The organism is Deefgea salmonis (assembly GCF_020531905.1).
In the GTDB taxonomy this organism is placed as follows: domain Bacteria; phylum Pseudomonadota; class Gammaproteobacteria; order Burkholderiales; family Chitinibacteraceae; genus Deefgea; species Deefgea salmonis.
Map to the genome: position 1 here is coordinate 115343 of NZ_JAJAWG010000003.1, position 57671 is coordinate 173013.

Consider the following 57671-nt stretch of genomic DNA (forward strand, 5'->3'; position numbering starts at 1 on the left):
CTTGAATCTTGCTTGGCTTCAAAACGTGGGTAGCCAGCAACTTGCAATTTTTGCTCAACGACGGCTTCGCCAAAAGCGCGCTCAACCGTTTCACCCAAAACTTCTTCTTGCACACGGAAACCATGGCTTTGTGCCACGATATTCATTGGTGCTTTACCAGGACGGAAACCGTCAATTTTTGCAGTTTTTGCAACGCGCTTGAGGCGGGCATTCACTTGCTGTGCGATTTCTTCGCGTGGCACCGAAATGGACAGACGACGCTCAAGAGCGCTCAGGGTTTCCAGTTGTGCTTGCATTACCAGTATTCCTCAAACGTATTTCCAGATGAATTTCATCCAGAAGAAATTATTAATCAATAAAATTTAAAACAAACGGACCAAAGCCTATTTAGCTACCGTATTGCCCTAATCATGCCCATAAAACGCCATTCTGACAGCTTTACTCAGTAAAGCTCAACATTATAGCAAAGTCTTTGCAACGTGACCATCCAAGGCCCAACGCAGCAGACCCTAGTCACAGCAACATTCAAATAAGGCAATACTAGAATAAATCGGGATCAACAGCGTGATTTCAAGACGATAAATATTTTTTACAACGCAAAAAAGCCACTTGCTTACGCTAAGTGGCTTTTTAGTTTTGATGCATTGCATCGTTGTTCTGGTGGGGGATAAGAGACTCGAACTCTTACACCTTGCGGCGCTGGAACCTAAATCCAGTGCGTCTACCAATTCCGCCAACCCCCCAACAAGAACCGCATCTTACAGAACAAGCCCCGAGTGGTCTAGTCTTTTTGTGGGTTTTTTATTAAAAACACTGCAATTAAAAAATATTGCTTTTATTTTCAAGCGGCTAGCCTTTGTCATTGGGCAAATAAAAATCATACCTACGACTTAATACTGCAAAAAGGCCGGTTTATTTGCATTCCAGTGCCAAATAAATCACAGCACTTGGCGTGATTTCGCCGACCTAGTTATACTCGGGCATCACTATTTACACTTCAAATGGAATGCCGCATGAAAAAGATCGAAGCGATTATCAAACCATTTAAACTGGATGAAGTTCGCGAAGCTTTATCTGAACTGGGCATTTCCGGCCTTACCGTCACAGAAGTTAAAGGCTTTGGTCGCCAAAAAGGCCATACCGAGCTTTACCGTGGTGCCGAATATGTGGTCGACTTTTTGCCGAAAGTTAAAATCGAAGTCGTTTTATCGGACGATCAAGTTGAAACCGCCATCGAAAGCATTATCAAAGCCGCGCATACCGGCAAGATTGGCGACGGTAAAATCTTCGTTAGCCCTGTTGAGTACGTGGTGCGTATTCGCACCGGCGAAACCAACGATCAAGCCGTATAAAAGATCACCAATACAAAATGCCAGCTGATGCTGGCATTTTTACGTCTAATCATTTTTACGCCTAATTACTTGCGCTTAGAATCCACTCACATTTGATTTAGCAAGGCCGGGCCCTTCATTCGTAGCACAAGGGTATACAGACGCAATCCTAGTACAGCATCCGCTGGACTGACATACCCTAAACTTCAATCGGGTCAACATCCAAACTCCAGCGCACTTTAGGTAACCTCAGCGCGGCAATGGCCGGCAAAGCCTCATCGAGCACCGCCTGCAGTTGCGCCTTGGATTGCGCGGCAATTAATAGCTGCGCCCGCTCAACGCCCGCTTTTTTAAGCATCGTTGCCGCCACCGGCTGATTGAGCAATAAATGCGGCTCCGGTGCAATACAGGCCCGAATTTGCGCCAATGCCGACAAGGCTTGCTCTAATTCTGGCGCGTCAGCACGAAACAAGGCCCAAGCATTCGCTGGCGGTAGCAGCATCATTTGCCTTTCTTGCAATGTACGCTCAGCAAATGGCGCGAAATCTCGCGCTAATAATTGATGATAAAACGGGTGATCAGAAAACGCGGTTTGGACAAACACTTCGCCCGGCCGCTCGCGCCGCCCGGCTCGCCCAGCCACTTGCGTTAATAATGCAAATAAACGCTCTTCGGCACGAAAATCAACGCTATACAAGCCCGTATCGGCATTGAGCACAATCACCGTTGTAAGCAAATCAAAGTCATGCCCTTTGGCCAGCATTTGGGTGCCAATAATGATATCGGCCTCACCCGAATGCACTTGCGCCAACGCCGCATCCAATTCGCCTTTTTTACTGGTTGAATCGCGATCGATGCGCAAGATTTTTTTGCCCGGAAAATGCTGCGGCAAAGATTCTTCCATCCGCTGCGTCCCTTGCCCAACCGGTTTTAAATCATGATTGCCACAATCTGGGCAAGCCGGCGTAATCGCCTGTTCATAACCACAATGATGGCAGCGCAAACGGCGCTCTTTTAAATGCAACACCAAGCGCGCCGAACAATGGGTACAACAGGCCATCCAGCCACATTCACCGCACTGCAAAACTGGAGAAAAGCCACGCCGATTTAAAAAGATCAGTACCTGCTCACCGCGATCGAGCGCGGCATGCATCGCAGCCAGTGCCATCACATGCAAGCCATCAACGAGCCCGACATTTTTAACCGGCAGTAAAGTGATTTTGGGCAAGACTGCGCCCGGCACTGCGCGCTCAGACAAAGTGAGCATGCGATAGCGCTTGGCTTTAGCATTGGCCCAACTTTCAATACTCGGCGTGGCAGAGCCAAGCACAATCGGCACCTTGGCCTGCCTAGCCCGATACACCGCCACATCGCGCGCCGAATAGCGCAGACCTTCTTGTTGCTTAAATGAAGGGTCATGCTCTTCATCGACGATCATCATGCCCAGCTGTGGCAACGGCGTGAACACCGCCAAACGCGTACCCAAGACAATTTTAGCTTCGCCGCGCAATGCCGACAGCCAATTGACCGCGCGCTCGGTATCATTCAAACCGCTATGCAATGCCGCCATCGGCACTCCCGGAAAGCGCGCACGAAAGCGCCCTTCTAATTGCGGCGTTAGATTAATCTCGGGAATCAGCACCAACACCTGTAAACCACGCGCCAATACTTGCGCGATGGTTTGCAAATACACTTCGGTTTTGCCACTACCGGTAATGCCATACAGCAAGAACGGCGCAAAACCACGTGCCGCCGTCAGCTCAGCAACCACCTGACTTTGCTCTGCATTGAGCGCCAAATCATCGCTGGCCTTAGCGATAACCTTGGCCTCAAGCGCGGACTGCAGCCAGCCTTGTTCATGCCAAGCCTTAACCCAACGCCAAGCGCTGTCATGCAAACGACGCAGTGCCGCTGGAGTATGCGGTACCGACAAGCATGCCGCGACACGGCGCTGCGCTGGCGCTCTTAAGGGAATTTGCCGCAACAACTCGACCACATCCTCGGCAAAATACACCAAACTTGGCGCAGGCTCACGAAACACGGTTGGACTACGAAATACTTTCGGCAGCGCAGCGGCAATCACCGCGCCAATGGGATAGTGATAGTAATGTGCGACAAACTGACACAACTGCAAGGTGGCGGCGGGCAACGCTGGTAAATCATCCAAAACCGCTAAAATCGCTTTGGGCTCACCTTTAAAATCGGCCGCATCGGCGCGTAATTCAATCACCACCCCCGAAAGGCGGCGAGGACCAAACGGCACGAGCACGCGCATCCCCACCTTTGGCGTCAACCCCGCTACCGCATAAGCGAATAACCTTTTAAGCGGTACGTCAAGTGCAACCAAGGCAAAAGCAGTCACTTTATCTCTCTTTAACACGTAAAAGCTTTCGCCAGCAGGTTATGCACAGTTTCTGTGGATAATTTTGTGGGCAAGTTGCAAAAAAGCCTAAAAACCCCAATAAAGCTGTGCCTATACCTAGGTTGCACAAAAATTGAACACAAAAATATATTCAATAAAATCAACAACTTAACTTTGTCAACGATTTACATCAAATTTTTAAAAGGGGATTGACAAGTTAAAAATCACCAACTTAACAAATGTGCATAACTTGATGTAACTTCACAAGGAATGACTACACAAACCCGCTGCAAAGTATTGATTTTCATCGTAATTACAGATCACCAACAGCAATCGCAAGTTAATCCTTACGCGACAAGCGATGCACCGCAGCGACCAAAGCCGCCGCATGATCTGGATTGGTAAATTGCGAAATGCCGTGTCCCAAATTAAACACATGACCGGTGCCGCCGCCGTAACTGGTCAAGATGCGCTCGACTTCCGCTTCAATCGCCGCTGGCGGCGCAAACAAAGCCACCGGATCAAAATTCCCCTGCAACGCCACTTTATCGCCCACACGGCGTCGCGCTTCGCCAATATCAGTAGTCCAATCAAGGCCAATCGCATCACAACCAATCGCAGCGATGTCTTCGAGCCATTGACCACCGCCTTTGGTAAACACAATCACCGGCACACGACGGCCATCGTTTTCACGTTTCAAGCCAGCCACAATCCGCGCCATATATTGCAATGAGAATTCTTGATATTTGCCGTAGGGCAAAGAGCCGCCCCAGCTATCAAAAATCTGTACCGCTTGCGCACCGGCTTCGATTTGCGCATTCAGATAATCAATAACAGTAAGGGTATTGACCTCTAAGATACGGTGCAACAGGTCTGGACGCGCATACATCATGGTTTTGATATTGCGGTAGTCGCTCGATGAGCCGCCCTCGACCATATAACACGCCAAGGTATACGGACTGCCCGAAAAACCAATCAGCGGCACGCGGTTATCCAGCGCCTTGCGGATCGAGCTCACTGCATCGGTGACGTATTTCAACTCGGTGCCGACATCCGGTACAAACAATTTGGCAACGTCGGCTTCGGTACGCACGGTGCGCTCAAACTTCGGGCCTTCGCCTTCAGCAAAATACAAACCCAAACCCATCGCGTCTGGTACGGTCAGAATGTCCGAGAACAAAATCGCCGCATCGAGCGGAAAGCGCTCTAACGGTTGCAAGGTGACTTCGGTCGCTAGCTCAGTGTTTTTGCACAATTGCAAAAATGAACCGGCATTTTTGCGCGTCGCGCAATATTCAGGCAAATAACGCCCCGCTTGGCGCATCATCCAAACAGGGGTGTATTCAACCGGTTCACGCATTAAAGCGCGGAGAAAAGTATCGTTTTTTAACATTTTAAAATCCACAAGAATAAAAACTTACCACAGCGGCACAAAGGCACAGAGTCAGCCAACAAGCTTTTTCTCTGCGCCTTTGTGCCGCTGTGGTTCAATTGTTTAGTGATTGAGCGACCACTGGCCCTGCCCTTGGCAATCGAGCACTTGGCGGTGGTATTCAATCAGGCCCGAGCGATGCCCTACGCTCACCATTACGCCTTGTTTCATGCACTCGGCAACGGCGGCATAGAGCTTGGCTTCACCAGCCGCATCGAGCGCGGAACTGGATTCATCCATTAATAAAAAATCCGGCTCCAGCAATAATACGCGCAGTAAAGCCACGCGTTGCTGCTCACCCAAGCTCAGCACGTGCGACCATGAATCGACCTCATCAAGCCGTGGCAATAAATGGCTGAGCCCCGCCAATTCAAGCAAATCGGCCAACGTGGCGTCTTCGTGTCTTGCCGCTTGTGGGTAATACAGAGCGGCGCGCAAGGTGCCCAATGGCATATAGGGTTTTTGCGAAAGAAATAAGGTTTGCGTCGTCTGTGGCATCGCCAACTCACCCGAAGCATAAGGCCACAGCCCGGCTAAGGTTCGCAATAAACTCGATTTACCGGCCCCCGAAGCCCCCCGAATCAACACCGAGTCACCCGCATGCAATTGCAAATTCAAATTTTCAATCAGCAACTGACCATTGGGTTTACTGACACTAATCTGCCGCCACTCAATCCCCTCTTCTTTGGTTTTAACCGCCAAACGAGGCAAGGCTTGTGCCGCTTGCAAACTGGTTTCAAAGGTTGATAAACGATCAATAATGGCTTTCCAATTGGCCAAGGTGCTAAAGCTGCCGATGACAAAATCCAAAGCGCCATACACCTGACCAAAGGCCGAATTAATCTGCATTAAGCCGCCAAAAGAAATTTCTTTGGCAAAAAAGCGTGGCGCAGCAACCATCAGCGGAAAGATAATCGCCAATTGCCCCCAAAACGATGTAAACCAAGTGAGTTTTTTATTTCGGCGCATCAAAGCCCAAAAATTATCGACTACTGCGGCAAAACGCTGCGATAAACGCTGCTGCTCTTCTTGTCCGCCCTGATAGAGCGCGATGGATTCGGCATTTTCACGCACGCGAATCAAGCCAAAACGAAAATCGGCTTCAAAGCGTTGCTGCAAGAAATTCAAACTCACCAAAGGCCGGCCCAATAGCACGGTAATCAACGAGCCGATGACGGCATAAATAATCGCCACCCAGACCATATAGCCATGAATGGTGATTTCTGAGCCCGCCAGCATAAAGCTAATCGGCCCAGATAGCGTCCACAAAATACCAATAAATGACACCAGTGTGACCAATGCCCGCAACAAGCCCAAAGATAAAGACAACGAAATCGAAATAAACTGCCCCACATCTTCGGCGATCCGCTGATCTGGATTGTCCGTGCCCTTGTCGGTCAATTGAATTCGATAAAACTGATTGTCACTCAACCAACGCGCCGTAAAATGCGCAGTTGCCCAACGTCGCCAACGAATCTCCAGCATTTGCTGAAACCACATCGCATAGACCGCAATCACGATATAGATAAACGCTAAATAGCCAAATTTATATAAAGCCTGCTCAAAACCCTTTTTATCCAGGTTTTGCATCGTGTCATAAAATTCTTTGTACCAGCTATTAAACTGCACATTCATAAACACCATGCCGAGCGATAGCGCAATAATCAGCGCCAATAAGCCCCAAGCGCGATATTTTTCTTCTGATACCCAATAGGGCTTGGCCAATTGCCAAAAATTGCGAAACAAATGATTCACTTTGGGGGCTTGCGCTGCATTTGTATTCATTGAATTGAGCTCAACTCGGTCAAAAACGATAGCAATAAAAACGGGGGTTACCCCCCAGTTGGTCGAATTACTCCGCTACGACAACGCGGCCAATCTCGCGATTTATTGGCAGGGTTTTTGCGTCCAGCCTTTACTTGCGGCACGTCGACATTGCCAATCTTGCTTTACGCTGTCGATTAACCACACATTCAATTCATCATTAAAGTGCAGCGCAAATTGATAGCGCTGCGCTTTCACTGCATCATCCAGCAGTCCTTGCATTTGCAATGCCAAGCTGACTTTTTTGGTGTCTTCGGCACTGGCTGATTTTTGCTGAATCAGCAATTCGCGATACTCGCCAATCCCATACTCATTGGCCACCCGATCTTTCAAATAATCAAACGCCACCTGCACCGGCGCACTACCGACTTTACCGGTGTAAATCACAGGAGCAGCCGCTGTTTCCGCCATTGCGGTGCCACTCAAAGCGGCCAACAGCAAGACAAGTATTGATTTCATCTGAGTTCCAAAAGTATTAGAAGTATTAGAGGTAGTCAGTCGGGTTAGCGTAGCGTAACCCGACAACATCGAGTTCAACCTTCGCCTAACCCGGCATCGCAAACATCAGGCCAACTCACCCGACAGATTGATTACTTCGCCCAGCTGTCTTTCAACGTCACCGTGCGGTTAAACACTGGCGAGCCGCCCGCTTTATGGTTATGACGGTCGGTAATGAAATAGCCTAAACGCTCGAACTGATAGCGTGTTTCTGGCGCCGCATTCACGACGCAGCTTTCCACGTATGCGGTGATGGAAGTCAGCGACTCAGGATTGATGAACTGAGTGAAATCAACATACTGACCATCTTCACCACGCACCGCATCGGGACGCGCCTCAGTAAACAAGCGCTCATACAAATTCACCGTCGCAGGCACTGCGTGCTCAGCAGAAATCCAGTGAATGACGCCTTTGACTTTGCGACCTTCTGGGTTTTTACCCAGCGTTTCGGTATCCAAACTACAGCGCAGCTCGATCACTTTGCCATCTGCGTCTTTCACCACTTCATCGCACTTGATCACATACGAATAACGCAAACGCACTTCTGCGCCTAAAGTCAGACGTTGCCAGCCTTTGGGTGGTTCTTCAGCAAAGTCGTCTTGTTCAATCCAAATTTCACGCGCAATCGGGATTTCACGCTCGCCAAATTCTTCGTGGTGCGGATGGAACGGCGCGCTGCGTGAACCGGTTACACCTGCTTCAAAATTAGTTAACGTCACTTTCAGTGGATTAAGTACCGCCATCACCCGTGGGCTGCTGCCTTCAAGCTGCTCACGCACCGCGCCTTCCAGCGTAGTAAAATCAATGATGTTTTCGCCTTTCGATACGCCGATGCGCTGGGCAAACAAACGGATGCCTTCGGGGCTATAACCGCGGCGACGCATGCCGCTAATCGTCGTCATGCGTGGATCGTCCCAACCCGATACAAAATTGCCGGTCACCAGTTGATTAAGTTTGCGCTTCGAAGTGATCGAATACAGCAATTCAAGGCGCGAGAATTCGATCTGCTGTGGATGGCATTCAAGACTAATATTGTCGAGCACCCAGTCGTAGAGCGGACGGTGATCTTCAAATTCCAAGGTACACAAACTATGGGTAATGCCCTCTAAGGCATCAGAGATGCAGTGTGTGTAGTCATACATCGGGTAAATGCACCACGTGTCACCAGTCTTAATATGCGTCGCGCGTTTAATGCGGTAGATCACTGGATCGCGCAGATTTAAGTTTGGCGATTGCATATCAATTTTGACGCGCAGCGTTTTGCTACCATCTTCAAATTCGCCAGCACGCATGCGGGTGAATAAATCGAGATTTTCAGCAGGTGTGCGCTCACGGAACGGGCTGTTGCGGCCGGGCTTTTGAAAATCGCCACGGTAATCGCGCATTTGCTCGGCATTCAATTCGCAAACATACGCTTTGCCGGCGTTAATCAATTCAACGGCGTAGCCGTACAGCAGTTCAAAATAATCCGAAGAATGGCGCACTTCGCCGTTCCATGCAAAACCCAACCAACGCACGTCATCTTCAATGGCTTTGGCGTATTCATCGTTTTCTTTTTCTGGATTGGTGTCATCCATGCGTAGATTGCATAGACCGTTGTAATCTTGCGCGATGCCAAAATTGAGGCAAATCGATTTCGCGTGGCCGATGTGCAAATAACCGTTTGGCTCAGGCGGAAAGCGTGTCTGCACCGCGGTGTGCTTGCCGCTGGCTAGATCGGCATCAATGATTTGGCGGATAAAATTACTGTTTACAGGTGCGGTTTCTGCACTCGCTGCAGGGCTCATTTTTTCACTCATTGCGGCTCAAACTCTGGAGTTGTCTTTTATAAGTAGCGATTCTACCAAATCAACGCGTTCACTGCCTTCTCAATCGCAGCGCGTGGTATAAAGTGGCCATTATTGGAATGAGCATCCTGCCATGCAAATCGCAAATATTCCTTTTGGCGTCACCGACTGGGCCAATATCGAAACAACCGAACACCCCGGCATCACCGGCATGGCCTATTGGCGCACCCAGCAATTTGATACGATTCGAGTCAGAATGGTCGAATATAGCGCGGGCTATCTCGCCGATCATTGGTGCAGTAAAGGGCATATTTTATTGTGCTTAGCCGGTGAATTAATCACCGAACTTGACGACGGCCGCAGCTTTACACTGAGCGCAGGCCATAGTTATCAAGTGGCAGATCAGGCTGAAGCTCATCGCTCCTCTACCCGACTCGGTGCCACGCTGTTTATTGTCGATTAAGCACCATCCCCGTTTGCATAAACGTAAGACACAAAAAAGCCGCTATCGCGACCAGCGCCATAGCGGCCTTGGGTATTGCTATCTAAGCCATTAAATACAATGGCTAGATAGCCATACCCTTAAATATCTTGCCCTTCAACAATCCCATCGTGGTGCTTATCAGCGGGCAGCAATAGATTTAAAGCAATCGCCAATACGCTCACTAAGCCAACACCGGCCAAGTTGAAATTACCCACTTGCACCATCAAACCGCCGATACCACACGTGAGTACCACCGACACAATCACCAAGTTACGTGGTGCCATTAAATCGAGCTTACTGTCGATCAAAGTTTTCAAACCAATTGAAGCAATCGTACCGAACAACAGCACCATAATGCCGCCCATCACAGGCAATGGAATCGACACCAAAATCGCATTAAATTTACCAAAGAACGCCAAAATCACCGCCAAAACCGCCGCGTAGGTCATGATCACCGGATTAAAATTACGCGTAATCATCAATGCACCAGTCACTTCGGAATACGTCGTAATTGGCGGGCCACCGACCATACCGGCAAAACACACGCCGAAACCATCACCAGCCAAAGTGCGGTGTAAACCGGGCTTCACCGTGTAATCGGTCCCTGTTACTTTACCGACGGCCATCACCGCACCGATATGCTCAATCGTTGGCGCAATCGCCACTGGCAACATAAACAAAGCCGCGGCCCAATTGACTTCAGGCTTCACAAAGTGCGGCATCGCAAACCATGGCGCAGCGGCAATGCTGGATAAATCAACCACGCCTAAAAAGATTGCCGCAACATAACCCACCACCACGCCAGATAAAATCGGCACCAAACGCAACATGCCGCCAGCAAACACCGACACCGCAATCGTCGTCGCCAACGACAAAGTCGCTAAAAATAACGACACACCGTAAGGCACCAACTGCTTACCGCCGCCCTGCCCCATCGCCATGCCAGAAGCCGCGACCGCCACCGACAAACCGATCACCATAATCACCGGACCAATCACCACCGGCGGCAGTAATTTATGGATAAAGCCCATGCCGCGCCATTTAATCAAACCGGCGATGATGAAATACATAAACCCAGCAAAGAATAAGCCGAACTGCGTAGCGGCCTGGCCCCAAGTTTGCATGGCGAAAATAATTGGGCCGATAAACGCAAACGACGAACCTAAAAAAATCGGCACTTGCCGACGCGTAATCAACTGAAACATCAAAGTACCGACACCGGCACCGAGTAGCGCCATCGCCGGATTCAGCCCGGTCAAAAGCGGTACCAGCACCAGCGCGCCAAAGGCGACAAATAAAATTTGTGCCCCAGATATAAATTGTTTTACTTCAGAAAACATACTTTCTCCCCAAGCGGTCACGCTGACATGACTCTGCTCAGCGTGCCGTCATTCATATTATTTAAGTTTCCTTGCACGGCGGATAGGACAAAACGGCAAACCCGATGCGCCAGCAAACCGCAATGCCAGAAACCTTTTGATTTACTACTGACTGAACGCTTTACTTAGAAATCGTCCCAAAGATCTTGTCGCCCGCATCGCCCAAGCCCGGAATGATATAGCCTTGCTCGTTCAGGTGCGAATCAAGTGACGCAGTGACAATCTGCACATCAGGGTGTTTTTCATTCACCAATTTGACGCCCTCTGGCGCAGCCACCATCACAATCGCGACGATTTCTTTGCAGCCATTGCGTTTGAGCATATCGATCGTTGCCACCAAAGAGCCACCGGTGGCCAGCATTGGATCAATGATCAAGGCTAAACGATCTTCTAAATCGCCAACGAACTTCTCAAAATACGGCACCGGCTGCAAAGTTTCTTCATCGCGCGCCAAACCCACCACACTGATTTTGGCCGAAGGCACTAAATCGAGCACGCCATTGAGCATGCCCAAACCAGCGCGCAAAATAGGTACCACGGTGAGCTTTTTGCCTTTGATTTTTTTAACGGCCACTTCACCGCACCAGCCATTAATGATGACATCTTCAAGCGGCAAATCGCGCGTCGCTTCGTAAGCCAGCAAACGCGCCAACTCTTCAGTCAGCAAACGAAATTTATTGGTGGACACATCCGCTTCGCGCATTAAAGCCAATTTATGTTGAACCAAAGGATGATTAACGACAGTAATCTGCATGATGCGCTTCTCGATATAGGAATGCCGCCATTGTAGGCTTTTCAGCGAAAAGTGCCATCGTAGTAATTGTGCTTACATCAACGCAATAAGCTGATATTCAAGCTTTCAACAGTAAAAACCACGAACGCCGCCAAGCGCTCAAAACAGACGCCAAGCCATACACATTGATTCATCGTCAGCCTATCGTTTAATTCAATTCAAACGGAACAATCGACTTTGCGATCCCAGCACAAATTAAATGCAAGATGAAATGCAAGATGCATCGATTAATACGCACTTAAACATTTAATTAATAAAAAATAATTTAATTAAAAACAAAAACTTAACTAAAAAAATACCCGTATTTTTTCAGCGTCACATCACTGTTATTGTTTTGTCATGCATCGCAATTACTCTCGCTCATTTTCATGACAATTAAATAACGGGAAATCTATGCGTACCCAACGTATTACAGGCGCAGTATGTAGTGTACTGGCACTGAGCTTAGCGGCCTGCGGCGGCTCATCTTCATTGCCAGAGTCTCCCACGCCCACGCCTACGACAGCCACGCTCAGCGTTCAGCCATCGCTGGGACTGATTTCAGGGGCCGATGTGAACTTAAAAAGTCTAAACGGCAGCGTCATCGCGACCACGACTACGGGCGCTGATGGCATCGCCAAATTCACTTTAAGCGCCGAACAAGCCAAATTGACCGGCCCATTTTTACTCGAAGTGACCGGTAAAGCGGGCGCTAAATATTACGATGAAGGTTTGAATATCGACATCGAACTACCTGCTGGCAATACCTTGCATACGCTGATTAATCGCCTTGATGGCAGCGTGGGCGTGACGGCACTGACCGAAATTGCGTATGAGCGTGCTTTAAAAATCAAAGCCGGCAAACTTGAAACCATCAGCAACGCCGATGTCGAGCAAGCCAACGAAGAAATCCGTCTGCAATTTGCGCCTGAACTCAAACACATTAACTCAGCCCCGCAATTGGTTAGCAAAGCCACTGCTGCTGGCGCACTGGGCGACACCGAAGCCGGACGCTATGCGCTTAAACTCACCGCACTGGCTAAACTTGCCGCACAAGCGATTGAAGAAACCACAGCGGGTGCTTCGACATCAGACGATGTGAAGTCAGCGATCAAAGCCCAATTACCTGCGCTAAAACTCGCCAAGCAATTAGCCGCAGATTTTGCGGACGGCAAACTCGATGGCAGCGATTTGTATCTAGCGATTAATTTCCACGAAAAATTGCAAGACAAACTTAGCCAAGCCGCACAACAACTCGGCAATGAACCGTTACTTGCCATCGTAAATAACTTGCAAGCCATGCCCAAACCAGCGCTAGAGATGAGCGCGGCAGCAGTCGGCAGCCAAATCGATTTGGCAATCATGGGCACGACCGATTTGCATACCAATGTCAAAAGCTACGATTATTACAAAACCAGCGAGGACATCACACTGGGTTTTGAGCGCACTGCCAGCCTGATTGATGCGGTACGCAAAGCCAATCCCAACCATCTTTTATTTGATGACGGCGACACCATTCAAGGCACGCCGCTAGCCGATTACCAAGCGTTGGTGAGCCCAGTGAGCTGCAATACGCCATTGGCGATTCATAAAGCCATGAATGCAATGCGCTTTGATGCTGGCAATATTGGTAATCATGAATTTAATTACGGCCTGCCTTTCTTGGCACAAGTGACGGGCGCGAGCATGCGGATTGCGGGCACTGAAGCCGGCAAAGGCTGCCAAGGTCCGCAATTCCCACTACTACTGTCCAACGTATTTAATGCGACCGATAAACGCCCGATCTTCGCGCCATACAGCATTTTAAGCCGCAACTTCAAAACGGCCGATGGCAAAACCATCGCGCTCAAAGTCGGCGTGATTGGCTTTGCACCTCCGGGCATTATGAATTGGGATAAACGCAATTTAGAAGGCAAAGTCTACGCCACCGGCGTTAAAGAAGCCGCTGAACGCTACGTGCCTGAAATGAAAAAAGCCGGTGCCGACATCATTGTGGCGCTGTCGCACGGCGGGATTTCCGATCAAGCGTATTCACCAACAATGGAAAACGCCGTATATCACTTGGCACAAGTGCCGGGCATTACTGCGATTGTTTCTGGGCACTCGCATAGCTTTTTCCCTGATGGCAAAAACTATGCAGGCATCAAAGATGTCGACAATGTCAAAGGTACCGTCAAAGGCATTCCAACGGTGATGGCCGGCTTTTGGGGCAATAATCTCGGCGTGATCAAGCTCAATCTAAAATTTGATGGCAAAGTTTGGACCACGGCAGATTCTAAATCAGAATTAAAACCGATTTCAGGCAAAGCCGCCGATGGTAAAACCACGATTGCGCTGGCCGACGTGAAACCGGAAATTAGTAAACTGGTTGAAAAAGAGCATCAAGCGACGATTAAATTTGTGAATACTGGCGTGGGTAAATCAGACTACCCAATTAGTTCATTCTTGTCACAAGTGGCACCGACCGCCGCAATGCATTTAATTAATTTGGCGCAAATCGATTATGCGACACAATTTATCAAAGCCAATCTACCGCAGTACGCTAACCTACCTATCCTGTCGGCGGCAGCACCGTTCAAAATGAACTTCCGTGGTGGCGGCTATACCGAAATTGCTGCTGGTGATGTGGCAATCAAAAATATCGCCGACCTGTACATCTACGCAAATACGCTTGAAGCGGTCAAAATCGATGGCGCAATGGTGAAATTGTGGCTAGAAAAATCAGCCGAGCAATTTAATCAAATCGATCCAAGCAAAACGGTAGATCAAGCGCTAATTATGCCGACGTTTGCTTCGTATAACTTTGACCAGATTGATGGTGTCACCTACGAAATCGATGTTACGCAAGCTAAAGGCAACCGGATTGTCAATCTAAAACTCAATGGTCAGCCATTAGACCCCGCGCAGCCGGTGATTGTCGTTACCAATAACTACCGTGCTTCAGGTGGTGCACCCTTCACGTTCTTGGCCGGTGCCAATGTGATTATCAGCGGTGGCGATGCCAATCGTGATGTGATTGTGAGCTATGTCAAAACACAAAAACAGCTGACTTTAGCCAAACATGCGGCAGTAGCAAACTGGCGCTTTAAGCCAGTAGCAACGCAAGGCGCAGTCACATTCGAAACCGCACTCAACACCGCCAGTGTGAATGCCATTGCCAAGCAAGAAGGCGTAAACAACATCGTCTACACCGGAAAAAACAACGATGCTGCAGGTAATGCCATCTTTAGCATCGATCTTAGCTACGGCTTAGCTAAATAAGTTCACCTGACTTCGCACTTTCACTTCGCAATGGAGTTGGCCCGAGTTCGCTCGGGCCTTTTTAAGCCATGACTAAAATCTATACCGCCATCGCCCTCGGCCTGATTGTGATTACCTGCGCCGCAGCGTATTTGCTACAGCAACAACAGCGCTTAGAAACACCCAACAATCAAGTGCTCAACATCGCGCAAGAAATGGACTCCGATCCAAAAAAACAACAAGAAATCAATACGCTCGCTCACGCCGGCCATCCTTTAGCCATGCGCCTGTTGGCCGATCAAGCCAAAACCAACATCGCCAGTTGGCCACAAGCACTGGCGTGGTATCAAAAAGCCGCTCAAGCAGGCGACGACAGCGCGCGCTTTGAAGCCGCCATGATGCATTTGCAAGGCCAAGGTGCTAGCGAAAATCCTCAATTGGCTCGGCGCGAATTGGCACAACTCACCACACTGCCCCGCGCACAATATCGGCTTGGATTAATGCTGATTTACGGTCAAGGTGGCGCTGTCGACACGGCAAAAGGCCAGCAACTCATCATTGCCGCAGCGCAAGGCCAAGACAAAATGGCCCTATTTTTACTCGCCAACTGGTATCTCAGTGGTGAAGGTAACCGGCCTAAAGATGAGAAAAAAGCATTGCAGTATTTTGAAGCTGCCGCCAATCGCCAATATCCACCAGCCATGCAAACGCTGGCACTCGCTTACGAGACGGCTGATTTAGGCTTAAAGATGGATTTAGCCCGCGCCCAAACCTTACGCAGCATGGCCGAACATATTGCACAATGCAAAGATCAGCATAACGACGTAGTGAAGCTTTTCTAAATAATTCAAGCACCGTGGCGAGTGCCTTGCACCCCAAGCGCACCGCCCCAAGCTTGGACACACACCGACGAAAAAATGCTCTCAATGCATGAGAAAAATAAATTGCCTGAAACAAAGCAGGCACTCTAAAGGCACGACTCAAGCGTTGAATCGATCAATACATCCGCCGTACCCAGACAATACTGGGCATATCACTTTTTGAGCGATCCAGCAAAGCACGATGCTGCATCAAAACCTGACCAAATCGCGCGCCCATCTCGGACCAGAAATACTGGCTTTTTACTGTCAGTAATTGCGCTGGCACTTGCGCTTGAACTTCCTTGGGTAAATGCCCAATTAAATCGGCAGGACTATTGAAGTATTGGCTTCTACGCTTTGATAAAGCTTGCTCAGCGGCCGATACCGTCAATTGAGGCACCCACGCAGCCAAGACTTCGGGCGAAGCAAAATTGACATTGAGTGCCGTTGCCACCGGCAAGGTGACAATACTGGGCTCAAGTTGACGCATCACCTCGGGCGTATACCCCGCTATATTTGCCAGTTCAAGACTATCAATCAGCGGCAGCCAGATTTTTTTCTCGCCCTGCTGCACTGCATGCAGCGCAAAATATTCGCGCAAGTTGTCCGCCAAATTACTCGGCAAACCTAAATTGGCCAATAAACGCGGATAAGCCGCCCATGCGGCTGGAATTGGCTGGCCGTTTTGATCGATTAAATTACCTAAGTTAAATCGGCCATTGAGCTCAATCAAGCGACCACTCATGGCACCATTTTCGATTTTAATTTCGGGAATCGGCACGGCCCACGGCTTACGTAAATGATCGGGCTGGCCCGCTCGAGCATCGTCCCGCAAGGTGAGGCGCACCAATTGCAGCACCGACCATGTTGCCGCACGCGCCTCCGCCGTGTCTTTACGAATTTCTAATTGCTGTAGCGCCCGTTGCTGGCGCACCATCAATAAGCCCGCGATGGACGCAACTAAAGCCGCGACCATCAAGGCAGCAATAATGGCAACGCCGGTTTGCCGCAACGCTGGCCGGCTTGGATTGATTTTGCACTTCATGGCAGTAAAAAAATCCGTTCAAATTCGCCTACGCGCTGCGCAAAGGCGAGCCGAATGCGGATCGCCCGAGGCCGGCTACTGGCCTCAGTCCATTGCGGACGCCACTGATTTTTGGCGTCGAGAAAATCAAGCTCGCAGCGTGTTAATTGCGCCAGAAGCAGGTGAGTCACCGCCTTATCGCCTTCTTGCACATCTGCGCGCGGATAAAGCTTTAGATTGAGCGCCTGATCTTGGCACTCATAAATCCCATGCAATGGCGCTCGATCACCGTCAAAACGAATAAATTCCAAACCCACCGGCGCCTCACTACGGCTTACGCTACGCAGCGGTGGATTAAGCCGCCCCGCCGCATCGCGCCAAGGGCGCGGCGCGATTTGGCTTAAATCGCTTTCCATTCTTTCAAAAGCCAAGGTCAGCTCACGCCAATATTGTGTTTCGCTGACCACGGCGCTGCGCGTATCAATCACCATACTGACGCCGCGATAGGTGATCAAACTCATGATCGCAAACACCGCCAGTGCCACCAAAACCTCAAGCAAAGTAAATCCACGTGCCATCGGCTTAATCCACCCGCGCAGCATAAAATACCTGCTGCGCCAAAGCATGCTCAGGGTCGGTTGGCACCGAGACTAAAAGCTCAATCCGGCGAAAACTATAATTGGGCGTTGGGCTGACATTCATTCGATAAATAAATGCTTCCCCGCCTTGCTGCACTTGCCCTTGTGTTGAGCCGGTTTCGGGAAACACCCGCATCGCCAAATGCTGATTGACCAAATTACTCGCCACCCAGCTGGCCAATGTACGCGTTCGGTAGGTGATTAAGGTTTCGGTCGAACCCATCACCAATTTGGCCGCCGCCGCCAAAGTAATGCCCAGCACCGCCAGCGCGATCAAGACTTCCACCAAGGTAAACCCCCAAGATCGACGTGACATTAATTGGCCTCTACCGTTTTAACTTTAAACCGCCCCATCACATCGCCTGTAATTTGCCATAGGCTATCTCGCCCCTGCAGCTCAAGCTCAAAAGATTCAATCACCCCATCGGCGGGGAAAATAATTTTGTCGCCCAAAGGACGATTTTGCTGATTGATTTTTTGCCAACGCACGTGCACGCCATCGGCCCAAGGCAAGGTGCGCAATCCTTCACGCTCGTTCAACACCTCCCACTCTTGGCGCTGATTTTTAAACCAAAACTGATACGCCGCACCATCGCTAGTCCAAGCCAAGGTACGGCCACTGGCCAAAGCCTCATCGCGCGCAGTTTCAAATTGCAGCACCAAGCGCTCAGCCGCCGCTTGCGCGCCATCCCCCCGATTAAAATGAAACACCGTCACGCTGGTGACAATCAAAATAATCGCCGTCACCACGAGGATTTCGAGCAAGGTGAAACCCAACTGCCGACCCGATGACATGTTTTTTTGAACGATCAATGAGAATTAATTTCCTAAACGTGCTTTTGCACTAGCAAAAACACAGCATGGTGAGAAGAGAACCGCAAAGACGAGGCATTGCGAGAAAAAAACCGGAATTTACATTCAGCAAATGAGGATTTTTCCCCGCAGCAATAACGCCGGATTTGCAGTTCGCAGTAGCACCAATTTTGCGTAGCGAGAATCGCAAAGACCAGGCATTGCGAGGAGAAAAACCGGAATTTACAGCAAGTAAATGCGGATTTTTCCCCGCAGTAATAACGCCGGATTTGCAGTTCGCAGTAGCACCGATTTTGCGTAGCGCGAATCGCAAAGACCAGGCATTGCGAGGAGAAAAACCGGAATTTACATCAAGTAAATGAGGATTTTTCCCCGCAGCAATAACGCCGGATTTGCGGTTCGCAGTAGCAAAAATCATTATTGCCATGAGCCGATCAAATTCTCGGGCTTATCCGCTCCGGCTTGGCCTTCTGGGCCATAACTCAAAACGTCAATTTCACCGTGAACACCGGGATTTAAATACACATAATCTTGGCCCCATGGATCTTTCGGGGTTTTCTCGAGGTAACCGCCGGATTTCCAGTTCATCGGCACCGGATCAGTCGTTGGTTTTTGCACCAAGGCTTTTAGGCCTTGTTCAGTGGTCGGCAAGCGACCGTTGTCTAATTTATATAATTTAAGCGCGGCCATAATCGACGACACGTCTTGCTTGGCAGCGACAATCCGCGCTTCATTCGGTCTATCCATAATTTTGGGCACAATCAGTGCACCCAAAATCGCCAAGATCGAAACTACCACTAAAATCTCAATTAAAGTAAAACCACGACTTGCTTTCATTTCTACTCCACAGGGGTATTAAGCCATAAGGCAAACTAAATCAAACATTCAAAGCAATACATCATACTAAAGCGGCTGGCGTCGAATTCTGGCCATGTAATAGGCGTTCACATAACGGCCATCGCGAAAAGCATAATCTTTACCCTCTCCTTCTACTTCAAATCCAAACTTGCGATATAAAGCAATGCCCGCCACGTTATCGACATACACCGTAATTTCTAGGCGATGAATATTTTGCCAGTTATCAGCTAAGTCAATGGCGGCGGCGAGCAGCTGACCACCAATGCCCTGCCCTTGCACATCATCGCGAACCCAAATACCAAACCAAGCAATATGTCGCCGACGAGGATGCGGATCGATCCCCAGCATCAAATGCCCGAGTAATTGCCCTTCCCGCAGTGCAACCAAACTCACCGAATTCGGGGGTAAGTCACTCAACATTTTTTGCCATTTCGTGGGATTGCCATACGGCAAGTCCAGCGTCCCCGCATACGCTTTGGGCCCCGCATGCACGGCATTAATCGCTTCTATATCGGCCATGGTGCTATGCCTAATTTCGACTTGCTGCATCTAACCCCCTGTGCTTTAGCACCGTATGACAACTCAAAAATTAACACTTAAAAATGCCAACAAAAGCCTAGGCTTAATCGCCGCTATTTCACCAACTGATTCATCTCAAACACCGGCAACAAGATCGCCATTACAATCACCATCACCACGGCGCCCATCACTAACACCATCACCGGGCCGAGCAGACTGGTAAAGGCGGTGACTTTGCGGTCGAGCTCTTTGGTTTGCTCAATCGCCGCCCGATCGAGCATCAATGCCAAACGCCCGGTGGCTTCGCCGCTGGCGACCAAATGCAGCAATAAAGGCGGAAACACCGCTGCCGCTTTCATCGCTCGCGCCAAACTCACGCCTTCACGCACTTGGGCGGCGACCTCGGCCACCGCGCTTTGCAGTTTGAGGTTGCTCATCACGCCTTCGGCGGCATCGAGCGATTTCAATAAAGGCACACCACTACCGGATAAAATCGCCAAGGTACTGGCAAAGCGGGCGGTATTGGCCAGGCGATCTAAATACCCCAATAGCGGCCATGTTAAACGCCAAACGTGAAAGCGTAATTTCAACTCAGGTTTTTTAAGCGCATAAAACGCCGCCACACTGGCCACCATTAAGGCCAGCAACACCCAACCGCCGACACTTTGAATCGCCGCGCTCGTCCACAATAGTGCCCGAGTGAGTAGCGGCAGCGTTTGCTTGGCCGACTCAAACACTTGCACCATTTGCGGCACCACCCAAGTGAGCATGCCTAAAATCACCAAGGCCGAGACCAGCATCACCACGGCGGGATAAATAAATGCAATCGCAATTTTGCTATTTAAGTCGCCCCGCGCCTCAAGGTAATCGGCCAAGCGCTGCATCACGCCAGCGAGCTTGCCCGATTCTTCGCCGGCTTTAACTAGCGTGCGATACAGCATTGGGAAAACCCGAGGAAATTGCGCCATGCCTTGCGACAATGGCATCCCAGCCATCACGTCTTGCCGTAATCCCGCCAGCACTTGCTGCGTCTTACGATGCTCGGTTTGCTCGGCCAATACAATCAATAGCTCATCAATGGTTAAGCCAGCATCGAGCAGTGCCGAAAACTGCCGTGTCAGCGTGGACAATTGCTGGCTCGACAGGCTTAAACGGGCAGATTGTTGCTCGACATTTTGCGCTGGCTGCAATTGCGTGGCCAACAAGCCTTGCTCGCGCAATAGGCTGCGGGCATGGCGCGGCGAATCGGCGTCAATTTGCCCACGACGTTCTTTGCCACCCACCATCGGCAGCGCTTGATAAATAAATGCAGTCACGAGTATCGCTTGCGGGGTTTGAATCACCCCAGTCAAAAAAATGGTCGATTAAATGAGAATTGCCATATTACAGTCATTTAGTTGTGATTCAATGCTTGCATTGAATGAATTTTTCTATGCGATTACGAGCAGAGGTGTTAAATTTTCTACCCACAGCATGAATACAGCGTGAATCATTGCAAATGAACAACGAGAAAAACCAAATTTATAGTTGCCAGTTTACCTCACAAAAATGACAACTATTATTTTCACCCATTGTTAATTCAAAGCGCCGCAGGCATTAAATCAAGAATCATCTTAATGCTTAACCCCCGATTGATTGGCATAAGCACTTCATCAAACAACACAATAATAAACAGATCCAAGCCCACACCATCTGGATTAAACCACTGAAAATAATATGAAATTTAACGCTTTCACCGCCTTATTTGATTTATGCATTTTCCAATAAAACACAGCGCTTTGTTCGTGCAATGCCTGCTCAGCGCGCTCTTTATTTGGCTATTTGTCGGCCTAATTTGGCAATGGCTTGAACCGCAATCGCGCACGGCCTCGCTGCGACTGGCCGCAGCTGCGCCCAAAACCCAGGTGTTTAATCCGGATGCCGTCGCCAAATTATTTGCCACGGGCGCTGGCCAGCCAGCCCATGAAGCGTCGCAACTCTCTTTGCGCGCTTTGGTGTCCGGCGCACAAGGCATCGCGATTATTGATGGGCTAGAGGCCAGCGCGGTCGCGGTGAAAGTCGGCGATCAAGTGGGCGCATACGGCCAATTGATCGCCGCGCAGCATGACCATATCGTGCTCGAACAGCACGGCACACAGAAAAAAATCTTCTTACCCGCCGCCAGCATGCCGCTGAGCCAATCGGCTGCGCCACAAGTGGCTCATGCTACGGCACCGCAAGCCACTCCCAGCAAAAATGAGGCTGCGGTGAACTTGACGCGCGGCCAACTCACCGGGATTTTACAAGGTGGTAATTTAGCCAATTGGAGTAAAGGTTTAGGCACTAGCGCAACAGGCGGCATTGTCGTTGAGCAAGCCAATCAGCAACAATTAGCGCAAGTATTGCAATTACGCGATGGCGACATTCTTAAAACCATTAATGGCCGTCCACTCAATAAGCTCGACGATTTGTCTTTGCTCTATGGGGCATTTAGTCAACAAAATCAGTTATCTTTGCAAATTCAACGGCAAGATCAATCTCAAACCATTAGCTATACCGTGAATCCATGAAAAAATTAGTTATTGGCGCACTTTTATGTAGCCAATTGATATTTGCTGCCGATGCTGACGAAAAAGTCATGCTCAATTTTATTAATTCCGATATTGAAACGACGGTTAAAGCCATTAGTCTGATTACCGGAAAAAACTTTATTATTGATCCTCGAGTTAAAGGCACCATTAATATTGTTTCAACCCAACCGGTCGCCAAAGATTTGGTCTACCCGATTTTGCAATCGGCATTGCGGCAAGCTGGATTTAGTACGGTGCAAGCCAATGGCGCGATTAAAATCCAGCTCGAAGCCGATAGCAAAGCGCTAAGTAATAAAACACTGGTTCGTGGTGAAAATGCCAATGGCGAACAAATTATCACCCAGATTTTTGCCCTCAATAATGAAGGCGCCAATCAAATGGCGACCATGTTGCGCCCGCTCGCCTCACCGAGCAGCCTAATTAGCGCCTATCAATCGGGCACCAGCAATACCTTGGTGATTACCGACTACGCCGACAATATTCGGCGATTGTCGCGCATTATCGACAATATCGATCAACCCAAAAATACCGATGTGTTTACCATCAAGCTGACCAATGCCTCGGCGCTGGACGTGGCGCAAAACATTGCCCGCCTAATGCCCGAAGTCAGCGTACAAGTTGGCGGCGCGCCGATTCCAAATAATGACGGCGTTCGCCGCTCGATTGTGGTGCCCGACCCGCGTGGCAATCGCTTAATGGTGCGCGCACTCAATGCCGCACAAACCAGCCAATTGCGCCAACTGATTACCAATCTGGATGAAGCGGCCACCAGCGATAGCACCATCAATGTGGTGTATTTAAAAAATGCCGAGGCCAGCAAATTAGCCGCGACACTCAAAGGCATTTTGACGGGACAAGAAGAGTCATCCAGCATGACGTCAAATTCCAGCCAAAATATGAATAACACGGCCAATAGCAATAGTAGTAATGCTGGCAACAATGGCGGCAATAGTAACTTTAATCCGGTGAGTACCAATACCGCGACCAATGTGCAGATTTCAGGCGCGACAGTTCGAATTCAGGCCGATAGCACCACCAATGCTTTAATCATTACTGCGCCGCAAAATATTTATAATAATTTGCGCGCCGTGATTGAAAAACTCGACGTTCGCCGCTCGCAAATTTATGTTGAAGCGATGATTGCCGAAGTGAATTTATCCAAACTCTCTGAATTTGGTTTTCAATGGTTATTGGCCGGCGGGAATGACAAAATCGGCGCAGGGGGCGTGACCAATATCAACCCCGGCAGTGGCGGCTTGGGCAATATCATCGGCAATATCATTAACAAAACCCCAGCTGGAATTCCTGCCGGACTCACTTTGGGGATTTTTAACGGTGATCCACGCAATGGCAGCGCCAGCTTAGGGCTGCTGGCTTCGGCCTTACAAAGCAGCGGCAATGGCAATGTGTTATCCACGCCCAATTTGCTGACCTTGGACAACGAAGAAGCCAAAATCACCGTCGGGCAAAACATCCCGATTATTACCGGCTCGCAATCGTCGAGCACCAATAACACCAATCCATTTGTGACGGTGGAACGCAAAGACATCGGGATTAAACTGCGCGTTCGCCCGCAAGTGTCCGAAGGCGGCGTGATTACGCTCAATGTGTATCAAGAAGTCTCGAGCATCGATAACTCGGTGAATACCGCCGGGGCTGGTTTGGCGACCAAAATGCGCACCATTGAAACCAAAGTCTTGGTCGACGATGGGCAGATTGTGGTGCTTGGCGGCTTAATTGAAGACCGTATTGGCAACAAAGGCAATCAAGTACCGGGCTTGGGCGATATACCCCTTATTGGCAACTTATTTAAATATGAAAGCCGCGAATGGCAAAAAGTCAGTTTGATGGTGTTTTTACGTCCTGTGGTGGTTCGCGATAGCGCGGATAACAACCGCCTAACCGGTGATCGCTATCAGTATTTACAAAAGCAACAGGGTGACTACAAAGTTGACGGCCATGTTTTCTTGCAAGACATGCCTAAAGTGCAACTCCCCGATCGCGCGCCAGACAATAGCCCATCGGTGAATGCAATACCCGCAGTAACGCCGACGCCAATCAGCGACAGCAGCGCTGTGGTCAAACCCGAGCCGCAAGCCAAGCTCGAACCGCAAACCGAGTCGCATACTGTCAAAGATGGCGATAATTTATATCAAATATCATTACTTTACGGGCAAAGCATGCGGGATTTAGCGCTGTGGAATCAGCTCAATAATCACAACGACCTCAAAGTCGGCCAAGTTCTACGCCTGACCCCGCCACCGTCAGCCAATGGCAATTCCTAATGAGCGTTGTTTCTTATCTGTATGCGCGTGAATTTGGCCTATTTGACGGCCCAATTCACGATGGCATCACCCCGATTTATGTGCGCCAAGGCGCGAATGCGGCGGCGTTGGGCGAAGTTCGTCGCCAATGCGGCCCGACGCAATTGCATATCTTGCCGGCAGCCAGCTTTGATGCCCGCTTAACGCAGCACTTTGGCAACGGCAAAACCAGCGCCATCAATATGGTGGATGACATCGAAGAGTCGGCCGATTTGGCGCGCTTAATTCAAGATATGCCCGAAGTCTCAGACCTGATGGAGGCCGAAGAATCGTCCCCAGTTATTCGGTTAATCAATGCGATTTTTACCGAAGCGCTGCGCGAAAATGCGTCTGATATTCATATCGAACCCTTTGAAACCCGCTCCGTCGTGCGCTATCGGGTCGATGGTACTTTGCGCGATGTGGTCGAGCCCAATCGCGCGCTGCATGCCGCCTTGGTGTCGCGGATTAAAGTGATGGCAGCATTAGATATTGCCGAAAAACGCTTACCGCAAGACGGTCGCATCAATTTACGAATTGCTGGTCGCCCAGTCGATATTCGCGTTTCAACACTACCAACCGGACACGGCGAGCGCGCCGTACTGCGTTTACTGGATAAATCCGCTGGCCGCTTAGAGCTAGCCAAGCTCGGCATGCGCGAGGCCACGCTGAAACCACTGAATCAATTACTCGCCGCGCCGCATGGCATTGTGCTGGTGACTGGCCCAACTGGCTCGGGCAAAACCACCACGCTGTACGCTGCGCTGGGCAGTATGGACGCCAAAAACAGCAATATCATGACGGTGGAAGACCCGATTGAATACGACTTAGACGGCATCGGCCAAACCCAAGTCAATACTCGCATCGAAATGAGTTTTGCTCGTGCGCTGCGGGCAATTTTGCGACAAGACCCCGACATTATTATGATTGGTGAAATTCGCGATTTGGAAACCGCACAAATTGCCGTTCAAGCCTCGCTCACCGGGCATTTAGTCCTCGCCACCTTGCATACCAACGACGCGGCCAGCGCCATTACCCGTTTGGTAGATATGGGCATTGAGCCGTTTTTACTCGCCTCATCGACCATCGGCGTCTTGGCACAACGCTTGGTGCGAAACTTGTGCTCTGACTGCAAAGCACCGTATATCGCTAGCCATGATGAATTAATTGAGCTAGGGCTCAATACCCAAGAAAAAATTACTTTGTACCGCGCCGTGGGTTGCCCACATTGCGCGCAAACCGGCTATCGTGGCCGCAGCGGGATTCATGAATTACTCGTGGTTGATGAAGCGATGCGCACCCAGATTCATAATTCGGCCAACGAGCAAGACATTCGCAACTACGCCGAAAGTCTCGGCATGACCAGCTTGCACAGCGACGCCTCAGCGCGCGTGCTTGAAGGCGTGAGCAGCTTTGAAGAAATGCTTAGAATCACCCGCAGCCATTAACCGCGCCACAGGCCCACGATGATAAAAACATTTAGCCCCGAACATCTATTTCAACCCATTGGGCCATATAGTCATATCGCCCAATCTGGGCCATTGATTATGATCTCGGGAACGCCCGGCGTAGATAGCCAAACCGGGCAACTCGCCGGCCCTGACGCCTACTCGCAAGCCAAACAGATTTTGCTTAATTTTCAATTGCTGCTCGAATCGGTTGGCGCGTCGCTCAATGATGTAATGCAAATTCATGTGTACTTAAAAAACGTCGACGATTTTGCGGCGATGAACCGCGCTTATGCCGAAATATTGCCCCAGCATCGCCCCGCTCGCACGGTGATTGTCGTCGCCGATCTACCGAAAAAAGGCGCGTTAATGACGATGGATTTAACCGCCTTTAAAAATCAATAAGTCGGCCCAAAAATCGCTTTGTTCTATCGGGAATCGACAAGGCAGCTCAAAACGGATGATTAAAGCCAAGGACAACTGACCAAGCAAAGAGAGTCCGCCAGCGTAAACAGCGGCATACTTAATTTTTTATCCAAAATAAAGGGGTATTGCCATCAGGCCTTTTTTAAAAAAAGCCTTGATGGCAATACCCCGATTAGTTATCTAGTTCAGTTTTACTTCTGCTTACCGTCACCGCCCACCATTTTGTACACCACCCCCGCCAACGCAGCGCCAAGCAATGGGCCCACCCAGAACAACCAAACTTGACTTAACGCCGCCGTATCGGCAAATAAAGCTGCGGCCAAACTGCGTGCTGGATTCACCGAAGTATTGCTCACTGGAATTGAAATCAAGTGAATTAAGGTCAAGCCCAAACCAATGGCAATCGGCGCAAAACCCGCTGGCGCGCGCGCATCGGTAGCCCCCAAGATGATGAATAAAAACATAAATGTCATCACCACTTCACATAAAAACACCGCCGTCATTGCATAATGCCCGGGCGACAATAAATCATAACCATTGCTAGCAAAGCCACCGGCCACAAAGCCAGGCTTACCCGTCGCAATAAAGTACAACACCGTTGCGCCCAAAATCCCACCAATCACTTGCGCGGCAACATAGGGCAATAAGTCTTTGGCGGGGAAGCGCCCGCCCACCGTCAAACCAAAAGACACCGCAGGGTTTAAATGGCAGCCTGAAATATGGCCAATGGCAAACGCCATGGTTAACACCGTCAAACCAAATGCCAATGCCACACCGGCAAAACCAATGCCTAACTCAGGAAAAGCCGCCGCCAAAACCGCGCTACCGCAACCGCCTAAAACCAACCAAAATGTGCCGATCAATTCGGCAGCTAAACGCTGATTTAATGTATACATGGTGATATCCTTGTTGTTTTTCCATTTCACTGACGCCAAAAGAAACAGATTAATTGCGCTCGCTGTTTACTAGCTTACTACTACGCCAAAGCATGAAACGGCGAACATCTTAAATCATTTTTATTACAACAAAATCATAAAAATACCGACTCTGAAGGTAAATATTCTATTTTTATATCTATCTTATGCCGTTTATTGCTCATTTGCAGCATAGCGCCGAGTAGATTTCACACCGTTTGTAAGTTATAGCGGCGGCTCAACGGTAATATTTCATTCGCTGTCTTCATCGATGCATATTCTGTCAAAATAAGGCATTACTCGGTCAGCAAGCAGCCTGACTGCTTTTTGATTGATTGACGATCAACAATGACGTGTAGGTAAATAAGCAATGAACCACTATCTCAGCGCACTGAATATCAGCCAAGAAGAATCATTATTTCAACTCTTGTTTCATGATGCGATTATATTTTGCTTTCGACTTTTTTTGTTTGCATTGATTATTTTTGCGGGTTCTTACTTGGTGAAAAAAGTCGATAAATATTTTTCTAAGGTTTACATCCTGAAGACCGATGAAAATACCAAGCAATTTAGCCGTTCAATGACCAAACTCGGTTTATATATCGCTTTTTTCTTACTGGGTTTATTGGCTTTTGGTTTTAGCGAGCGCTCAATTGCTACGATGATTAGTGCGATTGGCCTAGGCATTGGTATTTCTTTAAAGGAATTTCTATCTAATTTTGCCGGTGGCGTAGTGTTATTTTTCTCACGCCCATTTGTGATTGGTGACTTTATTAAAGTCAATGGCGTAATGGGTAATGTGACTGAAATTGAGATTTTTTCAACCCATATCAATAGCCTAGATGGCCGCCGGATCATTATTCCGAATAATGTCATGATTAGTGGCAATATCATCAACTACGACACTAATCCAATTCGCAGAATTAAAATTAATGTCTCGGTGGCTTATGATTCTGATATGAAAAAAGTGCTGCAAATTTTAGAGAATATCGCCAGCAGCTACCCGGGATTAGATCAAGGTCAATCGCATTTTGTTCATGTGATGAGCTATGGCGATTCCAGCATTAATATTTTATTTATGGTTTGGACCGAAAGAGAGAACTACTACTCAGTTCGCGGTGAATTGATGGCCTTTTTAGTTGCTAAATTAACGCAAGAAGGCGTGGACATTCCATTTAATATTTTGGATGTCAGCATTACCGACAAATCCATCAGCCCATCCAATCGGCCAAGTTAATGTTGCGCCTTGTTAGCAGATAGGCATTAATCAGCGCATGACAAATAAAGCATGCCCAACGATCCAATGCATAAGGAAATAAAGGATGACGCCTTTTGAACAGCAACTCACTGCAGTGCGTGCTTGTCAGATTTGCGCACAATTTCTTGAGCCCCGCCCGATGCTACAGCTTGCACCTAGCGCGCAGATTTTGATCGCCGGCCAAGCGCCAGGAAAAAAAGTCCATAGCAGTGGGATTTTATTTGATGATGCCAGCGGTGAGCGTCTGCGCGATTGGCTGGGTGTCACCGCAACGACGTTTTATGACCCAACGCAATTTGCGATTTTGCCGATGGGATTTTGCTACCCAGGCAGTGGCAAATCCGGCGATTTAGCGCCCCGCCCCGAATGCGCGCAGACTTGGCGCGCGCCTTTGCTGGCTGATTTAGCGCAACTGAAACTGACACTGATCATCGGTCGCTATGCCCTCGCTTACCATTTGCCGCAAGCGCCGCAAAGCATCACCGCAGCGGTAAAAGCATGGCGAACCAACGGGCCCAAGGTGATGGTATTGCCACACCCTAGCCCGCGTAATAATCCTTGGCTCAAACAAAACCCTTGGTTTGCCAACGAAGTATTACCTGAATTACGCCAACGCGTCGCCGCACTGATCAGCGTTAAAACTTGATTTGATAACCCTCGGCCGTGGCCGGTACTTGCATGAGTAAGGGCGCTAATTGCTGGCGTACTTTCTCATCGGGATTGAGATTCACCGTGCCGTGTGCCGCACCCCGCCACGCCAATTGGCCTTGCCCATTCACCGCAATCGCGCTAGCACCGGCCGGACTGATTTGCCACGTCACCCCATCGGCCACCGCCGAAAACTGCGCGCGCAAAGTGGTCATTGGCATGAGGCTTGGCACCAACTGGCTAAAAACCGGATCAAGCAACAGCTCGGCTTGTGCCCCGATTTGTTTTGAAAGATGCGCGCTGCGCAAAGTGGCGCGGCCACCTAAACCCCACTGCGCCACTTGCGGAATGGCGCGAAAAATACCTTCAAGCGGAAAAGTCACCTCCACTTGCTCAAGGGCCAAGCCGCCCAAGCCAAGAACCAGGCGGGCCTGATTTTGCGTATCGAGCGCCTGGCTGTGCAGTTGCCATGCCAGTTGCCCAGTCAGTAAGGCTTTGGGCAAAAATTGCCAGCGCAAATTTTGTTGCAATACCACGCCTTCAAGCCCCAGCGCACTGGCGCGCCCATCCCACAGCGTGCCATGGGCTTGCACCACATTGACATTGCTGGGCAACAGCCAATTGATGGCACTCACTGGCATACGCAGCACCAACAACAAGAAAAAAACACCGCCAGCGGCGAGCCAAATACGGCGTTGTGATTGGGTTATTTTGCTCATTGCCGCTCCAAAATCATCATCAGACTCACGCTCGAATCATCCGATTTGATTTCAATGGCGCTCACCGTCGCTTGCACGCTATGCCGTAGCGCATTGGCCAACTGTAAAGCCTCAGCCACATTCGGCAGATTACTGCGCACTTCCAGCGACTGGCTCGAAATCGAGCGCACATCGGCACTGATACCTTGGCTGGATAATTCAGCAAAAGTGGCCGAACGCAAATCGAGCGGTGCCGCCGTCTTGACGGCCGTTATGATCGGTTTACTGCCACGCATGGCCATTAATTGGTTTTCTAAATGCGGAACTTGGGTTTGCAAACGACTAATTTGTGCGTGAAGCGGCGCATACAGGCCAAAATACAGCAGCGCACTCGTCGCAGCGGCAGCCCACGCTATCAGCATTTTTTGCTCACGCGGTTGACGGGACAACCAATACAAGCGCCACCTTGCCCAATACGTTTGCCCTAGCGCCAGATATTTTGTGTAGTACGCATTCATCGCTCAACCTCAATTCGTACACGGCCATCGCCCATCGACTGGTGTTTCATTTTGGCGCCTTGCGCCGTGAGTTTGGCTATTAAAGCGGCGGATTTGGCTTCCAGCATCACCATTTGTAAGCGCCCAGCTTTCACGCTAACGCTCTCAATACCGGCATCCACATCGATTTGCCCGGCCATTTGATGCAATAAATCCAAAGCATCGCCATTTTGCCCGGCGCCGCCCACCGGCACGCCCGCTTTTTGCCGACTTTGCCATTGCAAAATCGGGTCAACGATCGGCACGCCGGGAAATAAACTGGCAAAGGTTTGTCGAATTTCTTGGCGTAAAGCACGCTCTTGCCCAGACAAAACCCGCCACTCAGATACCACACTCAACAAGAACAAACACAGGCAAGCAACCAATAGGTATACCGCGCTACGCCATTGCTGCCAATGCATAGCCATTGATACCTTCACTTTATTGGCTTTATAAAATGAAACGCAATCCGCAGCTGGCGCGGTCAAATCGGCCAATGCAATCGAATGCCAAGTGCTATCGGGATACAGCGCCAGTAAATCGGCCTCATCATCCAGCCAACCATATTGCGCATTGCGGCAAAACATCACACCTTGGCCACTTTGGGCGTAGAGATCACTCCCAGCGGGCAATAAAGCAAACTCCGGCACCCAGCGGGTACACGGCCAAGATTGGCTGGCGAGCCAATCCTCGAGCAAAAGCAGGCGTGAGCGCTCAAGCAAATACACCCAAGTTAACCCCGATACGGATGACTGAGCCTGCCAAGTCAGCGGCTCAAGATCGCCCAAAACGCGATCTTCGAGTGCTTGGTGAATCAATTTTTGCTGCTGCTTGGCGGCAACGATGGGCAACTGCAAGCCATGCACGGTCAACCAGCTGGCCGCAATCGCCACTTCATATTGCTCAGCCGCGGGTAACGCCGCCGACACCCCATGCGCCACTTGACGTCCTGCAGCATCAAACCCCAGCCAGTCTTCAATCCCCAGTGGCCCCTGAGCATGAAGGCGAACCACTACACGCGCTATCGTCATCAAAACCTCAAAACAAACAAGATGGTCATTGACCACCAATCGCAACGCAATACGCATTGCGCTCGATTTAAATGGATTTAACTTAAATCAATCAATGCCTGATTTGGCGCACGCCAACAAGGAGTTACTCAACGCCAAAAATTAATTGAATATCGAGAATCAAAGTCTTAAGTGCTCATATCGTTTTATGGCAACACGATATGCACCGTGCAAACACACTTTGCCAGCACAAATGAATCACTGATTTAAATAAAATGCAGGAGATAGAGGATAAACGATTTTAATGACTCTGATTTGACAATACGTCGTGAGATGCAAAAATAAACCGCAAAGTTGTGGCTTGAGCGAGTCATCAAGCCGTGAACGATTTGCTGCACGAATAACTAAATCAAATGGCGCTAACAAAGGATTGCGCACAGCCAAACCTCTTTACGTATTTAAAGTATTTTGCTAGCAGATAAATCTCGAATAGCCGTCCATTTTATGGATGGCAATACATCAAAATGATCCGCTCGCAATCCACGAATAATCAGTCGCAGAGCGCTTTAAGAAACAGCTTTAATTTTGCGAGCCAGCACCATTGCCAGTAAACCAGCGCAACAACTTAATGCGCCAATCCAACCATAATTGGCCAAATGCCCATTACTTTCTTGCGTTAAAATCAATCCCGCTAATAACGACGCCGCGCCCGAAGCAAAATTTTGTACCGCGGAATTAAATGCCATTAAGCGCCCACGCAAATGCGGCTGTGTTGCCGCTGCGACCATGGTTGACGACGGAATAAATCGGCCACTGACAAAAATAAAAAACAACACCGAAATCGCCAAATGCCAAGGCAAACTCACGGCTAAATTTTGCGTCACCAAAACAATCGGAATAAAACTGGCTAACACCAAATAAGCAACGACTTTTTTGGCTGGATAACGATCGGTCAAACGGCCAATCATGGGTCGGCTAAAAATAGTCGCCGCGCCGCCAACCAAATAAAAATACATTAAATCTTCGGGCGCTAAACCAACGTTGGCAATCAAGGTCGGGGCAATAAATGGAATCACCAAAAACCCCGACACCATCAGCATGGCGGTTAAACTCACCGCCCACCAATGATTGGGAACGCGCAATAATTCACGGTAATTGTCTAACCAATTGGCCTCGTGATTTAAGCAGGCTAAATGACCGCGTACCGAAGGAATATAACGATAAATCGCCAAGGCCACCATGGCGCAAATCCCGGTTAAAACCAAAAACGGCAGTCGCCAACCGCTATGCGCAGCCAGCCATAAGCCCAATGGCACACCGGCCACGGCGGACAATGAAAAACCCAGCATCACCCAACTCATGGCGCGACCACGGCGCTCGGGCGGAATTAAATCGCCAACAATGGCCAGCGAAATCGAGCCCAAGACGCCACCAAACACCCCGGCTAAAACCCGCGCCAATAATAAAGTGAAGTAGGAATTACTCAGCGCACACGCCAAAGTGGCGAGCATTAAGCCGCCATAACAAAACAATAAAGCGTGGCGGCGATCAAAGCGATCCGCTTGCGAAGACGCCAGCAAAGCCGAACAACCAGCGGCCAAAGAATACGACGAGACCAACAGACCAAAATGGGCGGTGTTAATCTGAAACTCCGCCATTAAATACGACGCCAACGGCATCATAATCATAAAGTCCGCAATGGCGGTAAACATCACCAGCATCAAGGTGATCAGCATGGCAAATTCTTTACGGGCGGCGTTGGGCATCATCAAACCAAGACAAAAAAGTCTTATGAGTCTACCCTAGCCAAGGGTGATGACAATGAAAAATTACATATTACGGGCATGTATTCAGGCAGGGTTTAGCGGCTGGCTGGCTAAACGCCATTAAATCCTAGGTATTGCCAGCCAGCCTTTGTTTGATATGAATTATAGAGCTATACCCTTAGCAATACTTCACAATCCCATCAGATCAATCGCAGCGCGAAGCAATCAATCTACCGCACAGCGATATACAAATTAAATGCGCTTAACAGCGAAATCAACGTGCCAACCAGCCACAATAAAGTGCGCGCATTTAGTTTGTGGCACAGCCATGCCGCAAACGGCGCGGCAAATAAACCACCCACGATTAAGCCGGCCACCAATAACCAATGCTCCATTTCGGCCCACAACAAAAAAGCCCCCGCCGTAGAAAAAGCGATAAAAAATTCTGCGGCATTCACCGTGCCGATGGTTTTGCGTGGATCATTCCCGCGCCCGACCAAAGTCGACGTCACCACCGGCCCCCAGCCGCCACCGCCAACGGCATCAACAAAACCACCCAATAGCGCCAAAGGGCTCACGTGCTTAATTTCACTTGAATGCGGTTTAGGATGCGTCGCCAACCACGCTTTACGCAAAATATACAAACCCATCAGTAATAAATAAGCGGCGATATACGGTTTGATCAGATGCCCATCAATGCTGGTCAGCAAATAAGCGCCAGCCACCCCGCCGATCACACCTGGAATCACCAAACGACGAAACAGCGCCTTATCCACATTGCCAAACTTTAAATGCGACAAGCCCGAAAATCCGGTGGTAAACACCTCCGCCACATGCACCGCGGCCGATGCCGCTGCCGGACTAGCGCCAACGCCAATTAAAAAAGTATTTGAGCTAATGCCATACGCCATACCTAATGCGCCATCGATCGCTTGTGCGGTAAAGCCCACTGCAACTGCCAACCAAAACTGCGGCGAGCTAATTACTTGCTGTGCGGCCAGCAGCAATTGATTGCTCAGCACCGCCGATTGCCCTTGCAGCAGATGCTGAGCGATATAGGCGCTGATGGCCATCGCGATCAGCAAGGTCAAACCGGCTAAGCGTTTGCTTTGCCACAAGCGACGCTCACTGCCGATGGCGGTGTCCAGCGGCGGCAAACCGATCGCTTGATGCTGCCGATTTTCTGGGCTATCGCTTAAATCTGGATGACGAATTTTCATGGCCTACGCCTCAATTGAGCAGCAAATAATTGAGCGCGAGTGTAAGGGGAATATTTAAAATCAAAAAGACTATTTAGCAAACCTCAAATAATCAAAAGTTCTATAAGCCAGCGATCACACTCCGACGTGCCGACCTGATTGCGCGCACAAACCTCAAGCCACAAAAAGAAAAAACCGAGCAAGCTCGGTTTTTTTGGCAACAAACGGCAAGATTTACTCCGGCTTCACACTATCGTGGCCAGCTACATTTTTTACGCTGGGCTGTTGTAAATCTTTTTCTGCCACATCGGCGGTTTTATCCACCCAACTACCCGCCTTATCTGCCACATGGCCAGCAGCATCACTCACTTTAGCGCCCAATTCACTGGCTTTTTGTTTACTGGCATCCAAAGCTTGCTCGGTGGCATGCGCCGCTTTAGCGCCTAATTCGGCGGCCTTGGCCGAAACCTCATCGGAGAGCCCGCCGGCTTTGTGCGCTAAATCACTCGCAGCTTGCTTGCTACTATCCCAAGCATGGTCCGCAGCGATTTTGGCCTTATCGCCTAATTCACCAGCGTTATGCGCCACTTGTTCGGCCACATCGCCCGCTTTATCGGCCAATTCAGAGACCTTTAAAGCGGCCTGCTCGGCAGCAGCACTCATCGACTGCTCTGCGGTATCAAGTAATGATTTTGCTTTATCAAAAATACTCATCGTGATAACTCCTCGGGATCAATCAGAACACGCAGCGCCAAAACCGACGCCCTGTGAAAACATACAGCAAGCCAAACCAACGATATGAACCGTAACACAGCTGCATCTTTCTTGCGACGCATTACAAAAATACCGCAAGCTACCGGTCACGCCATGCTTTAATCGTAGAACGGAAAGAAAAGGATTTACACCATGCCACAACGCTTACTGATTACCGGTGGTACCGGCTTTATTGGCAGTGCCTTAGTTAAACAACGACTGGCCGCTGGCGATCAAATTACGCTGTATAGCCGCCAGCCACAGGCGGCAATCGCGCAATTTCAAGGGCAAGTGCGCGCGTTTTCTGACTGGCAAACGCTTAGCCCGAGCTGTGTTTTTGATGCCGTGATTAATTTAGCCGGTAGCCCAGTGGTCGGCCCACGCTGGTCTGCGGCCCGTAAGCAGCAGCTACTAGACAGCCGCGTTGGCACTACAGCGCACTTAATTGCCTGGCTAGCCCAAGCGCAAACTCGGCCGGCGGTACTCATCAATGGCTCGGCGATTGGCTATTACGGCTGCCGAGGCGACGAAGCACTGGATGAAACCGCGCCACCGCAGGCGGAATTTATGTCCGAACTCTGCCAGCAATGGGAAGCGGCGGCAGACAAAGCCACCGCACTGGGGTTACGTGTGGTTTGCCTGCGTTTAGGTTTGGTCTTTTGCTCGCAGCAAGATCCAGGCGGTGCCTTACCCAAACTGGTTTTACCGTATTACTGGGGTTTGGGCGGCAAAATGGGCCAGGGCGAGCAAGTCATGAGCTGGGTGCATCGCGATGATGTATTGGCCGTGATATCGCTGGCGATGGCGGACGCCAGTTTTAGCGGCGCTTACAACCTCACCGCGCCGCAGGCCCCCACGCAAGCGCAATTTGCCAACGCAGTTGGCCAAGCGCTACATCGCCCAACGTGGCTGACTACCCCCGCTTGGCTGATTAATGCTTTAGCTGGAGAAATGGGCGCGCTTTTTACCCGTGGACAACGCGTAATTCCTCAGCGGCTACTTGAGGCGGGGTATTGCTTTAAATACCCTGATTTAAAAAGCGCGCTGGATGTATACCTAGGGGAAAAATAAAACTCGTAGCAGTGCGAAAAGGAGAGCTTAACCCTGATCGCGCTGTGCTTGCCATGCATGATAAATTTTAAGCGCCACATGGGCATCATCAGCAGCGTATTGTTTTTGCTTATCCGTCAGTGGCAATACAGCCCAATTGGACGTTGATATTTTTTTCGATTTTTGTAATTTTTGGCCAAAAAATTGCGCCACCGCCGTTTTAGCCCCGACATCACAGCGCGAGTCTGTGCGCAGCGCCCGCGCCAAATCCAGCACATGCTGGGTGGTAATACCCAGCTTAGCGTGCAAGCGTTGCTGATCGTCACCCAAGCCAAAACCTACTTTTAAAATCGAGGTGGATTCCAAAATTTGCTGCAACAGGACATAAGACTCGCCGCGCCGAATCGGATATAGAAACACCGTCTCCAGCGTAGCCAATTGAATTAAATGCGGACCTTGCGACACTTGCCCCTTCATAAAAACCGGTTTTGATTCGGTATCAAAGCCTAAAACGTCGCTTGCCGCCAAAATGCGGCTAGCGGCGATCGCATCAGCAGTCGAATTCACGACAACGATCCGCTGCGGATCAACACCAATATAAGGTGGCAGGATTATTTCATCAGTCATCTCGCCATGATAACCCAGCAGCACCCAGTCAGTGCGCGCAGATCCAGCCCAGCTACAAATTTAAGCAAAAAACAGCGAAGGGTAATTTTCTTGTAACTTTACACCTGTCGTCCTAGTCTAAATCAATCAATCTATTGACGGATTAGCACGGCAATGGCGCTCAAAAATTGGCGATTAAATCTACTTTTAGTAATCAGCTGCATGGCCATTTTGAATAGTTGCACCAGTAAAGCGCCGCCAACTTTACGCGTTGGGATTAATGCTTGGCCTGGCTATGAATTTATTTACTTAGCTCAAGAACTGGGGCTGTATAAAAAATCGGGGTTGGACGTTAGATTGATCGAATTTAGCTCATTATCCGATGCACGCCGTGCCTATGAGCGCGGTCAAATTGACGCCTTAGGCACCACGGTCATCGAAGTGCTGCAATCGAGAGAGAACTCAGAAAAATCATTACAAATAGTCAGCATCAGCGACTATTCTGACGGCGCAGACATTATTATTGCTAACCGGCACATTACGGACATCAAAAGCCTCAAGGGCAAAGAAGTAGGTCTAGAACTAGCCTCGTTGGGCGTGTATGTACTGGCACGCGCGCTAGAAAAGAATGGCCTGACACTCAATGACCTGCACTTACAATCACTGGACCAACAATCGCTCACTGAGGCATTAAAAGCGGGCGAACTTGACGCCATTGTGACTTACCCGCCAAGCAATATTCAATTATTAACCGATCCTAATTTTCATACGTTGTTTGATAGCAAAGCCATCTCGGGCGAAGTATTGGATGTGATCGCGATTGATCAACAATTTATTCAGCAACATCCCGCCATCGTTAGACAATTTATTGCCGCATTTGAATCGGCTTATCAATACAGCTTAACGCATCCCGATCAAGCCTACGCCATTATGGCTGAACGCGAAGGAATTACAGCGAATGAATTTGAAATAGCACTAACCCAAGGTATTAAAATGATTCGTTTTTCTGATCAAGCCGATTATTTTAAAGCGCATGGAAAACTCGACGAAGTCATTCAACGTACCGATAAAGTATTACGCGAAAGCCAACAAATAAAAGGAATCGATCATACTAAAGATATTAAATCTTCACTCAATAGTCCAGGCAAACAATGATTCATATCATTCAAGAAAAATGGCGAAGATCATTAAATTTTAAGCTTTTATTTCCACTGGCAATGGCCAGTATTATATTGGCGACCCTCGCGATTTTTACCATCCACCAAATATCAAAAAATCAATTACGCGAAAAAATAGATGCCCGTGGTGAACTCATCGCAAATATAATTAACTACATCGCCGAAAGCATTACTCGACAAGGTGAATTATCGAGAACAATTACTTCGCTAGGCGCTGAAGATGGCGTTGATCTAATTATTATCACCGCTGGAGAAACAAAAAACATCATTGCTTCAAGCAAATTAAATCTTATCGGAAAAAACATTAACACGATTAAAGATAAAGAACTAAAAAAATTATTACTTACCTACGCCAACACTAAAAAAACCTATAGTTATTTCAACCCCAGTTCATTTAAGCATATTGTCATCAAACCATTGCTACTTAGCAAATCAATTGATATCGACAAAAACAAAGGATCTATTTATATCCAGCTCAACACCGAACAAGCACAAAAAGAAATAGATGCGGTTACTTTTCAATTTTCTCTCGCCTGTCTTTTTGGCATCTTTTTAATCAGCGGGTTAAGTTATTATTTATTAAGAAAAAATATTCTATTACGGTTAAAAAAAATTGAATTACATGTTAAGCAGCGGGACAATAGCAAAAATGAATCTTGGCACGAGACTGAACAAGAAGATGAAATTGGTCATTTAGCACAATCATTACAAATAGCGATGACCACAACGGCCGCCGTTATTTCCGCATTAGAACGCCAAGCAAAAGAACTCACCAAAAGCGAAAGTAACTTAACACTAGCCAAAGAAACGGCAATACAGGCCAATGAAGCTAAAAGCGCTTTTTTAGCCAATATGAGCCATGAAATTAGAACACCATTAAATGCAATCCTTGGTTTCTCTGAATTACTCGCATACACTCCATTAAATCTAGAACAAAAAGAATTACTGCATTCAATCGACATTGGTGGGCAATCATTACTGATACAAATCAATGACATCTTGGATTTTTCTAAAATAGAAGCGGGCAAACTTTCCTTAGAAAAAATTGATTTCGATTTTCGCTATCTGGTTGAAGACACGATTGATTTGATGTCGAGCAAAGCCAGAGAAAAGTCTATTGAGATCATTGGTATAATTGATTCATCCGTTCCAAAAAAACTCAATGGCGACCCCAGCCGATTACGACAAATTTTACTCAATTTATTTAATAATGCGATTAAATTTTCGAGTCAAGGCGAAATCGTTTTACGAATGCGAAGTACGCCATTAACGCCACCATTTCATCGCCTGTATGTTGAAGTTAAAGACAAAGGCATTGGCATTAGCGCCGCAGAAATAACAACCTTATTTCAACCATTTGTGCAGGCCGATGCATCAACCACACGCCGCTTTGGTGGCACCGGACTGGGTTTATCCATTTGTCGAAGATTAATCGAAGCGATGCAAGGATATATTGACGTTATTAGCCAACCCAATGCCGGATCCACTTTTTGGTTCGAAATCACACTCGAAGCACGGGCCTGCGAAGATATTGAATACAAAAACATCGCACTACAGCAAAAACAAGCACTGATTGTCGATGACGTGCCTGCCAGCCGAGAGCTACTCAGCCAGCAATTGAGTGAAATGGGGCTGATCGTGACGGCAATGAGCAATCACTTTGACAGCTTTTCGATTTTGGAAAAAAATCAAACTGCATTTGATATTGCGCTCATTTGCAAAAATTTCGATGCTAATAGTAGCCAACACTTGGCAGCACAAATCCATAGCCTTCCTTTATTGCAAGATTTACCGCTGATTTTACTCGCGAGCAATAGCTCGATTGGACAAGCTGAATCGGCCAAAAACGCTGGTTACGCCGCATTGTTAAGTAAACCCATTCGTAGCAAAACCTTATACAGCGCCATTGAACTGGTATTAAATCAACACCATGCCGCCGAGCTCCCCTTGGTCACAATGCATCAAATTGCGGAACAACTCGCGACAGAAAAGCACTATGTTTTGGTCGTTGAAGACAATCTAGTCAATCAGCAAGTGGCCGTTAAAATGCTAGAAAAGCTCAATTGCCGTGTTGATATTGCCAATGATGGTGCACTCGGCGTCGCCGCAGTTGCCGCTCAAAACTACGACATTGTTTTTATGGATTGCCAAATGCCCAATATGGATGGCTACGCGGCAACGAAGCATATTCGCGCTACAGAAGCACCAAATCAGCATCTGCCAATTGTGGCGCTCACGGCCAATGTGTTTAAGGAAGATATTTTGCGCTGCCAGCAAGCAGGAATGGATGATTTTTTAAGTAAGCCCATTACACTAGCGGCGCTAAAAAACGCCTTAGATCAGCACCTTCCGCGCCGTAGCCAATAAGGCAGATCAAATAGAGGTATAAGCATAAAGCGATTTAAAATCATCACCTTCAAGCATATACCCTATCTATTTTTCGCTAATTTACCGTACTTATTCACCATGCCATCAACCCGATGCATTCAGCAAAAAGCACGCACAAAATCGGCGTGCTTTTTATTATCTAGGTCGGTAATTCCTTGAATGACCTTGCGAACGATCGTGCAAAACAGCCAACCCAAACTGATTCGCGCATCAAAATTTAAGCCAAATAACGCTGCTCTAAATGCTGGCGGAAGTAAACGGGATTGAGTGGCTCCCCAGTGGCACTACGAATTAATTGATCGGTTTCGAGTTGACTCGCTTGCTGCCAAATATGGGTATTCAGCCAAGTGAAAATCGGCGCTAAATCGCCTTCGGCGATGCGCTGATCCAAATCAGGATAAAGGCGTCGCAGCGTGGCAAAGTACTGCGCGGCATACATCGCCCCTAGGGTGTAGCTCGGGAAATAACCAAAGCTGCCATCGGTCCAATGAATGTCTTGCATGCAGCCATTTTTAAAATTACCCGTGGTATCCACGCCCAAATACGCCTGCATTTTTTGATCCCACAACGCCGGTACATCATCGGGCTCGATTTCACCATTAATCAATGCGCGCTCAATCTCGTAGCGCAAAATCACATGCGCCGGATAAGTCAGTTCATCGGCATCCACCCGAATAAAATCGGGCTGCACTCGGGTGTAGATTTGCGCCAAATTCGCCGCGGTAAATGCCGCTTGCGGCCCCAAATACTGCTCAATCAGCGGCGTAATCAAGGCCAAAAAGGCTGGATTACGCCCCAACTGCATTTCAAATGCCAAACTTTGGCTTTCATGAATCCCCATCGACCTTGCCCGACCCACCGGCAAATGGCGTGTGGCGTGCGGTAGGTTTTGCTCGTAACGCGCATGCCCAGTTTCGTGCACAATCCCCATCAAGTTTTGGCTAAAATCCGCCTCGGTATAGCGCGTCGTAATCCGCACATCCTCGGCCACGCCACCACAAAACGGATGATGCGACACATCCAAACGCCCAGCGGCAAAATTAAACCCCAGTAGCGCCATCACCTCCACCCCCAAAGCACGCTGCGCCTCGATGGCAAATGGGCCGGTCGCCGTGATACGGGTTTCAGTCGCCTGCTTGGCCATCGCTTGTTGAATCAGCGCAGGGAGCCAACTTTTTACGTCGGCAAAAATCCGATCCAGCTCAGCGCAAGTCATGCCCGGCTCGTATTTATTCAGCAAGGATTCATACGGCGACAAACCGGTTTGATGACTTAATAAAATCCCCTCTTCGCGCGCTAAACTCACCACCGCCCGAAAATTCACCAAAAAACCATCCCAATCGTTATTCGCTCTTTGCGTGCGCCAAGCGTGCGAGCATTTTGAGCCGGCCAAGGTTTTGGCCTCAATCAAACTCGCTGGCAGCAAATTGGCCAACTGCCATTGCCGCTGCATTTCTCGCAAACTGATTTGCTCGGCGTCGCTAAGTGGCTCGCGGCTTGCTGCCGTCAACAACTCGGCCAAGGCCGCGTCGGTTAATGTGCGATGCATCAATACATCCAACTCGGCCATCGCTGCGCCGCGTGCCTCATTGCCCTCCGGCGGCATCATCACCGCCTGATCCCACCCCACCATCGCGGCAAGATGTTCATAGCGATACAGTCGAGTAAATATCGTGACAAGCTGTTGGTAAGCAGTGGCTGGCATAATCAATCTCAAAAAATTCAAAAAGTCTCCCGATCATGACAGTGCCAGCGGCAAATGCAATCGGTATTTATTTTGGGCGGCAGCACAATGCGGTTACTTAAATTGATTTGGCGAGTGTGGCTGCATACTTACAATCAAAAATAATAGGTATACCTCTACATGACTTGCAAATAATAGCCTACAGTCATATACCTATAATAAAAATCAATTGCCATTCACAGTCAATTTAGGGTCGAATTAAAACTTACGTCATCACTCAGCAAAATTACCAGTTTGGCTTTTAATTAATCTGCAATCCAAGCAGCAAGATTCTGAGCGACAGGCACCCACCGAAATTGAAAGCCCTTACAGATCGACTACGCTCGATTGATTGAGCTTGCCACCGCTCGCTGTGCCCGGCTCTGGCTAAAGCTCAATATTCAGTGCACTTGCCTATTTTTTTAGCCTGAGCGCTGCCCGACATTTTGAAATCTCCACAGCTTTGTTGCGCCGCGCTGCCAGCGATGGCAATGGTGTAACGCATATCAAATCGATCTGCGCCCATTTTGGCGTCACCGACAATCTTCATCGCATCCAAGCCTTGCGGCATATTGGGCGTTTTACACGTCATGGCAAAAGTCATCGCGCTGGCATTCCCGCTTTTTTGATCAAAGACGCACTGCCCCATTCCCGCCAATACCGCGCTCGGATTCATGCCGTTATTGGGCAGGCATTGTTTTTGCGTCAAGGGCATAGCGACACCATCCGGCCCTATCGAACTGGATGTAATCTCCCACAGCTCGCCTGACAATGCTGGCGCACAAGTCAGCCCGATGCACAGGCTCAAAACCAATAAGGCATTATTTTTTTGCATATGGACCTTTGAATTAAAGTAAATGAGTGCCGCGACGGAGTGTTTATTCCGATGAGATTCAATACGAGAGCGTGATACTTGACATAAACGCCCCAAACTCGCCTGCTATAATCATTTTTATTAAAAAACATCAATTAATAACTGTTTTTATAGTGGCGTAATCGATTTTATGGCTGAGATCGGGTATCAGCTATCGCTCACCGACAATGTTCATGCAGTACACCCGCTGGCGAGTTCGTGACAATCTGCCGGGTAATCGCCATTACTGCCCATCGTTCGCCGCACTGTCGCCATTCATGACTACCCGCATGGCGCTACCCCGACCTCACAGCGCACGCTGAATATCTCGCCAAAATCATCGACACCACGCTAACGCAAGAAATGCGCAAAGAAGCCCGTTTCTTAAAAGCTAACGATCTAGCCCGCAACGCCATCAAGCAATTTTTAGCAGCGCCAGACAATGAGCTGGACAGCATTATTCGTAGTGTTCGGCAGAATGGGAACGCGCTGTCGAATCAGGTTTGTAAGCGGAATCCCATACCTCTGTGAAAAACCAGTTATTGGTGAACGGGTTGTTGATGCTGTGAAGCTTGCTTTGGGCGATTAACAAATAGCGGCTACTATCAAAAACAAACCATCACTGAATTAACCGTGGTCTGTCCCCATCTGTTTCAAAAATGAATAAGACAAAAAAAGTGTCGGACCTAACAGCCCAAAATTTTTGTTGGACTGTTAGATTCGACCAAAACCCTGTAAGTAAAATCACAAAACACTTACGTTTTTTAATGTGTATTTTTTATATCATGTAAACTATGCCTATTCATTTAGCACAGAGAAATTGACATGCATAGAATTGTGAAGGCGCATTTACAAAGTTTTGTTAAAAGCTTCGCTCTAGAAGCTGAGAATGAAGCTTCGCAATTTGAAAAGTTTGCAATGCATTGTGTTGTAGCCAGCCGTTTTAGTGACGCTTATGACCTAGATGATGTCGTTACTGGTCCAGGTGATGAAGGAATAGATGGTATTGCCATCATAATCGATGAATGCATAACCACATCTGTTGAAGATGCAAAATCTATTTTTTTACCTCCTCGACGCAATCACGATGTTGATATCATATTTGTTCAAGCGAAACGCTCAGAAAGTTTTGACTTAGGCGACTTTTTAAAGTTCAAAGAAGGAATACTTCGTTTCGTAAATCAGTCACCTTACTTGGCCACTGATACAATCCTGAAAGATGCACGGAGTATATTTGATGCATTGTTACTTGAAGTCCCAAAAATTCGAAATGGGAAGCCATCCCTCACTGCGAGGTTTGTTACTACAGGACAATATCAACAGCCAGTTGCACTAGAAACTGCACTTACTGACTTTCACGCCCAAATGGATGCCCTTGGATATTTCTATGATGTCGACATACAGTTTATTGACAGGGATCAGTTAACCCAATTGTGGGTAGGAACCTACTCTGGCATTAATGCAAGTCTTCCAGCATTTAGTACTGCTGCACTACCGACGATTGCAGGTATAGACGAAGCGTATCTTGCTGTTGTTCGGGCAAGTGATTTTGTGACTAATCTTTTAACGACTCCAGATGGTAATTTGAGGACTCAAGTATTCGAAGAAAACGTTCGCTCATTTCTTGGGGTGGATAATCCCGTAAATCAATCTATTGCTAATACTCTAAACTCTGAGGCCGCCACTCGATTTCCTGTGCTAAACAACGGCATTACTATTGTTAGTCCGGATGTCCAACTACAAGGGGCAATTTTGCACCTTAAAAACTTTCAAATTGTGAATGGGTGCCAAACATCAAATGTACTCTTTGAAAATCGCGACAATCTTGGTGAAATCATGGTGAATGTCAAGGTCGTAGAAACTCAATTAGAAGACGTTTTTTCTGATTTAGTCCGCGCCACAAATAGTCAAAGCAAAGTAGACGACACCCAATTTCTTTCTCTTCGCCCAATCATTAAACGTGTTGAACAATATTTTAATACTTACGATAGTTTAGAAAGTCGTTTGTATTTGGAGCGGAGGGATAGACAGTACGTTGGCTTAGATGTCCCAGCAATACGAATTTTTTCATTACATACGGCAGCAAAGTGCGTTGCCGCAATGTTTTGTAATCGCCCCGAGTTAGCCTCACGCTATCCAAAAGCGATGTACGCAGAACTCACTGAAACACTATTCGCTGATAATACTAAAGAAATAATTTTCTACGCGGCATGCTTATCAATGTATAGATTCAATTTATTGATATCGAATAGCACCATCCCACAAAATTTCAAGCGCTTTAGATGGCATATGCTACCGTTAGTTCGCATAATAATTTGCGGAAACAATAGTTTACAATTGAATTCAAGACAGGCAGAGACGGATGCGCAAAAAATCATCAATGTAATGGGGCAGCACGGCCAACCAGCACTAGATGTGTTTGAAAAATTTGTTGATATTTGTAGTAATTTAGGAGAAGTCACTCCTGACCGTCTTAAGCGACAAGCTATCTTGACAGAAATGATAGCCAAAATTTAACATCTTCACAAAACTGCACACAACTGTGGTCAGACCAAAGTTAAATGCAAACAGCTAAAACCTTGCTTGATTCTTTAACTTAATAGCTACCAACAATTATTCTCAATCCAATAACAACACAACCCCAGCCATTGGCTGGGGTTGTGTTGTTATTGCAATACTCAACAAACGCTAAAAACTAAAACAAGATCACTCCCACTCAATCGTCGCCGGTGGTTTGCCGGATACATCGTAAACTACGCGGTTGATGCCGCGGACTTCGTTGATGATGCGGTTTGATACTTTACCCAACAAATCGTATGGCAATTCAGCCCATTTCGCCGTCATAAAGTCGCTAGTAACAACGGCACGAAGTGCCACTACGTAATCGTAAGTGCGGCCATCGCCCATTACGCCAACTGATTTCACTGGCAAGAACACGACAAACGCTTGGCTGGTGAGTTCATACCAGTTTTTACCGCTTTTCTCATCCACGGCTGCGCGTAGTTCTTCGATAAAGATTGCGTCAGCGTAGCGTAATAAGTCAGCGAATTCTTTTTTCACTTCGCCCAAGATACGCACGCCAAGGCCTGGACCTGGGAATGGATGACGGTAAACCAATTCTGGTGCAAGACCGAGCGCAACACCGAGTTCACGCACTTCGTCTTTAAACAATTCACGCAGCGGCTCAAGCAAAGAGAGTTTCATGGTTTCTGGCAAGCCGCCCACATTGTGATGGCTCTTAATCGCGTGCGCTTTACCGGTTTTGGCACCTGCTGATTCAATCACGTCGGGATAAATCGTGCCTTGTGCCAACCATTTGGCGCTTGGCAATTTGGCCGATTCGGCTTGGAATACTTCAACGAATTCACGACCGATGATTTTGCGCTTGGCTTCTGGGTCAGACACGCCCGCCAAATGCCCCATAAATTGTTCCGCAGCATCCACATGAATGACTTTCACGCCCAAATGCTCAGCAAAAGTTTCCATGACTTGCTTGCCTTCGTTCAAACGCAGCAAACCATTATCCACAAACACACAAGTGAGTTGATCACCAATCGCGCGGTGAATCAATGCCGCGGCAACCGATGAATCCACGCCGCCCGACAAGCCCAAAATCACTTCGTCAGTGCCGACTTGTTCGCGAATTTTTGCCACGGCTTGGTCGATGTAGTTCGGCATAGTCCAGCTTGGTTCAGACGCGCAAATATCCAATACGAAATGATTAATCATTTCGCGGCCCTTGAGCGTGTGCGTCACTTCTGGGTGATATTGCACCGCGTAGAAATTACGCGTGGTATCGGCCATGGCGGCGATTGGGCAAGACGCGTTGCTGGCGATGACTTCAAAGCCTGCTGGCATGGCAGTCACTTTGTCGCCGTGGCTCATCCAAACTTCAAGGCAAGTTTTATCGCCGTGAACGCGGTCGGACAAATCTTTAAATAATGGGTTAGCTGGGTTAACTTCGATTTCAGCAAAGCCAAATTCGCGCACCGTGCCGGCTTCAACTTTACCGCCCAAGCTTTGCGCCATCCATTGCATGCCGTAGCAAATACCCATCACCGGAATGCCAAGCTCAAACAATGCTGGGTCAGCTTGGTAATCTGACTCGTAAACCGAGTTAGGACCGCCGGACAAAATAATGCCCTTGGGATTAAACTCTTTAATAAAGTCGATCGATACGTCAAAAGAATGCAGTTCGCAATACACATGCGCTTCGCGCACACGACGGGCAATCAGCTGCGTAACTTGTGAGCCGAAATCAAGAATGAGAATCTTATCCATATCGAATTGTCCAATGGTGTGCGGGAAAACGCGGCATTTTACCAGCATTTAATACTTCCTTCCCAAGCTCTTTATCAATTGGGCGCTAGACTGCAAAAATACCTGTATTTTTGCCGCAATTAAGGTTTAAAACAGCGTTCCAAGTCTCGATAACGACCTGATTGAGCGCAAAATGATGGGCAAATGCGCCCTTCTAGCCAAACACCGCAGGCGCACGCTGGCAGAGGATTAATTGAGCGCAGGCGTTTTACGTACTGATTGCAGTAATTCATCGAGCGCGGCCATGCCTGCGGGGGCGTTGTTGTGATTAATCATCGCCACCACGGCCCACGTTTTGCCTTGTGCATCGCGGATATAGCCTGCTACCGCACGCACGTCTTTCAGTGTGCCGGTTTTAATATGCCCTTGCCCGGCGCTAGACTCGTCTTTTAGCCGTTTTTTCATCGTGCCATCTAGGCCAATAATCGGTAATGAGGCGATAAATTCAGCCGCCAATGGCGACTGCCATGCGTCTTTGAGCAGTTCTGCCAAATGTCGGGCGCTAATTTGCTCTTTGCGCGATAAACCAGCGCCATTTTCCAGCACCAGCTCTTGATAATGCAAACCCTTGCCAGAGAGCCAACGATGAATGACGCTGCTGGCACGCACGGCACTATTTGCACCGTCTTGCGGCAAGCCTTGCACGGCACCCAGCGTTAAATACAATTGCCGCGCCATCATATTGTTACTGTATTTATTAATATCGCGAATGGTATTGGTGAGCGAATCCGATTGGCTACTGGCCAGCAACACGCTCGAGCTGGGCGTAACACCCAACTGCATTTTGCCGCTGATTTTGCCACCGGCTTCTAACCATAAATTACGAAACAACTGATAGGTATAGGTCGGCGCATCAAATACCGACATATATTTGTCGCCAATACACCCAGCAGGTATTTCACCCACCAATTGCAACATCAATTGTGGCGTGGCTTGGCCGGTTCGAAATTGCACGCGTTTTTGCCACGCGTCGCAACTGCCGCCGGCCGCAATCGTCAATTGATTACTCAGGCGCACTTCTGGCCAATCGGGCTCAGCCGACACCCGAACACGTTCACCATCACTACGAATGCGTAAGCGAATAGACTTAAAGTTTGTCAGTAAAGCATCGGGTTTAACCATAAACGGTCGATCACTGGCCTCGCCATCATCGTCAAACGCCGGTTCTTTTTCATCAATCACAAAAGCACTGCGATCGAGCACAACATCACCGCGAATTTCATCCACCCCTGCCGCTTTTAAATCGCGCACCAATAACCACATTCGCTCAAGCGTTAGCTTTGGGTCTCCCGAGCCTTTTAAATACACAGGGCCTTCTAAGACGCCATTTTTATTCGGTAAAGCATTGGCACGCAACTCAGTGCGCCACTGCCATGCTGGCCCTAATAATTCCAAGCCGGCATAGGTAGTGATTAATTTCATCGTTGAGGCTGGATTGGAGGGTACGTCCGCCCGATAAAATTGCGCTTGCCCTGCGCCATCGAGCGGCAACATCGCAATCGAAATGGCATCGGCGGGAATTTTGGCCGCTTTTAAAGCATTACTTACGCCAAGCGGTAAAGCCTGCATTGTTGTTTCTGCTGCCCAGCTACTACTCATGGCCAAGGCCAGCAAAGTGATCCATTTTTTCAACATGAGATTCCTATCAACGCATAAAAGAAACAGCGCTTGGTGCCCAAACAATTCGAGCTGATATCAAAAAAAGTCTACTCTGGGATCTTTAAATCGACTCAGGCGCCGCAGCAGCGCCGCCTTGCCGCGCTTGCCACGCGGCTAAATCCAGCCGATATTGCTGCAGTTCTTCGGTATACACATCAAAAATGCAGGGGTAGCAACCACTATTGCAACATGCCTCAAGTGGCGGTTCAATCGGCGCTTGGGGTTGCGAATCGTGGTTTTCTGGTAATGCTTCAGGCGGATTCATCGTCATTTCATCTATCGCATCTGTTAGAATGTCGCCATGAGCTATCAAGTACTAGCCCGTAAGTGGCGACCAAAAACTTTTGCCCAATTGGTCGGGCAGGAACATGTGATTAAAGCACTGGCAAACGCGTTTGCTAGTGAACGCTTGCATCACGCTTATTTGCTCACCGGCACCCGGGGGGTGGGTAAAACCACGATCGCCCGGATTATGGCCAAAGCGCTCAATTGCGAAACCGGCATTACGTCTGAGCCTTGCGGCGTTTGCTCCGCGTGTACGCAAATTGATGCGGGGCGTTTTGTCGATCTACTTGAAATCGACGCGGCGTCCAATACCGGTATCGATAATATTCGCGAAGTCTTGGACAACGCGCAGTATGCACCGACCGCTGGCCGTTTCAAAGTTTACATTATCGACGAAGTGCACATGCTCTCCAAGTCGGCATTCAATGCCATGCTCAAAACATTGGAAGAGCCGCCCAGCCACGTTAAATTTATTCTGGCAACGACCGATCCGCAAAAAGTGCCGATTACGGTACTGAGCCGTTGCTTGCAGTTTTCATTGCGGCAAATGACGCCGCAGCAGGTCACTGGCCATTTGAATACGGTATTGCAAGCTGAACAAATTGAATACGAAGCACTTGCACTCAATCTGATTGGTCATGCTGCCAGCGGCTCGATGCGTGACGGCTTATCTTTGCTCGACCAAGCCATCGCCTACGGCGCAGGTAAAGTCGAAGAAGCCGACGTGCGCGCCATGCTCGGCGCGGTTGATCAAAGTTATTTATTTGATTTACTCACGGCACTGGTCGCCAAAGACGGCAGCACCTTGCTCAAAACCGCCGATGCCATTGCCGAACGTGGCCTCTCGTATGAGGCTGCTTTGCATGAATTAGCCGCTTTATTACAACAGATTGCGCTGATGCAAGCCGTGCCCAATGCGCTGGCGGATGATTTACCGCTGCGTGAACAAATCGTCGCCGCAGCGCAAGCGATTTCACCCGAAGACATCCAGCTGTATTACCAAATTGCACTGCATGGGCGACGTGATTTACCGCTAGCACCCGATGAATACGCCGGTTTTACCATGACGATTTTGCGGATGCTGGCGTTTGCGCCTAGCAGCGCAGGCCATACGGCGTTGCCAGCCAACAGTCATCCACCCGCTGTACCGAGTGCACCAGCACTCAATCATCAGCTAGCAAATAATCCGGGATCAAATCATCAAGCGCCACGTCATCCGGTCGCAAACAATCTAGCAGCGAACAGCCCGGCCCCCGCCAGCGCCCCAGCTCGCAATGATTCACCGCCGTGGCAGCAAGATGCCGCGCCTGCGGCCATGTCGATGCCCGCTCCGACGCCAGTGAGTGTCAGTGCGCCAGTCAAGCCCGCTCAGTTTAATGGTGATTGGCGTGCACTGGTGGTGCATCTCAAATTAGGTCAGGCAGGTATGCTCGCGCAGCACTCGGAGCTATTGAGCTACAGCGATATACAGTTCAATATTAAAGTTGAAGAAGTACATCGCAGTGTGGCAACCCGCGATTACCAAGAAAAATTACGCAGCGCGCTGAGCGAGCATTTTGGTCGCGATATCGCCCTCAATGTACAAATTGGCGAAGTACAGACTGAAACGCCAGCCGATATTCATTACCGTGAAAAGCAAGAGCGCCAAGATCAAGCCGTTGCGGCAATCAATAACGATCCTTTCGTGCAAACCATGGTGAAAGAATTTGGCGCAAGTATTGCATTGGACTCAATCAAACCCATTTAAAAAAAATCAGCCAGCGAAACCAAGATAAGCAGCGAGCCAATCGCCCCATCTTGTCGCTGGCCATTTTTCTCTTCATGATTAAAAAGGAAATCTTATGTTTGGTGGTAAAGGCGGAATGGCTGGCTTGATGAAACAAGCGCAGCAAATGCAAGACAATATGAAAAAAGCCCAAGACGAATTGGCCAACGTTGAAATTGAAGGTCAATCGGGCGCTGGCATGGTCAAAATCACCATGACCTGCAGCAACGTCGTTCGCCGTGTTGCCATTGACGACAGCCTATTGTCGGACGACAAAGACATGCTCGAAGACTTGATCGCAGCCGCATTTAATGATGCGCTGCGCAAAGCTGAAGCCACTAGCCAAGCCAAAATGGGCGGCTTCACCGCCGGCATGCAATTGCCACCCGGCTTTAAAATGCCATTTTGATGGGCTCACATCGCCAACTCGTCGCGCGCAAGCCGCGATCCATTGGCGATGATTTAGTCGTGCCGCGCAACCCCCAAGGCGTTATTTCTGCAACGAGATAGCGCCTTAATAACACCATCAACACGCTGCCACGTCATAACAAAGCCCGTGGTATTGCTATTTAGGCCCCCACCACCAACGCCACCAGAGCAATACCTATGCCTATCCCTGCCTCATTACAAAACCTGATTGATGCACTGCGCGTTTTACCCGGCGTTGGCCCCAAATCGGCGGCACGAATGGCGTTTCATTTAGTACAGCGCGATCAAGTCGGCGCGTCGGACTTGGCCCATGCACTCGAAAATGCCTTGGGAACGCTCAAGCATTGTCGGCATTGCAATACCTTTACCGAGGCCGACACCTGCGACATTTGCTTAGATGAACAACGCAATCATGCGCAATTATGCGTCATCGAAATGCCAACCGATTTAATGTCAATCGAGCAAACCCGCAGTTATGAAGGTTTATATTTTGTCTTAATGGGCCGTTTAAGCCCGCTCGATGGCATAGGACCGCATGATATTGCGCTCAAACAATTACTCGAGCGCGCCAGTGATGGCCAAGTGACGGAAGTGATTTTGGCGACCAACTTCACCACCGAAGGCGAAGCCACCGCGCATTATGTGGCTGAAATGCTGCGCGCGCGTGGCCTAAAAGTCAGCCGTATTGCCCGCGGACTCCCTGTTGGGGGGGAGCTGGAACATGTTGACCCCGGTACCTTGGCGCAAGCACTGATCGAGCGCCGTGGCTTATAAAACCCTAGGGTCTGTTGACGTTTGCTTTACCGCTACCCAGCCCATTCACCCGTGATCGACGACATTCGATAGCAATAACAGGACTTTCTTTTCGACATAAAAAAACGCCACTTTGACAGTGGCGTTTTTCAACCCATCTAAAATCACTTAGTCTCGGCTATTGCCAGTAAACGCCATAATGATGTTGAGCAAGCTGACAAAAATATTGTACACATTCAGGTACAAACTCAATGTCGCGCTAATGTAATTGGTTTCACCACCATTCACGATACGGCTTACATCGTACAAAATATACGCCGAAAAAATCATGATTACGGCAGCAGAGATCGTCAATGATAAAGCAGGAATCGCAAAGAAAATATTGGCGATCGAAGCCAAGATGACAATCACCATGCCGATAAACAAGAATTTACCCATAAAGGAAAAGTCTTTTTTAGTCACGGTAGCGATGGTCGCCAAGGTAAAGAAAATTGCGCCAGTGCCAATTGCGGCCATACCGATCATTTCTGGACCATTGCTAAATTTCATGGCCATTTGCAAAATTTGGCTGAGCCACAAACCCATAAAGCCAGTCCAGCCCAACAAAATAAACACGCCAGCACTGCTTTCTTTGGTTTTTTCGATGGCATAAAACGCCCCGAAGCTTACCAACATAAATAAACCAAAACCTAAAAAGCCGCTCATACGAAACTGCATAGACATACCGAGCAAAGCGCCTGCGGCCGTTGGCAACATCGTCAATGCTAATAAAAAGTAGGTATTACGCAGCACTTGATTGCGTTCTGCCGACAAGGCGCTATTGCCATACGTCGTCGTATTGGTATTAAAAGATTGCATTTTGAATCTCCTGATTGATCGGTGTCGATACTGTATCACCTGCTAAGAGGGCGGCAAAGACAAAAAGTTTCAAACTTTCACATCGAAGATACAAATAATCAATTACATAACATCGGAAACGCCTGTGCCAAATTAGACACTTCCAACTGATTGGCCTGACCTTGCTGCCAAACGGGAGAATGACTGCGATCAAACAATGTGGCATAAATGCCAGCGGCAAAATCACCATAGCGTAAGCAAGCGGCGCTGACTGCGGTTTCTAATTGCACCGTCTGTGCAAACGACAATGCCGCACAGCGTTGTTGTAAAGTCCATGCCAGCCACAAAGACGTGGGTGACGCGCGCTGCACCCGTAGCGCCGCGGCGGCGAGCCAAGCATCATCCAAAGCTGAAAAATAACTGATGTGATGCAAAGCATCATTCAAACTACCGCTGGCACAGCCGCGCAGCAAATCTTGATGGGCTACTAAATGCCCCGCAGGCAATTTGAGCTCAGCTTGCTGTGCCGCTTGCGTTAAATACTCACTCAACACCGCACGATCCAACTCTGCCTCTCCCTGCCAAGCCAAAGCGCTTAAATCCATTAAAACTTGATGCCGACTTGATTCGGGCAAGGCCCACTGGGCAGCCCCGCAATACAGCGCATCACTGGCATTAATCGCCACACCCGACAAGGCTAAAAAAGGACCAAAACCGGCTAATTCAGCCAACCAGCGACTGGCCGCCACATCCGGAAACAAACCAATCGCCGTTTCTGGCATCGCCAATTTGCTGTGTTCAGTGACGATTTTATGGCTCGCCGCAGCAAATAAACCCCAACCGCCGCCCATTACAATGCCATGCCCCCATGCCATCACGGGCTTGGCATAGTCTCGAATCATTTGGCACAACACGTATTCTTCAGCAAAAAAAGCATCGCCTTGTGCCAATTCACCGGGCTGAGTCATCGCCGCATGCAAGGCTTTTAAATCGCCTCCGGCACAAAACCCACGCTCACCGGCACCAATCATCACCACCGCCACAATCTGCGCTTGATCACGCCAATCGTTGAGCGCGGCAGACATTTGCCGAACCATACTTAAGTTTTGAGCATTGATCCGCTCTGGCGCTGATAAAGCTAAAATACCAATTTGTGTGCCATTTGGGCCCGTCATCAGTCGCACGTGAATCGTCATTGCAATATCCTTTTTGCGCAAAGCCTTTAATCAGGCTCAATCTTTACCTCATGCAGATTGAGACTATGCTGATTCCCTAGCATTAACCATTAGGAAAACCGCCATGCTGACAACAATCTTCAGCATAACATTGGCATTGTCGATGGTGACTGGCAATGAAAACGAATCACAGTGGCAAGCCCGATTGGAAAAAGCCGCACAACAAGAAATGCGTAATCCATGGGCTGCCGCAGTCACATATTGCTATGCCGCGCGTTTGGGCATCACCGAAGCGCAATATCGCTTAGCCATGCTGTACGCTTTTGGGATTGGTGTGCCAGAAGATCGGGTTGCTGCAGCCAGTTTATTGTCTATCGCCGCAGAACAAGGCCATCAAGAAGCGCAAAAAATGCTAGAAACCATCCGCATTAGCGGCCATCGCCTACCCCGCTGCGTCGAAGCGGATGTTGAACCTGTGATGAGTAAATTACCGATCCTGAGCGCCAAAATGAATGCCAATCAGCAACTGGTTGCCAACATCATTAGCAAAATCGCCACTTGGCACGGGGTTGATCCGTCTTTTGCACTGAGCATTGCCAAGGTTGAATCAGGGCTCAATTCCAGTGCCGTTTCTCCCAAATCTGCGATGGGCGTGATGCAGCTGATTCCGGAAACGGCCGCGCGGTTTAATGTTAAAGATGTCTTTAATACCAGCCAAAATGTGAAAGGTGGCGTGCGCTATTTACGCTGGTTGCTCGATCGTTACCAAGGCAATATCGCCTTAGTCGCGGCCAGTTACAACGCAGGGGAAGGCAAAGTCGATCATTACCGTGGGATTCCGCCTTATCCAGAAACACAGCAATACGTGAAAAAAGTGCTGCAACTCTACCCTTTTTCAGTTCACCAAACCGCTGCCGATCGCGAACGCGATATCAATGTCTTTCCAGAAGTAAGCAAAACAAAAAAAACAAAGGTATATCGCTAGAGACTCTATTTTCAAAAGCCTAGCTGCATATACCTTTGTAGAGTTCAAATCAAAAAACTATATTTCAAAACCAGCTAACGCGCTTAATTTTATCGCAACGCGCGCCAGTCACTGAGTACGTTTCAAGTGCTATCGCCAGCTCGATTTAATCTTCGTCTTGATCAAACGCGTCTTCAGTGGCCTCGGCATTGGCTTTTTCAATTTCTTTGCGCTGACGCTGAGCATCGCCTAAAGCTTGCTCGTAGGCATGACGCTGCTCATCGGTCATTTCGGGTTTGAGCATTTCCAGCTCTTTGGCCGCTTGGTAAGCGGGCATGGGCTGCAATTGAGTCACTAACTGAATCAGGGACGAAAACTGCTCTGGGCTGACAGGCATCTGAATCTCCTTGAAAACGATTAAAGTCTAGCAATCTACACCGGGTTCAGCCGCAGATCGACTATTTTTTAGCGGTAAATTATCACTGGCATGGTAGCTCATCACTAAAGAATACTTGGTTTTTTCGGTGCTATTGCGGCTTGCGGCATGAAAAGTGCGCGCATCAAACAGCACCACATCACCTGCACTCAAGCGCGGAAACTGCGCTTTGGCAATCCATGGCGCGGCGTCTGGATGCTCGGCGAGCAAAAATTCACGCGCATCAAACGCGGCTTCAGGCAAGGTCAAATGGTGCGATGCCGGAATAAATCCCAAACCGCCATTTTCTGGATTTTCATCACCCAAAGCCAACCAGCATGACACCAATTGGGGCTGGCTAAAACGCCAATAGCGTAAATCACGATGCCATAAAGTATCGCTACTAAAGCTCGGTTGCTTGGTCATCAAGCTATTGTGGTGCACCTGCGTTAAGGTAATCCGCTCGCCCAGCAAAGGCCGCAATAACGCCAACAAACGAGGATGCGTCGCCCATTGCATAAACACCGGCGAGCGCGCCACCATGCCGCGTAAACGTCGAATCGTCTGGCCGCCTTGGGCATCAATCGAGCTTGGTGCGCCCGGATACGCCAAACTGGCTTCCAATTCCAGCGGCTCAGCACGCGCTTGAAGAGCTTTCATTGCCGCATCTCGAATCAAAGCGACTTCAGCCAACGGCGCAAAGCCGCGTAAAATAACCAGACCTTGCTCAGCAAACGTGGTACGCAAAGCCGATACATCTATCGGATGAGAAAATTCAAGCACCGTATTGGCCTTATTAAAGATTCGAAAATTTGGATTGTACTGGAACTCTCGCCAGCATGCGCCCATGGGATTTCACCGAGCTTTCAATCCTTAGGCAAAATAATCATCGCCTGCAAACCACCTTGTGAATGATTGCTCAACTCTAAAACACCACCGTGGGCCTGAATAATATTACGCGCAATCCCTAGCCCCAGACCATGCCCTTGATGATTATGCTGACGGCCATGCTCTAAGCGAACATAGGGATCAAACAAGGTCGCCAACGCTTCATCCGGTACGCCCGGGCCATGATCGCGCACCACAATCACCACCTTGCCCACGCCTTCAAGCACCGAAATCTCAACCCGCTCAGCATAAAACAAGGCATTGTCGATCAAATTACTTAAGGCGCGCTTGAGTGCCAACGGCTTGACCATTACCCATAAACCGCAGCGGCTATAGGCAATTTCATGCCCTGCCATGCGTGAATCCCTCACCATCCGGCCCAGCAAAGCATCGAGACGAATTCGGGTGCGGTTTTCATGAATATCGCTGTCTTTCACGCTTTGCAAAGCGCCTTTGACCATCATATCGAGCTCGTCGAGGTCTTCATGAAACTCCAATCGGATGGCTTCATCGTCGAGCATTTCGGTGCGTAATTTCAAGCGCGTAATCGGCGTGCGCAAATCATGCGAAATCGCAGCAAATAGTTTTTCACGGTCTTCTAAATAGCGTTGAATTCGCTCGCGCATCGCACCAAACGCATGGGCGGTGCGAATAAATTCTTCACTGCCTTCGGCCGGTAACGGCGGCGATTCGCCTTTACCAAACGCTTCGGCCGCTTCTGATAGCGCCGCCAAGGGCCGCGTAATCCAACGCACCACCACCCAAGTCAGCAGCAAGACCGTAATCAAGGTAATCAATTGCAATAGCCAGCGCTCAGGCGGCATCGGATCGCTATTATCCAAAAAATAAGGATCAGGCATTAAGGTGGCCAAATACAGCCAATGCCCGGGCTCGATTTCAGTCTGAATCACCAACACCGGAGCCGGTCTGGGCTCCATCAATAAGGTGTTTTTAATCCAGTGATCGGGCAATTGCGATACCGTCATACCGTCACTCGACACCGCCAATTGATTGGGCCAAGCAAAGGCCAAAC

At 48.9% G+C, this 57671-nt stretch carries 52 protein-coding genes and 1 tRNA gene (2 of these 53 running past the window's edge); 18 read left to right on the forward strand and 35 right to left on the reverse strand.

Features of this window, described 5'->3' with window-relative positions:
• Positions 1 to 296: the 5' portion of a trigger factor gene (gene tig / locus LG219_RS06805; protein WP_226763769.1), read on the reverse strand. It extends 1015 nt beyond the left edge of the window; only the first 296 of its 1311 coding nucleotides appear in the window; the start codon lies at positions 294 to 296; its stop codon lies off the left edge, out of view.
• A 362-nt stretch (positions 297 to 658) separates the two neighbouring features.
• Positions 659 to 743: transfer RNA gene (locus tag LG219_RS06810), tRNA-Leu, on the reverse strand.
• 270 nt (positions 744 to 1013) lie between these two features.
• Between LG219_RS06810 and LG219_RS06815 the strand changes: the two genes are divergently transcribed.
• A complete protein-coding gene (locus tag LG219_RS06815; protein ID WP_226763770.1) occupies positions 1014 to 1352 on the forward strand; it encodes a P-II family nitrogen regulator in 339 nt (112 codons plus the stop codon).
• A 178-nt stretch (positions 1353 to 1530) separates the two neighbouring features.
• On the opposite strand, the gene LG219_RS06820 is transcribed toward LG219_RS06815, so the two are convergent.
• The 5 genes from LG219_RS06820 to LG219_RS06840 all read right to left on the reverse strand — a co-directional run bounded on the left by LG219_RS06820 (position 1531) and on the right by LG219_RS06840 (position 9246).
• The gene (locus tag LG219_RS06820) at positions 1531 to 3693 is read right to left on the reverse strand and encodes a primosomal protein N' (protein ID WP_226763771.1); all 2163 of its coding nucleotides are present in this window, start codon (positions 3691 to 3693) and stop codon (positions 1531 to 1533) included.
• A gap of 340 nt (positions 3694 to 4033) precedes the next feature.
• Positions 4034 to 5086 (reverse strand): uroporphyrinogen decarboxylase, encoded by a 1053-nt coding sequence (gene hemE / locus LG219_RS06825; RefSeq protein ID WP_226763772.1) that lies wholly within the window; start codon positions 5084 to 5086, stop codon positions 4034 to 4036.
• A 102-nt stretch (positions 5087 to 5188) separates the two neighbouring features.
• Positions 5189 to 6910: an ABC transporter ATP-binding protein/permease gene (locus LG219_RS06830; RefSeq protein ID WP_226763773.1), complete on the reverse strand. Its 1722-nt coding sequence runs from the start codon at positions 6908 to 6910 to the stop codon at positions 5189 to 5191.
• Between the two features lie 102 nt (positions 6911 to 7012).
• Positions 7013 to 7408: a hypothetical protein gene (locus tag LG219_RS06835; RefSeq protein ID WP_226763774.1), complete on the reverse strand. Its 396-nt coding sequence runs from the start codon at positions 7406 to 7408 to the stop codon at positions 7013 to 7015.
• A gap of 131 nt (positions 7409 to 7539) precedes the next feature.
• Positions 7540 to 9246: a glutamine--tRNA ligase/YqeY domain fusion protein gene (locus LG219_RS06840; protein ID WP_226763775.1), complete on the reverse strand. Its 1707-nt coding sequence runs from the start codon at positions 9244 to 9246 to the stop codon at positions 7540 to 7542.
• A 121-nt stretch (positions 9247 to 9367) separates the two neighbouring features.
• On the opposite strand from LG219_RS06840, the gene LG219_RS06845 reads away from it, so the two are divergent.
• On the forward strand, positions 9368 to 9697 hold the full coding sequence (locus LG219_RS06845) for a DHCW motif cupin fold protein (protein ID WP_226763776.1): 330 nt from the start codon (positions 9368 to 9370) through the stop codon (positions 9695 to 9697).
• Positions 9698 to 9816: 119 nt separating this feature from the next.
• On the opposite strand, the gene LG219_RS06850 is transcribed toward LG219_RS06845, so the two are convergent.
• Both LG219_RS06850 and upp read right to left on the reverse strand, forming a co-directional pair.
• Positions 9817 to 11058 (reverse strand): uracil-xanthine permease family protein, encoded by a 1242-nt coding sequence (locus tag LG219_RS06850; RefSeq protein ID WP_226763777.1) that lies wholly within the window; start codon positions 11056 to 11058, stop codon positions 9817 to 9819.
• Between the two features lie 160 nt (positions 11059 to 11218).
• Entirely contained in the window at positions 11219 to 11851 is a 633-nt protein-coding gene (upp, locus tag LG219_RS06855; RefSeq protein WP_226763778.1) for a uracil phosphoribosyltransferase, read from the reverse strand.
• Positions 11852 to 12283: 432 nt separating this feature from the next.
• On the opposite strand from upp, the gene LG219_RS06860 reads away from it, so the two are divergent.
• Positions 12284 to 15130, forward strand: coding sequence for a bifunctional 2',3'-cyclic-nucleotide 2'-phosphodiesterase/3'-nucleotidase (locus LG219_RS06860; RefSeq protein ID WP_226763779.1), 2847 nt, complete (start codon positions 12284 to 12286; stop codon positions 15128 to 15130).
• A gap of 68 nt (positions 15131 to 15198) precedes the next feature.
• Complete coding sequence (locus LG219_RS06865; protein ID WP_226763780.1) at positions 15199 to 15951, forward strand: tetratricopeptide repeat protein; 753 nt, start codon at positions 15199 to 15201, stop codon at positions 15949 to 15951.
• Positions 15952 to 16105: 154 nt separating this feature from the next.
• Here LG219_RS06865 and gspK read toward each other — a convergent pair whose 3' ends face one another.
• From gspK to gspF, 8 genes are all read right to left on the reverse strand, one after another.
• The gene (gene gspK / locus LG219_RS06870; RefSeq protein WP_226763781.1) at positions 16106 to 17014 is read right to left on the reverse strand and encodes a type II secretion system minor pseudopilin GspK; all 909 of its coding nucleotides are present in this window, start codon (positions 17012 to 17014) and stop codon (positions 16106 to 16108) included.
• Positions 17011 to 17571 (reverse strand): type II secretion system minor pseudopilin GspJ, encoded by a 561-nt coding sequence (gene gspJ / locus LG219_RS06875; protein ID WP_226763782.1) that lies wholly within the window; start codon positions 17569 to 17571, stop codon positions 17011 to 17013. Before gspJ ends, gspK begins: the two co-directional genes overlap by 4 nt.
• Before the next feature lie 4 nt (positions 17572 to 17575).
• Entirely contained in the window at positions 17576 to 17947 is a 372-nt protein-coding gene (gspI, locus tag LG219_RS06880; RefSeq protein ID WP_226763783.1) for a type II secretion system minor pseudopilin GspI, read from the reverse strand.
• Complete coding sequence (locus tag LG219_RS06885) at positions 17947 to 18426, reverse strand: GspH/FimT family pseudopilin (protein WP_226763996.1); 480 nt, start codon at positions 18424 to 18426, stop codon at positions 17947 to 17949. Before LG219_RS06885 ends, gspI begins: the two co-directional genes overlap by 1 nt.
• Positions 18427 to 18475: 49 nt before the next feature.
• Positions 18476 to 18871 (reverse strand): hypothetical protein, encoded by a 396-nt coding sequence (locus LG219_RS06890; protein WP_226763784.1) that lies wholly within the window; start codon positions 18869 to 18871, stop codon positions 18476 to 18478.
• On the reverse strand, positions 18862 to 19281 hold the full coding sequence (gspG, locus tag LG219_RS06895) for a type II secretion system major pseudopilin GspG (protein ID WP_173531953.1): 420 nt from the start codon (positions 19279 to 19281) through the stop codon (positions 18862 to 18864). The genes LG219_RS06890 and gspG overlap by 10 nt, the downstream gene beginning before the upstream one ends.
• Before the next feature lie 66 nt (positions 19282 to 19347).
• Positions 19348 to 19851: a GNAT family N-acetyltransferase gene (locus LG219_RS06900; protein ID WP_226763785.1), complete on the reverse strand. Its 504-nt coding sequence runs from the start codon at positions 19849 to 19851 to the stop codon at positions 19348 to 19350.
• Positions 19852 to 19934: 83 nt separating this feature from the next.
• Positions 19935 to 21137 carry a type II secretion system inner membrane protein GspF gene (gene gspF / locus LG219_RS06905; protein WP_226763786.1) on the reverse strand — a complete coding sequence of 401 codons (1203 nt, stop codon included), beginning with the start codon at positions 21135 to 21137 and terminating at the stop codon, positions 19935 to 19937.
• Between the two features lie 435 nt (positions 21138 to 21572).
• On the opposite strand from gspF, the gene LG219_RS06910 reads away from it, so the two are divergent.
• The 4 genes from LG219_RS06910 to LG219_RS06925 are packed head-to-tail and all read left to right on the forward strand — an operon-like array spanning position 21573 to position 26547.
• Positions 21573 to 22370: a hypothetical protein gene (locus LG219_RS06910; protein WP_226763787.1), complete on the forward strand. Its 798-nt coding sequence runs from the start codon at positions 21573 to 21575 to the stop codon at positions 22368 to 22370.
• A complete protein-coding gene (gene gspD / locus LG219_RS06915) occupies positions 22367 to 24676 on the forward strand; it encodes a type II secretion system secretin GspD (RefSeq protein WP_226763788.1) in 2310 nt (769 codons plus the stop codon). Before LG219_RS06910 ends, gspD begins: the two co-directional genes overlap by 4 nt.
• Complete coding sequence (gspE, locus tag LG219_RS06920) at positions 24676 to 26142, forward strand: type II secretion system ATPase GspE (protein WP_226763789.1); 1467 nt, start codon at positions 24676 to 24678, stop codon at positions 26140 to 26142. Before gspD ends, gspE begins: the two co-directional genes overlap by 1 nt.
• 18 nt (positions 26143 to 26160) lie before the next feature.
• Positions 26161 to 26547, forward strand: coding sequence for a RidA family protein (locus tag LG219_RS06925; RefSeq protein WP_226763790.1), 387 nt, complete (start codon positions 26161 to 26163; stop codon positions 26545 to 26547).
• A gap of 212 nt (positions 26548 to 26759) precedes the next feature.
• Here the strand turns inward: LG219_RS06925 and aqpZ are convergent, their stop codons facing one another.
• Positions 26760 to 27464: an aquaporin Z gene (aqpZ, locus tag LG219_RS06930; protein WP_226763791.1), complete on the reverse strand. Its 705-nt coding sequence runs from the start codon at positions 27462 to 27464 to the stop codon at positions 26760 to 26762.
• 388 nt (positions 27465 to 27852) lie between these two features.
• Between aqpZ and LG219_RS06935 the strand changes: the two genes are divergently transcribed.
• Positions 27853 to 28719 carry a mechanosensitive ion channel family protein gene (locus LG219_RS06935; RefSeq protein ID WP_226763792.1) on the forward strand — a complete coding sequence of 289 codons (867 nt, stop codon included), beginning with the start codon at positions 27853 to 27855 and terminating at the stop codon, positions 28717 to 28719.
• A gap of 85 nt (positions 28720 to 28804) precedes the next feature.
• On the forward strand, positions 28805 to 29386 hold the full coding sequence (locus LG219_RS06940; protein ID WP_226763793.1) for a uracil-DNA glycosylase family protein: 582 nt from the start codon (positions 28805 to 28807) through the stop codon (positions 29384 to 29386).
• Here the strand turns inward: LG219_RS06940 and gspN are convergent.
• The 6 genes from gspN to LG219_RS06970 all read right to left on the reverse strand — a co-directional run bounded on the left by gspN (position 29376) and on the right by LG219_RS06970 (position 35311).
• A complete protein-coding gene (gene gspN, locus LG219_RS06945) occupies positions 29376 to 30107 on the reverse strand; it encodes a type II secretion system protein N (protein ID WP_226763794.1) in 732 nt (243 codons plus the stop codon). The two genes, LG219_RS06940 and gspN, sit on opposite strands and share 11 nt — an antisense overlap.
• On the reverse strand, positions 30104 to 30604 hold the full coding sequence (locus LG219_RS06950) for a type II secretion system protein M (protein ID WP_226763795.1): 501 nt from the start codon (positions 30602 to 30604) through the stop codon (positions 30104 to 30106). The genes gspN and LG219_RS06950 overlap by 4 nt, the downstream gene beginning before the upstream one ends.
• Complete coding sequence (gspL, locus tag LG219_RS06955) at positions 30601 to 31653, reverse strand: type II secretion system protein GspL (protein ID WP_226763796.1); 1053 nt, start codon at positions 31651 to 31653, stop codon at positions 30601 to 30603. Before gspL ends, LG219_RS06950 begins: the two co-directional genes overlap by 4 nt.
• Positions 31654 to 32198: 545 nt before the next feature.
• Positions 32199 to 33398: an MFS transporter gene (locus tag LG219_RS06960; protein WP_226763797.1), complete on the reverse strand. Its 1200-nt coding sequence runs from the start codon at positions 33396 to 33398 to the stop codon at positions 32199 to 32201.
• 230 nt (positions 33399 to 33628) lie between these two features.
• Positions 33629 to 34618: a sulfite exporter TauE/SafE family protein gene (locus LG219_RS06965; protein ID WP_226763798.1), complete on the reverse strand. Its 990-nt coding sequence runs from the start codon at positions 34616 to 34618 to the stop codon at positions 33629 to 33631.
• Positions 34619 to 34831: 213 nt separating this feature from the next.
• Positions 34832 to 35311, reverse strand: coding sequence for a hypothetical protein (locus LG219_RS06970; protein WP_226763799.1), 480 nt, complete (start codon positions 35309 to 35311; stop codon positions 34832 to 34834).
• A 192-nt stretch (positions 35312 to 35503) separates the two neighbouring features.
• Here LG219_RS06970 and LG219_RS06975 point away from each other — a divergent pair, with 192 nt between their 5' ends.
• Positions 35504 to 36421 (forward strand): TIGR01777 family oxidoreductase, encoded by a 918-nt coding sequence (locus LG219_RS06975; protein ID WP_226763800.1) that lies wholly within the window; start codon positions 35504 to 35506, stop codon positions 36419 to 36421.
• Positions 36422 to 36448: 27 nt separating this feature from the next.
• Here LG219_RS06975 and LG219_RS06980 read toward each other — a convergent pair whose 3' ends face one another.
• Positions 36449 to 37027, reverse strand: a complete 579-nt coding sequence (locus LG219_RS06980) for a 3'-5' exonuclease (protein WP_226763801.1) — start codon at positions 37025 to 37027, stop codon at positions 36449 to 36451.
• 201 nt (positions 37028 to 37228) lie between these two features.
• Between LG219_RS06980 and LG219_RS06985 the strand changes: the two genes are divergently transcribed.
• Positions 37229 to 38161: an ABC transporter substrate-binding protein gene (locus LG219_RS06985; RefSeq protein ID WP_226763802.1), complete on the forward strand. Its 933-nt coding sequence runs from the start codon at positions 37229 to 37231 to the stop codon at positions 38159 to 38161.
• Positions 38158 to 40551, forward strand: a complete 2394-nt coding sequence (locus LG219_RS06990; RefSeq protein WP_226763803.1) for a hybrid sensor histidine kinase/response regulator — start codon at positions 38158 to 38160, stop codon at positions 40549 to 40551. The genes LG219_RS06985 and LG219_RS06990 overlap by 4 nt, the downstream gene beginning before the upstream one ends.
• A 238-nt stretch (positions 40552 to 40789) precedes the next feature.
• On the opposite strand, the gene LG219_RS06995 is transcribed toward LG219_RS06990, so the two are convergent.
• Together LG219_RS06995 and LG219_RS07000 are read right to left on the reverse strand one after the other, a co-directional pair.
• Positions 40790 to 42277: a carboxypeptidase M32 gene (locus tag LG219_RS06995; RefSeq protein ID WP_226763804.1), complete on the reverse strand. Its 1488-nt coding sequence runs from the start codon at positions 42275 to 42277 to the stop codon at positions 40790 to 40792.
• 412 nt (positions 42278 to 42689) lie between these two features.
• A complete protein-coding gene (locus LG219_RS07000; protein ID WP_226763805.1) occupies positions 42690 to 43130 on the reverse strand; it encodes a DUF3617 domain-containing protein in 441 nt (146 codons plus the stop codon).
• 843 nt (positions 43131 to 43973) lie between these two features.
• Between LG219_RS07000 and LG219_RS07005 the strand changes: the two genes are divergently transcribed.
• On the forward strand, positions 43974 to 45665 hold the full coding sequence (locus LG219_RS07005) for an AIPR family protein (protein WP_226763806.1): 1692 nt from the start codon (positions 43974 to 43976) through the stop codon (positions 45663 to 45665).
• A gap of 189 nt (positions 45666 to 45854) precedes the next feature.
• Here the strand turns inward: LG219_RS07005 and guaA are convergent, their stop codons facing one another.
• The 3 genes from guaA to LG219_RS07020 all read right to left on the reverse strand — a co-directional run bounded on the left by guaA (position 45855) and on the right by LG219_RS07020 (position 49398).
• On the reverse strand, positions 45855 to 47429 hold the full coding sequence (gene guaA / locus LG219_RS07010) for a glutamine-hydrolyzing GMP synthase (RefSeq protein WP_226763807.1): 1575 nt from the start codon (positions 47427 to 47429) through the stop codon (positions 45855 to 45857).
• A gap of 228 nt (positions 47430 to 47657) precedes the next feature.
• Complete coding sequence (gene dacB, locus LG219_RS07015; protein ID WP_226763808.1) at positions 47658 to 49103, reverse strand: D-alanyl-D-alanine carboxypeptidase/D-alanyl-D-alanine endopeptidase; 1446 nt, start codon at positions 49101 to 49103, stop codon at positions 47658 to 47660.
• Positions 49104 to 49188: 85 nt separating this feature from the next.
• Entirely contained in the window at positions 49189 to 49398 is a 210-nt protein-coding gene (locus tag LG219_RS07020; protein WP_226763809.1) for an oxidoreductase-like domain-containing protein, read from the reverse strand.
• A 30-nt stretch (positions 49399 to 49428) separates the two neighbouring features.
• Between LG219_RS07020 and dnaX the strand changes: the two genes are divergently transcribed.
• The 3 genes from dnaX to recR all read left to right on the forward strand — a co-directional run bounded on the left by dnaX (position 49429) and on the right by recR (position 52380).
• The gene (dnaX, locus tag LG219_RS07025; protein WP_226763810.1) at positions 49429 to 51159 is read left to right on the forward strand and encodes a DNA polymerase III subunit gamma/tau; all 1731 of its coding nucleotides are present in this window, start codon (positions 49429 to 49431) and stop codon (positions 51157 to 51159) included.
• Positions 51160 to 51253: 94 nt separating this feature from the next.
• Positions 51254 to 51586 carry a YbaB/EbfC family nucleoid-associated protein gene (locus LG219_RS07030; RefSeq protein ID WP_226763811.1) on the forward strand — a complete coding sequence of 111 codons (333 nt, stop codon included), beginning with the start codon at positions 51254 to 51256 and terminating at the stop codon, positions 51584 to 51586.
• Between the two features lie 197 nt (positions 51587 to 51783).
• Positions 51784 to 52380, forward strand: coding sequence for a recombination mediator RecR (gene recR, locus LG219_RS07035; RefSeq protein WP_173531997.1), 597 nt, complete (start codon positions 51784 to 51786; stop codon positions 52378 to 52380).
• Between the two features lie 147 nt (positions 52381 to 52527).
• Here recR and LG219_RS07040 read toward each other — a convergent pair whose 3' ends face one another.
• Together LG219_RS07040 and LG219_RS07045 are read right to left on the reverse strand one after the other, a co-directional pair.
• Positions 52528 to 53217, reverse strand: a complete 690-nt coding sequence (locus tag LG219_RS07040; protein ID WP_226763812.1) for a Bax inhibitor-1/YccA family protein — start codon at positions 53215 to 53217, stop codon at positions 52528 to 52530.
• 98 nt (positions 53218 to 53315) lie between these two features.
• Positions 53316 to 54392, reverse strand: a complete 1077-nt coding sequence (locus tag LG219_RS07045; protein ID WP_226763813.1) for an enoyl-CoA hydratase/isomerase family protein — start codon at positions 54390 to 54392, stop codon at positions 53316 to 53318.
• A 103-nt stretch (positions 54393 to 54495) separates the two neighbouring features.
• Between LG219_RS07045 and LG219_RS07050 the strand changes: the two genes are divergently transcribed.
• On the forward strand, positions 54496 to 55356 hold the full coding sequence (locus LG219_RS07050) for a lytic transglycosylase domain-containing protein (RefSeq protein WP_226763814.1): 861 nt from the start codon (positions 54496 to 54498) through the stop codon (positions 55354 to 55356).
• Positions 55357 to 55501: 145 nt separating this feature from the next.
• Here the strand turns inward: LG219_RS07050 and LG219_RS07055 are convergent, their stop codons facing one another.
• The 3 genes from LG219_RS07055 to LG219_RS07065 form a co-directional block, all read right to left on the reverse strand.
• Complete coding sequence (locus LG219_RS07055) at positions 55502 to 55732, reverse strand: hypothetical protein (protein ID WP_226763815.1); 231 nt, start codon at positions 55730 to 55732, stop codon at positions 55502 to 55504.
• A gap of 27 nt (positions 55733 to 55759) precedes the next feature.
• On the reverse strand, positions 55760 to 56533 hold the full coding sequence (locus LG219_RS07060; RefSeq protein WP_226763816.1) for a phytanoyl-CoA dioxygenase family protein: 774 nt from the start codon (positions 56531 to 56533) through the stop codon (positions 55760 to 55762).
• A gap of 83 nt (positions 56534 to 56616) precedes the next feature.
• Positions 56617 to 57671: the 3' portion of an ATP-binding protein gene (locus LG219_RS07065; protein WP_226763817.1), read on the reverse strand. 451 nt of this gene lie beyond the right edge of the window; the window shows 1055 of its 1506 coding nt (coding positions 452-1506); its start codon lies beyond the right edge, outside the window; its stop codon occupies positions 56617 to 56619.

Bases quoted from the DNA above. Each gene is read 5' to 3' on its own strand.
- LG219_RS06815 (WP_226763770.1), top strand. From the start codon at position 1,014: ATGAAAAAGATCGAAGCGATTATCAAACCATTTAAACTGGATGAAGTT.
- hemE (WP_226763772.1), bottom strand. From the start codon at position 5,086: ATGTTAAAAAACGATACTTTTCTCCGCGCTTTAATGCGTGAACCGGTT.
- LG219_RS06830 (WP_226763773.1), bottom strand. From the start codon at position 6,910: ATGAATACAAATGCAGCGCAAGCCCCCAAAGTGAATCATTTGTTTCGC.
- LG219_RS06835 (WP_226763774.1), bottom strand. From the start codon at position 7,408: ATGAAATCAATACTTGTCTTGCTGTTGGCCGCTTTGAGTGGCACCGCA.
- LG219_RS06840 (WP_226763775.1), bottom strand. From the start codon at position 9,246: ATGAGTGAAAAAATGAGCCCTGCAGCGAGTGCAGAAACCGCACCTGTA.
- LG219_RS06845 (WP_226763776.1), top strand. From the start codon at position 9,368: ATGCAAATCGCAAATATTCCTTTTGGCGTCACCGACTGGGCCAATATC.
- LG219_RS06850 (WP_226763777.1), bottom strand. From the start codon at position 11,058: ATGTTTTCTGAAGTAAAACAATTTATATCTGGGGCACAAATTTTATTT.
- upp (WP_226763778.1), bottom strand. From the start codon at position 11,851: ATGCAGATTACTGTCGTTAATCATCCTTTGGTTCAACATAAATTGGCT.
- LG219_RS06860 (WP_226763779.1), top strand. From the start codon at position 12,284: ATGCGTACCCAACGTATTACAGGCGCAGTATGTAGTGTACTGGCACTG.
- LG219_RS06865 (WP_226763780.1), top strand. From the start codon at position 15,199: ATGACTAAAATCTATACCGCCATCGCCCTCGGCCTGATTGTGATTACC.
- gspK (WP_226763781.1), bottom strand. From the start codon at position 17,014: ATGAAGTGCAAAATCAATCCAAGCCGGCCAGCGTTGCGGCAAACCGGC.
- gspJ (WP_226763782.1), bottom strand. From the start codon at position 17,571: ATGGCACGTGGATTTACTTTGCTTGAGGTTTTGGTGGCACTGGCGGTG.
- gspI (WP_226763783.1), bottom strand. From the start codon at position 17,947: ATGTCACGTCGATCTTGGGGGTTTACCTTGGTGGAAGTCTTGATCGCG.
- LG219_RS06885 (WP_226763996.1), bottom strand. From the start codon at position 18,426: ATGTCATCGGGTCGGCAGTTGGGTTTCACCTTGCTCGAAATCCTCGTG.
- LG219_RS06890 (WP_226763784.1), bottom strand. From the start codon at position 18,871: ATGGCAATAATGATTTTTGCTACTGCGAACCGCAAATCCGGCGTTATT.
- gspG (WP_173531953.1), bottom strand. From the start codon at position 19,281: ATGAAAGCAAGTCGTGGTTTTACTTTAATTGAGATTTTAGTGGTAGTT.
- LG219_RS06900 (WP_226763785.1), bottom strand. From the start codon at position 19,851: ATGCAGCAAGTCGAAATTAGGCATAGCACCATGGCCGATATAGAAGCG.
- LG219_RS06910 (WP_226763787.1), top strand. From the start codon at position 21,573: ATGCATTTTCCAATAAAACACAGCGCTTTGTTCGTGCAATGCCTGCTC.
- gspD (WP_226763788.1), top strand. From the start codon at position 22,367: ATGAAAAAATTAGTTATTGGCGCACTTTTATGTAGCCAATTGATATTT.
- gspE (WP_226763789.1), top strand. From the start codon at position 24,676: ATGAGCGTTGTTTCTTATCTGTATGCGCGTGAATTTGGCCTATTTGAC.
- LG219_RS06925 (WP_226763790.1), top strand. From the start codon at position 26,161: ATGATAAAAACATTTAGCCCCGAACATCTATTTCAACCCATTGGGCCA.
- aqpZ (WP_226763791.1), bottom strand. From the start codon at position 27,464: ATGTATACATTAAATCAGCGTTTAGCTGCCGAATTGATCGGCACATTT.
- LG219_RS06935 (WP_226763792.1), top strand. From the start codon at position 27,853: ATGAACCACTATCTCAGCGCACTGAATATCAGCCAAGAAGAATCATTA.
- LG219_RS06940 (WP_226763793.1), top strand. From the start codon at position 28,805: ATGACGCCTTTTGAACAGCAACTCACTGCAGTGCGTGCTTGTCAGATT.
- gspN (WP_226763794.1), bottom strand. From the start codon at position 30,107: ATGAGCAAAATAACCCAATCACAACGCCGTATTTGGCTCGCCGCTGGC.
- LG219_RS06950 (WP_226763795.1), bottom strand. From the start codon at position 30,604: ATGAATGCGTACTACACAAAATATCTGGCGCTAGGGCAAACGTATTGG.
- gspL (WP_226763796.1), bottom strand. From the start codon at position 31,653: ATGACGATAGCGCGTGTAGTGGTTCGCCTTCATGCTCAGGGGCCACTG.
- LG219_RS06960 (WP_226763797.1), bottom strand. From the start codon at position 33,398: ATGCCCAACGCCGCCCGTAAAGAATTTGCCATGCTGATCACCTTGATG.
- LG219_RS06965 (WP_226763798.1), bottom strand. From the start codon at position 34,618: ATGAAAATTCGTCATCCAGATTTAAGCGATAGCCCAGAAAATCGGCAG.
- LG219_RS06970 (WP_226763799.1), bottom strand. From the start codon at position 35,311: ATGAGTATTTTTGATAAAGCAAAATCATTACTTGATACCGCAGAGCAG.
- LG219_RS06975 (WP_226763800.1), top strand. From the start codon at position 35,504: ATGCCACAACGCTTACTGATTACCGGTGGTACCGGCTTTATTGGCAGT.
- LG219_RS06980 (WP_226763801.1), bottom strand. From the start codon at position 37,027: ATGACTGATGAAATAATCCTGCCACCTTATATTGGTGTTGATCCGCAG.
- LG219_RS06985 (WP_226763802.1), top strand. From the start codon at position 37,229: ATGGCCATTTTGAATAGTTGCACCAGTAAAGCGCCGCCAACTTTACGC.
- LG219_RS06990 (WP_226763803.1), top strand. From the start codon at position 38,158: ATGATTCATATCATTCAAGAAAAATGGCGAAGATCATTAAATTTTAAG.
- LG219_RS06995 (WP_226763804.1), bottom strand. From the start codon at position 42,277: ATGCCAGCCACTGCTTACCAACAGCTTGTCACGATATTTACTCGACTG.
- LG219_RS07000 (WP_226763805.1), bottom strand. From the start codon at position 43,130: ATGCAAAAAAATAATGCCTTATTGGTTTTGAGCCTGTGCATCGGGCTG.
- LG219_RS07005 (WP_226763806.1), top strand. From the start codon at position 43,974: ATGCATAGAATTGTGAAGGCGCATTTACAAAGTTTTGTTAAAAGCTTC.
- guaA (WP_226763807.1), bottom strand. From the start codon at position 47,429: ATGGATAAGATTCTCATTCTTGATTTCGGCTCACAAGTTACGCAGCTG.
- dacB (WP_226763808.1), bottom strand. From the start codon at position 49,103: ATGTTGAAAAAATGGATCACTTTGCTGGCCTTGGCCATGAGTAGTAGC.
- LG219_RS07020 (WP_226763809.1), bottom strand. From the start codon at position 49,398: ATGACGATGAATCCGCCTGAAGCATTACCAGAAAACCACGATTCGCAA.
- dnaX (WP_226763810.1), top strand. From the start codon at position 49,429: ATGAGCTATCAAGTACTAGCCCGTAAGTGGCGACCAAAAACTTTTGCC.
- LG219_RS07030 (WP_226763811.1), top strand. From the start codon at position 51,254: ATGTTTGGTGGTAAAGGCGGAATGGCTGGCTTGATGAAACAAGCGCAG.
- recR (WP_173531997.1), top strand. From the start codon at position 51,784: ATGCCTATCCCTGCCTCATTACAAAACCTGATTGATGCACTGCGCGTT.
- LG219_RS07040 (WP_226763812.1), bottom strand. From the start codon at position 53,217: ATGCAATCTTTTAATACCAATACGACGACGTATGGCAATAGCGCCTTG.
- LG219_RS07045 (WP_226763813.1), bottom strand. From the start codon at position 54,392: ATGACGATTCACGTGCGACTGATGACGGGCCCAAATGGCACACAAATT.
- LG219_RS07050 (WP_226763814.1), top strand. From the start codon at position 54,496: ATGCTGACAACAATCTTCAGCATAACATTGGCATTGTCGATGGTGACT.
- LG219_RS07055 (WP_226763815.1), bottom strand. From the start codon at position 55,732: ATGCCTGTCAGCCCAGAGCAGTTTTCGTCCCTGATTCAGTTAGTGACT.